This is a genomic window from Metabacillus sp. RB-C-LZQ-3-1 (assembly GCF_058315175.1).
Genome location: NZ_JBZFLI010000014.1, coordinates 55,758 through 113,428, shown reverse-complemented (window position 1 = coordinate 113,428; position 57,671 = coordinate 55,758). Strand labels below are relative to the sequence as shown.

62 protein-coding genes and 1 riboswitch (2 of these 63 cut by a window edge) are annotated in these 57,671 nt (G+C 34.3%); of the genes, 17 read left to right on the top strand and 45 right to left on the bottom strand.

Annotated features, from left to right (window positions below; translation table 11 throughout):
• From AC4GZ8_RS19610 to AC4GZ8_RS19435, 36 genes are all read right to left on the bottom strand, one after another.
• Positions 1 to 155 carry the start of a hypothetical protein gene (locus AC4GZ8_RS19610; protein WP_491083592.1) on the bottom strand. It extends 166 nt beyond the left edge of the window, so only the first 155 of its 321 coding nucleotides appear in the window; it begins with the start codon at positions 153 to 155; its stop codon lies beyond the left edge, outside the window.
• Positions 156 to 168: 13 nt separating this feature from the next.
• A complete protein-coding gene (locus AC4GZ8_RS19605) occupies positions 169 to 447 on the bottom strand; it encodes a hypothetical protein (RefSeq protein WP_491083591.1) in 279 nt (92 codons plus the stop codon).
• 105 nt (positions 448 to 552) lie between these two features.
• Positions 553 to 1,062 carry a single-stranded DNA-binding protein gene (ssb, locus tag AC4GZ8_RS19600; RefSeq protein ID WP_491083590.1) on the bottom strand — a complete coding sequence of 170 codons (510 nt, stop codon included), beginning with the start codon at positions 1,060 to 1,062 and terminating at the stop codon, positions 553 to 555.
• 76 nt (positions 1,063 to 1,138) lie between these two features.
• Positions 1,139 to 1,483 (bottom strand): DUF6018 family natural product bioysynthesis protein, encoded by a 345-nt coding sequence (locus AC4GZ8_RS19595; RefSeq protein WP_491083589.1) that lies wholly within the window; start codon positions 1,481 to 1,483, stop codon positions 1,139 to 1,141.
• A 256-nt stretch (positions 1,484 to 1,739) separates the two neighbouring features.
• Positions 1,740 to 2,069 carry a hypothetical protein gene (locus AC4GZ8_RS19590; RefSeq protein WP_491083588.1) on the bottom strand — a complete coding sequence of 110 codons (330 nt, stop codon included), beginning with the start codon at positions 2,067 to 2,069 and terminating at the stop codon, positions 1,740 to 1,742.
• Between the two features lie 57 nt (positions 2,070 to 2,126).
• Positions 2,127 to 3,296 carry a PDDEXK family nuclease gene (locus AC4GZ8_RS19585; protein WP_491083587.1) on the bottom strand — a complete coding sequence of 390 codons (1,170 nt, stop codon included), beginning with the start codon at positions 3,294 to 3,296 and terminating at the stop codon, positions 2,127 to 2,129.
• Between the two features lie 194 nt (positions 3,297 to 3,490).
• Positions 3,491 to 3,664 (bottom strand): hypothetical protein, encoded by a 174-nt coding sequence (locus AC4GZ8_RS19580; RefSeq protein ID WP_491083586.1) that lies wholly within the window; start codon positions 3,662 to 3,664, stop codon positions 3,491 to 3,493.
• Between the two features lie 79 nt (positions 3,665 to 3,743).
• Entirely contained in the window at positions 3,744 to 5,462 is a 1,719-nt protein-coding gene (locus AC4GZ8_RS19575; RefSeq protein WP_491083585.1) for a phosphoadenosine phosphosulfate reductase domain-containing protein, read from the bottom strand.
• Between the two features lie 126 nt (positions 5,463 to 5,588).
• Positions 5,589 to 5,744, bottom strand: a complete 156-nt coding sequence (locus AC4GZ8_RS19570; protein ID WP_491083584.1) for a hypothetical protein — start codon at positions 5,742 to 5,744, stop codon at positions 5,589 to 5,591.
• Between the two features lie 169 nt (positions 5,745 to 5,913).
• Complete coding sequence (locus AC4GZ8_RS19565; protein ID WP_491083583.1) at positions 5,914 to 6,756, bottom strand: hypothetical protein; 843 nt, start codon at positions 6,754 to 6,756, stop codon at positions 5,914 to 5,916.
• Between the two features lie 92 nt (positions 6,757 to 6,848).
• Entirely contained in the window at positions 6,849 to 6,995 is a 147-nt protein-coding gene (locus AC4GZ8_RS19560; RefSeq protein ID WP_491083582.1) for a hypothetical protein, read from the bottom strand.
• Complete coding sequence (locus tag AC4GZ8_RS19555; protein ID WP_491083581.1) at positions 6,988 to 7,275, bottom strand: hypothetical protein; 288 nt, start codon at positions 7,273 to 7,275, stop codon at positions 6,988 to 6,990. Before AC4GZ8_RS19555 ends, AC4GZ8_RS19560 begins: the two co-directional genes overlap by 8 nt.
• Before the next feature lie 19 nt (positions 7,276 to 7,294).
• Entirely contained in the window at positions 7,295 to 7,531 is a 237-nt protein-coding gene (locus AC4GZ8_RS19550) for a hypothetical protein (protein WP_491083580.1), read from the bottom strand.
• The gene (locus tag AC4GZ8_RS19545) at positions 7,525 to 7,929 is read right to left on the bottom strand and encodes a hypothetical protein (RefSeq protein ID WP_491083579.1); all 405 of its coding nucleotides are present in this window, start codon (positions 7,927 to 7,929) and stop codon (positions 7,525 to 7,527) included. Before AC4GZ8_RS19545 ends, AC4GZ8_RS19550 begins: the two co-directional genes overlap by 7 nt.
• The gene (locus AC4GZ8_RS19540) at positions 7,926 to 8,459 is read right to left on the bottom strand and encodes a hypothetical protein (protein WP_491083578.1); all 534 of its coding nucleotides are present in this window, start codon (positions 8,457 to 8,459) and stop codon (positions 7,926 to 7,928) included. Before AC4GZ8_RS19540 ends, AC4GZ8_RS19545 begins: the two co-directional genes overlap by 4 nt.
• Positions 8,460 to 8,879: 420 nt before the next feature.
• Entirely contained in the window at positions 8,880 to 9,191 is a 312-nt protein-coding gene (locus tag AC4GZ8_RS19535) for a hypothetical protein (RefSeq protein WP_491083577.1), read from the bottom strand.
• Positions 9,192 to 9,433: 242 nt separating this feature from the next.
• Positions 9,434 to 9,517, bottom strand: a riboswitch (cyclic di-GMP riboswitch).
• Between the two features lie 23 nt (positions 9,518 to 9,540).
• Entirely contained in the window at positions 9,541 to 9,756 is a 216-nt protein-coding gene (locus AC4GZ8_RS19530) for a helix-turn-helix domain-containing protein (protein ID WP_491083576.1), read from the bottom strand.
• Between the two features lie 332 nt (positions 9,757 to 10,088).
• Positions 10,089 to 13,103, bottom strand: coding sequence for a PKD domain-containing protein (locus tag AC4GZ8_RS19525; RefSeq protein ID WP_491083575.1), 3,015 nt, complete (start codon positions 13,101 to 13,103; stop codon positions 10,089 to 10,091).
• A gap of 137 nt (positions 13,104 to 13,240) precedes the next feature.
• Positions 13,241 to 14,269 carry a hypothetical protein gene (locus tag AC4GZ8_RS19520; protein WP_491083574.1) on the bottom strand — a complete coding sequence of 343 codons (1,029 nt, stop codon included), beginning with the start codon at positions 14,267 to 14,269 and terminating at the stop codon, positions 13,241 to 13,243.
• Positions 14,270 to 14,553: 284 nt separating this feature from the next.
• The gene (locus AC4GZ8_RS19515) at positions 14,554 to 15,048 is read right to left on the bottom strand and encodes a peptidase M23 (protein ID WP_491083573.1); all 495 of its coding nucleotides are present in this window, start codon (positions 15,046 to 15,048) and stop codon (positions 14,554 to 14,556) included.
• A gap of 15 nt (positions 15,049 to 15,063) precedes the next feature.
• On the bottom strand, positions 15,064 to 15,441 hold the full coding sequence (locus AC4GZ8_RS19510; RefSeq protein WP_491083572.1) for a hypothetical protein: 378 nt from the start codon (positions 15,439 to 15,441) through the stop codon (positions 15,064 to 15,066).
• A 75-nt stretch (positions 15,442 to 15,516) separates the two neighbouring features.
• On the bottom strand, positions 15,517 to 15,669 hold the full coding sequence (locus tag AC4GZ8_RS19505) for a hypothetical protein (protein ID WP_491083571.1): 153 nt from the start codon (positions 15,667 to 15,669) through the stop codon (positions 15,517 to 15,519).
• A 17-nt stretch (positions 15,670 to 15,686) separates the two neighbouring features.
• Positions 15,687 to 15,836 carry a hypothetical protein gene (locus AC4GZ8_RS19500; RefSeq protein ID WP_491083570.1) on the bottom strand — a complete coding sequence of 50 codons (150 nt, stop codon included), beginning with the start codon at positions 15,834 to 15,836 and terminating at the stop codon, positions 15,687 to 15,689.
• A gap of 181 nt (positions 15,837 to 16,017) precedes the next feature.
• Entirely contained in the window at positions 16,018 to 16,920 is a 903-nt protein-coding gene (locus AC4GZ8_RS19495) for a hypothetical protein (RefSeq protein WP_491083569.1), read from the bottom strand.
• Positions 16,921 to 16,931: 11 nt separating this feature from the next.
• On the bottom strand, positions 16,932 to 17,915 hold the full coding sequence (locus tag AC4GZ8_RS19490; protein WP_491083568.1) for a hypothetical protein: 984 nt from the start codon (positions 17,913 to 17,915) through the stop codon (positions 16,932 to 16,934).
• The gene (locus AC4GZ8_RS19485) at positions 17,908 to 19,458 is read right to left on the bottom strand and encodes an ATPase, T2SS/T4P/T4SS family (RefSeq protein WP_491083567.1); all 1,551 of its coding nucleotides are present in this window, start codon (positions 19,456 to 19,458) and stop codon (positions 17,908 to 17,910) included. Before AC4GZ8_RS19485 ends, AC4GZ8_RS19490 begins: the two co-directional genes overlap by 8 nt.
• Entirely contained in the window at positions 19,452 to 20,663 is a 1,212-nt protein-coding gene (locus AC4GZ8_RS19480; RefSeq protein ID WP_491083566.1) for a P-loop NTPase family protein, read from the bottom strand. The genes AC4GZ8_RS19485 and AC4GZ8_RS19480 overlap by 7 nt, the downstream gene beginning before the upstream one ends.
• Before the next feature lie 22 nt (positions 20,664 to 20,685).
• Positions 20,686 to 21,435, bottom strand: a complete 750-nt coding sequence (locus AC4GZ8_RS19475; RefSeq protein ID WP_491083565.1) for a hypothetical protein — start codon at positions 21,433 to 21,435, stop codon at positions 20,686 to 20,688.
• A gap of 12 nt (positions 21,436 to 21,447) precedes the next feature.
• Positions 21,448 to 22,959, bottom strand: a complete 1,512-nt coding sequence (locus AC4GZ8_RS19470; RefSeq protein ID WP_491083564.1) for a hypothetical protein — start codon at positions 22,957 to 22,959, stop codon at positions 21,448 to 21,450.
• Positions 22,960 to 23,393: 434 nt separating this feature from the next.
• Positions 23,394 to 24,140 (bottom strand): hypothetical protein, encoded by a 747-nt coding sequence (locus tag AC4GZ8_RS19465; protein ID WP_491083563.1) that lies wholly within the window; start codon positions 24,138 to 24,140, stop codon positions 23,394 to 23,396.
• Positions 24,141 to 24,251: 111 nt separating this feature from the next.
• Entirely contained in the window at positions 24,252 to 24,491 is a 240-nt protein-coding gene (locus AC4GZ8_RS19460) for a hypothetical protein (RefSeq protein WP_491083562.1), read from the bottom strand.
• A gap of 26 nt (positions 24,492 to 24,517) precedes the next feature.
• Positions 24,518 to 25,414, bottom strand: coding sequence for a hypothetical protein (locus AC4GZ8_RS19455; protein ID WP_491083561.1), 897 nt, complete (start codon positions 25,412 to 25,414; stop codon positions 24,518 to 24,520).
• 133 nt (positions 25,415 to 25,547) lie between these two features.
• Positions 25,548 to 26,495, bottom strand: a complete 948-nt coding sequence (locus AC4GZ8_RS19450) for a hypothetical protein (protein WP_491083560.1) — start codon at positions 26,493 to 26,495, stop codon at positions 25,548 to 25,550.
• Positions 26,495 to 27,394 carry a S1 RNA-binding domain-containing protein gene (locus AC4GZ8_RS19445; protein WP_491083559.1) on the bottom strand — a complete coding sequence of 300 codons (900 nt, stop codon included), beginning with the start codon at positions 27,392 to 27,394 and terminating at the stop codon, positions 26,495 to 26,497. The genes AC4GZ8_RS19450 and AC4GZ8_RS19445 overlap by 1 nt, the downstream gene beginning before the upstream one ends.
• Before the next feature lie 276 nt (positions 27,395 to 27,670).
• Positions 27,671 to 30,472: a type IV secretory system conjugative DNA transfer family protein gene (locus AC4GZ8_RS19440; protein WP_491083558.1), complete on the bottom strand. Its 2,802-nt coding sequence runs from the start codon at positions 30,470 to 30,472 to the stop codon at positions 27,671 to 27,673.
• Positions 30,456 to 31,754 carry a replication-relaxation family protein gene (locus tag AC4GZ8_RS19435; RefSeq protein WP_491083557.1) on the bottom strand — a complete coding sequence of 433 codons (1,299 nt, stop codon included), beginning with the start codon at positions 31,752 to 31,754 and terminating at the stop codon, positions 30,456 to 30,458. Before AC4GZ8_RS19435 ends, AC4GZ8_RS19440 begins: the two co-directional genes overlap by 17 nt.
• A gap of 1,021 nt (positions 31,755 to 32,775) precedes the next feature.
• Between AC4GZ8_RS19435 and AC4GZ8_RS19430 the strand changes: the two genes are divergently transcribed.
• Together AC4GZ8_RS19430 and AC4GZ8_RS19425 are read left to right on the top strand one after the other, a co-directional pair.
• Entirely contained in the window at positions 32,776 to 33,114 is a 339-nt protein-coding gene (locus AC4GZ8_RS19430; RefSeq protein ID WP_491083556.1) for a hypothetical protein, read from the top strand.
• Between the two features lies 1 nt (position 33,115).
• Positions 33,116 to 34,474, top strand: a complete 1,359-nt coding sequence (locus tag AC4GZ8_RS19425; RefSeq protein ID WP_491083555.1) for an FtsZ/tubulin family protein — start codon at positions 33,116 to 33,118, stop codon at positions 34,472 to 34,474.
• A gap of 75 nt (positions 34,475 to 34,549) precedes the next feature.
• Here AC4GZ8_RS19425 and AC4GZ8_RS19420 read toward each other — a convergent pair whose 3' ends face one another.
• Positions 34,550 to 35,314 carry an HNH endonuclease gene (locus AC4GZ8_RS19420; protein ID WP_491083554.1) on the bottom strand — a complete coding sequence of 255 codons (765 nt, stop codon included), beginning with the start codon at positions 35,312 to 35,314 and terminating at the stop codon, positions 34,550 to 34,552.
• 536 nt (positions 35,315 to 35,850) lie between these two features.
• On the opposite strand from AC4GZ8_RS19420, the gene AC4GZ8_RS19415 reads away from it, so the two are divergent.
• From AC4GZ8_RS19415 to AC4GZ8_RS19390, 6 genes are all read left to right on the top strand, one after another.
• On the top strand, positions 35,851 to 37,047 hold the full coding sequence (locus tag AC4GZ8_RS19415) for a hypothetical protein (RefSeq protein WP_491083553.1): 1,197 nt from the start codon (positions 35,851 to 35,853) through the stop codon (positions 37,045 to 37,047).
• A 1,231-nt stretch (positions 37,048 to 38,278) separates the two neighbouring features.
• A complete protein-coding gene (locus tag AC4GZ8_RS19410; RefSeq protein WP_491083552.1) occupies positions 38,279 to 39,931 on the top strand; it encodes a hypothetical protein in 1,653 nt (550 codons plus the stop codon).
• Between the two features lie 603 nt (positions 39,932 to 40,534).
• On the top strand, positions 40,535 to 41,395 hold the full coding sequence (locus tag AC4GZ8_RS19405) for a site-specific integrase (protein ID WP_491083551.1): 861 nt from the start codon (positions 40,535 to 40,537) through the stop codon (positions 41,393 to 41,395).
• Between the two features lie 134 nt (positions 41,396 to 41,529).
• Entirely contained in the window at positions 41,530 to 42,144 is a 615-nt protein-coding gene (locus AC4GZ8_RS19400) for a hypothetical protein (RefSeq protein WP_491083550.1), read from the top strand.
• On the top strand, positions 42,128 to 42,826 hold the full coding sequence (locus AC4GZ8_RS19395) for a hypothetical protein (RefSeq protein WP_491083549.1): 699 nt from the start codon (positions 42,128 to 42,130) through the stop codon (positions 42,824 to 42,826). The genes AC4GZ8_RS19400 and AC4GZ8_RS19395 overlap by 17 nt, the downstream gene beginning before the upstream one ends.
• The gene (locus AC4GZ8_RS19390) at positions 42,801 to 43,664 is read left to right on the top strand and encodes a hypothetical protein (RefSeq protein WP_491083548.1); all 864 of its coding nucleotides are present in this window, start codon (positions 42,801 to 42,803) and stop codon (positions 43,662 to 43,664) included. Before AC4GZ8_RS19395 ends, AC4GZ8_RS19390 begins: the two co-directional genes overlap by 26 nt.
• Positions 43,665 to 43,712: 48 nt before the next feature.
• Here AC4GZ8_RS19390 and AC4GZ8_RS19385 read toward each other — a convergent pair whose 3' ends face one another.
• The 8 genes from AC4GZ8_RS19385 to AC4GZ8_RS19350 form a co-directional block, all read right to left on the bottom strand.
• Complete coding sequence (locus tag AC4GZ8_RS19385; RefSeq protein ID WP_491083547.1) at positions 43,713 to 43,913, bottom strand: hypothetical protein; 201 nt, start codon at positions 43,911 to 43,913, stop codon at positions 43,713 to 43,715.
• A gap of 478 nt (positions 43,914 to 44,391) precedes the next feature.
• Positions 44,392 to 45,240 (bottom strand): ThiF family adenylyltransferase, encoded by an 849-nt coding sequence (locus AC4GZ8_RS19380; RefSeq protein ID WP_491083546.1) that lies wholly within the window; start codon positions 45,238 to 45,240, stop codon positions 44,392 to 44,394.
• 2 nt (positions 45,241 to 45,242) lie between these two features.
• Positions 45,243 to 46,220 carry a hypothetical protein gene (locus tag AC4GZ8_RS19375; RefSeq protein ID WP_491083545.1) on the bottom strand — a complete coding sequence of 326 codons (978 nt, stop codon included), beginning with the start codon at positions 46,218 to 46,220 and terminating at the stop codon, positions 45,243 to 45,245.
• 48 nt (positions 46,221 to 46,268) lie between these two features.
• Entirely contained in the window at positions 46,269 to 46,946 is a 678-nt protein-coding gene (locus AC4GZ8_RS19370) for a hypothetical protein (protein ID WP_491083544.1), read from the bottom strand.
• The gene (locus tag AC4GZ8_RS19365; RefSeq protein WP_491083543.1) at positions 46,897 to 47,466 is read right to left on the bottom strand and encodes a hypothetical protein; all 570 of its coding nucleotides are present in this window, start codon (positions 47,464 to 47,466) and stop codon (positions 46,897 to 46,899) included. Before AC4GZ8_RS19365 ends, AC4GZ8_RS19370 begins: the two co-directional genes overlap by 50 nt.
• A gap of 17 nt (positions 47,467 to 47,483) precedes the next feature.
• Complete coding sequence (locus AC4GZ8_RS19360) at positions 47,484 to 47,828, bottom strand: hypothetical protein (RefSeq protein WP_491083542.1); 345 nt, start codon at positions 47,826 to 47,828, stop codon at positions 47,484 to 47,486.
• A gap of 65 nt (positions 47,829 to 47,893) precedes the next feature.
• Positions 47,894 to 49,021 carry a DNA polymerase III subunit beta gene (gene dnaN / locus AC4GZ8_RS19355; RefSeq protein ID WP_491083541.1) on the bottom strand — a complete coding sequence of 376 codons (1,128 nt, stop codon included), beginning with the start codon at positions 49,019 to 49,021 and terminating at the stop codon, positions 47,894 to 47,896.
• Between the two features lie 89 nt (positions 49,022 to 49,110).
• A complete protein-coding gene (locus AC4GZ8_RS19350) occupies positions 49,111 to 50,127 on the bottom strand; it encodes a Rad52/Rad22 family DNA repair protein (RefSeq protein WP_491083540.1) in 1,017 nt (338 codons plus the stop codon).
• Positions 50,128 to 50,605: 478 nt separating this feature from the next.
• Between AC4GZ8_RS19350 and AC4GZ8_RS19345 the strand changes: the two genes are divergently transcribed.
• The 9 genes from AC4GZ8_RS19345 to AC4GZ8_RS19305 all read left to right on the top strand — a co-directional run.
• Entirely contained in the window at positions 50,606 to 50,866 is a 261-nt protein-coding gene (locus tag AC4GZ8_RS19345; RefSeq protein ID WP_491083539.1) for a helix-turn-helix domain-containing protein, read from the top strand.
• On the top strand, positions 50,832 to 52,505 hold the full coding sequence (locus tag AC4GZ8_RS19340; protein ID WP_491083538.1) for a hypothetical protein: 1,674 nt from the start codon (positions 50,832 to 50,834) through the stop codon (positions 52,503 to 52,505). The genes AC4GZ8_RS19345 and AC4GZ8_RS19340 overlap by 35 nt, the downstream gene beginning before the upstream one ends.
• Before the next feature lie 175 nt (positions 52,506 to 52,680).
• Positions 52,681 to 53,019, top strand: coding sequence for a DUF4258 domain-containing protein (locus AC4GZ8_RS19335; RefSeq protein WP_491083537.1), 339 nt, complete (start codon positions 52,681 to 52,683; stop codon positions 53,017 to 53,019).
• Between the two features lie 40 nt (positions 53,020 to 53,059).
• Entirely contained in the window at positions 53,060 to 54,352 is a 1,293-nt protein-coding gene (locus AC4GZ8_RS19330; protein ID WP_491083536.1) for a DUF3854 domain-containing protein, read from the top strand.
• A gap of 232 nt (positions 54,353 to 54,584) precedes the next feature.
• Positions 54,585 to 54,776 carry a hypothetical protein gene (locus AC4GZ8_RS19325; RefSeq protein ID WP_491083535.1) on the top strand — a complete coding sequence of 64 codons (192 nt, stop codon included), beginning with the start codon at positions 54,585 to 54,587 and terminating at the stop codon, positions 54,774 to 54,776.
• A gap of 296 nt (positions 54,777 to 55,072) precedes the next feature.
• On the top strand, positions 55,073 to 55,453 hold the full coding sequence (locus tag AC4GZ8_RS19320; RefSeq protein ID WP_491083534.1) for a pilin: 381 nt from the start codon (positions 55,073 to 55,075) through the stop codon (positions 55,451 to 55,453).
• A 155-nt stretch (positions 55,454 to 55,608) separates the two neighbouring features.
• On the top strand, positions 55,609 to 55,917 hold the full coding sequence (locus AC4GZ8_RS19315) for a PrgI family protein (protein ID WP_491083533.1): 309 nt from the start codon (positions 55,609 to 55,611) through the stop codon (positions 55,915 to 55,917).
• 19 nt (positions 55,918 to 55,936) lie between these two features.
• Entirely contained in the window at positions 55,937 to 56,836 is a 900-nt protein-coding gene (locus AC4GZ8_RS19310; RefSeq protein WP_491083532.1) for a hypothetical protein, read from the top strand.
• Positions 56,787 to 57,671, top strand: partial view of a VirB4 family type IV secretion system protein gene (locus AC4GZ8_RS19305; RefSeq protein ID WP_491083531.1) — the 5' portion only. 1,209 nt of this gene lie beyond the right edge of the window; only the first 885 of its 2,094 coding nucleotides appear in the window; the start codon lies at positions 56,787 to 56,789; its stop codon lies off the right edge, out of view. Before AC4GZ8_RS19310 ends, AC4GZ8_RS19305 begins: the two co-directional genes overlap by 50 nt.

Genomic DNA, 57,671 nt, shown 5'->3' with positions numbered 1-57,671 from the left:
ACATTTTCTTTTAAATCAGAAAAAGAGGTAGATTGTTCAACGATCTTTTCTTCAAAATCATCAAAGATATGAAGGCCGAAGTAACGGTCTGCTTTCTCTCCATTATTGTTTAATTTCTGAACCTCCATATATGCAATATGCACATAATTAGCCATGTTAATATCCTCCTTATTGAATAACAGTAATGTCTAATACCTTGCAGATTGCTTCTAAAGAGTTATCTTCGGAAAATCCTAACTCTTCTAGCATTGAAAGTTCTTCATCAGCAAGGTCTTCATAATTATCTGTATGGAGATAGATTTCTAGTTCTTCCTCATCATCATTTTCTTGCAGCATGACAATAAAATTGAACCGACTCTCTAATTCTTCTTCCATCCAAATACGGATACCTTCTGCTGAATCAGACAATAGACAATCACCATTAACATTCATAATTTGATAGTTCATATGAATCCTCCCTATGTTTGTTTAAAAAAACAAAAAAGAGTGCTCCACTCCTATAGGAATGAAACACTCTCTCTTTTTGTTTGAGTTTAATTAACAACTAACTGGTCAGAACGGTAAATCATCATCGCTATAGTCATATGGCATACCACTATTTGCAAATGGATCTTCATAATCATTAAATCCATTCTGATTACCATTATTACGGTTGTTGTTTTGACTCTGATTTCCTCTGTTGTTACCTTGATTTTGATTACCACGATTATTATTACCCTGGCTCTCATTACCTGAACTTTTAGGTTCTAAAAACTGAACCGATTCTGCAACAACTTCAGTAACAAATACTCGTTTCCCGTCCTGCCCATCATAAAACCTTGTTTGAATACGACCATCCACACCTGCCAAACTACCTTTTTTCAAATAGTTAGCCGTGTTCTCAGCTGGCTTTCTCCAAACAACACAATTGATAAAATCAGCGGGTACTTGACCATTTTCATCTGGTTTAACCCATGTACGATTTACAGCCAATGTAAATGTAGCAACAGGTACTCCATTTGGTGTATATCGTAATTCCGGGTCCTTTGTTAATCTTCCAACGATATTTACTCGATTCATCATCCGAACCACTCTCCTAAATGTTTATTAGTTTTTTACATTACTCTCACTTTTTCTTTACAAAGCAACCTATTAGATATTAATCTCCCAAATCGAAGAAGTATTCTAAAAGTACCTTTTTAACTTTAGCAGCTAAAGATGGTCTGTCTGGCATTTTACTCCCGAGATAAAATTGCTTCTCATCCGTAAAGCGCCATACAATACTTTCGCCCATTTCCTTCTGTAAACAATCTACAAAGAGTAACACTTCAAGAAGTGCTTCATCTTTCTTAATTGATTTACATCGGAAATATCGACGAGTTCCATCTCGTAAAACAATTTCTGCCTTTAAACGTTTCTGCAAGAAATTTGTTCGTTTAGAAGTAGCAACTTGAAGTTCTGTTACTACATCTTTTTTTCCTCCTAAAAGCTCTGCTAATTGCATAAAATCACTCTCTTTCCAAAAGTTTTTTTGTTTGAAAACACAAAAAAGCACTCCTGGAATGTCTGCTAAACACAAATAGATAAACTACTTGCGTACAGATCACTCCAAAGAGTGCTATAGTTTGATAAGTAACAGCTAACCTTAAAAATAGGTTGCATAAAAAAGAAAAAAGAAAAAGTAATATACTCATATTTTACTATGGTTCCACTCATATAACAAGATACTTTTTCATAATCCCAATTAGGTTACACCTATCTTAAAATGGAGTAGTATCTTTACTGTCTTCTATTAACTCCATTAAAGCTTCTTTACCTGTAATACTTGGTGCTTTAGTTCCGATCAATTTCTCCATGCGATAAGTATAGAAGCGGTACCCTTGTTTCATAGTACGTCCATCCACTGCAAATTGAAATACACCGGTTATTTTGGTGTACTTGCCAAAATCGTTTTGAACCATATATTTCTCGTGATGGGGAAAAATTAATCGAATGCTAACGTGAATAACATTATTTGTTTCCTCAATAACCTCCCCTTTTTCTATCAAACCGATTCGTTTTAAAGTACGTAAAAGCTCTTGTCCATTCATCTGAAAACCCCTTAAACTTTTTCCTTATAAACAATAACTATGTGAATTTATTGAGATTTACAACCTAGTCTTTAGATTTTTTCGATTATCTATATAACAATCCATACACCACTGACCATTTTTTAAATCATTGGGCCTTTTGGAGAAGGTGTGTCCATTGGAACATTCAAATTCGATTTTCCCTTTACTACCTTTGTATTCAGTAGCACTACATCTTCCTCCCCTTTGTTGGGCAAGTTCATTTAACTCTTTAAGAGCTGACATATAATTTTTATAAAGGTCTGGAGAAGATATCGTAGAGAGGTCTTGAATTATTTTAATCCCTTGTTGTTCTAAAACATTTTTAAGAAACGTAATAATATCATCATCTGTTTTTATGGTATAAGGGATCTTAATTAAATAAATACCATTTTCAAGACATAATCGTTCCTTCTGTTCATCATCTTTTATCCTTTGATTCAACTCTTTTTCTGTTTTAATAAAAAATCCATTTGTTTCATAATGCTGTATCCCATTGTATTCAAAAGCTAATTTTAATTCCTGGTTATATCCATCTAATTCAAATCCATCAATAACTTTCTTAGAGCTTTTAAACGGTTTTCCAGTTAAATATTCAAGGACATAGCGACACTTTTCTTCCCCTAAATTGAAGGTTTTACTGCATTTCATACACCAATGGCCATTTTTTACTTTATTTGCATTCATCTCAAATATATGACCGTCTACACATTTCCAAGTTAAATCCGTATGGGCATCTATATAAGAATCCGATAGCAATTTCCCCGCTTTTAATCTAGCTAGTTCTTGTAATTCCTCAATTGTTAGCTTCCGTCCCTCTGTTCTTCGAATAATATTACATTTCGAGCAAAAGCTACCTCCTCTCTCAATAGAGTTTTTCACCATTATATAGGAGCCCTTAAAAAAATGACCTTTGCTGCATTTCCATTTAAGATGTGTTTTGTTATCAATGTATTCTTCAGATAAGCATTTCCCACCATGTTCTTTCGCTAAAATGTGCATATCTTGAATGGATTTCTTTTTATTGCCACTGCAATCTGGACACCATTGCCCAAAATTGAGTTTAGCAGGAGTTTTATTAAAAGTATGCCCTTCAACACATTTAAACAAAAGCTTTGTTTTACTATCTATGTAAACGGAGGAAAGGCATTCGCCACCTCTAGACTTTGCTACTCGCTGAATGTCTTGAATCGTTAATTTCCTCGTCATATAATCACCTTTAAATAACTTTCTATAATTAAAATACCATAAAATTAGATATATTTTTTTAAAAAGAGATGCTTTGCTTTTATATAAGATTTGAAGAAGTTGCATTAGCACAAGAGCAAATTAAAATAAGTAATAGAGGTTCATAGACATAAAAAAAGAATAGTTCACCTTTTTTAGATGAACTATTCTAGTTTTTATAAATTGATATATATTCCTTCCATTACGGAATCGCCTAGTACTTCACTATTAAAGACAATTTGATACGCATATTCGATTTCATGTGACCTCTTGACTAGATCGTTTACCATGAACTTAATTAAGGCATCTTGTTCCGCAAATTTTTTCATCTTCTCTAAATTGAATTCCATAGCTATCATTCCCTTTCACCCATAATTCTAGGGGGTTTGTTTTTTAGTTATTGAGCTACCACGACATACCTCGTAACCATTAAATCGCTAAACTGAATTGCCCATTATCCTGTTCTACAAGCGGAATTTCCACTTTAGGAATCATAGACAATGCTTTCTTTTTATCCTCTTTTAATTTATTTAATACTCCTTCACCAATCGCACTAAGCATTAAATGATTAATAGCTGCCTTATGCGTTTTCTCGGTAAAAGAGCCATATACCCAACCTAACCATTCAAAAACGTCTTCATGAGCCTGTAATGAGGTTGTAATACCCTCAGAACATACAACAAAAGAGACTTGGTTCCACACCAACGTTTTCTCTTTAATATCAAACGTGTTAGGGAAAAAGAAATAACTTTTACCTGTAACTTGTTGACGTTCTTTAAGAAACTCATAAAGCTCCCCTTCCTCCATTTTTAAATCTATGTTTACATAGAATACTGGATTAGGGTTTTGTGTTAGTTTTTTATTAACCTTCTTATCTGGAAGGAATATTAACTCACCATCATAGGAAAACTCAGTAGGTACTAACTCGTTACGAGCCACTACGATCCCATCTGTCTCTTTCCAACAATTTAAAATTGCTTCAATTTCGTACTCATGAATTAGTTGATAACCCGTTTGCTCTTGAATGAATAAAAGGTATTCTAATAGAATCCTTCTGCCCTGTACGGTCATTCCCCCAGGAGCGTATTCATCATAGGTTGCTCTTTTAAACGTGTTGTAGTAATCCAAATAAGGATTTTCATCTAATTCAAACAATCCAATTTGATTCATACCTTCTCGGTTTTGTGAGAGTTCTTTTAGCTTTTTAGTAAATTGTTGGCGAGGTAGGACTTCACGATAACGAATGTCATTTCTCATCCGTAACATGAGAGTTTTCCAATCCAATAGATACTGGTATTTTGTTTTTCCTTCTTGAATATGGCGAACAAGCATTGGATCTTTTCCACTGACAAGACCACAACTCCAGCACCCGGCACGATTACCCGCAGCACTACAAGCTTTGCCTTGTTCATTACTTGTTTTAATTCCACATTCCATAATGGATTCACCATACTGAACGGTTAAATCACTAATTTTCACCCCAAAAGGTAAGGTTTCATACTCCATGAGCTTAAACCAGAGTTCATCAGCTGTAACAAATTTTAGAGGCCCGTAACAAAGAATTTCATCAAAGTCAGAATGACGACTAAAATAAGATTCTTCACTCAATTCCCACTTAGAAATCGATGCTTTTCTTCGGGCGCTTTCCTCATTTCTTATACCCAAAGCTAGAATAAGTTGATGTTTCTGATTTTCACCAAATTGAATCGGAGATTGTGCTAGTAGTTCTTTTAATTTCGATTGTGTAGGGGCTATTTTTAGAGTGTGAGTACACCATCTGTGTTTCGTATTTGGAGTTGAAATTAACGTTCCTCTCGCTAACACTTTCCACCAAAAAGATTGTTTCAGACTAGGCTTTACAAGATTCGTTTCAATAGGTATTTGCTGTTCTTCAGCACTCCTTTGAATACTCTTGATAGCCTTATGAACATAATCTGTCATATCTGGTGTTTCGACCCCGGTATCTGACGAAATTAAATGTACGGTTTTTCTCCTTTGGTCTACTGGTAAAGACGATAGCATTTCCCATAACAAAAGCAATAAAAGAGTTGAATCTTTACCTCCTGAATAAGCTATTGCTAATGGAACATCATCTCTTAAATAAACCTCTTTCATATGTTCTTTTATCTCTTGAAAAATATCGTTCATGTTTGTTGGTCCACTACTAAACAGAGCAAGGGTGGTATATCCCCTCGCTAAAACCTGTTTAGCAAGAGGACTACCCTCCTTTAACTATTTATTTGGTGAACTACATACTTGGATGTGCAATAAAATTTACGATTTAAAATAAATATCATCAGTATTAATTTCTACACCATAAGCAGTATTACATTTTTCGCAAATAGTATATTTCCCTGTTATATCTTGATAAATATTATTATCACTTACCTCTTGCACATGACCACAATTAGAACATTTTTTATTTTCCATTATTTTCTCCTCCTAAATAGTTTCCTAATAATAGGTATCCTTAGTAGTTTTAATTCTTGGGTAAACTCTTTGAAATGGTAAAAATTAAACCCCCATTAGTTTGATTACATGTAATAAAACAAAAAAGAAGGACACACAAATAAAAATTAGTGTAATCCTCTCTTTTTTATTAACCGAAAATGCGTAAAGATAGTTCCATTCGTCTTTGACTCTGCATTGACATAACTTCACGTTCAACATCAAGAGGCATTACGATAAAGTCTAAACGAATATCTTTAATGGTTTTAAATGCGTCGATATCAGCCTTTGCTAATAACCGATTATCCATATACCATTGGACTTTACTGCTATCCGGCAAGCAATGTTCGATTAAGAAATCCTCACCAAAATCCTCTAGCAACTTGAAAATTCTATATTCAGCTTGGTTAGCCACTAGGGATACAGAACCGAAAGAATGATTTAACTTCTTTCTTTCCTGTAATTCTGAACACTGTAGCATTTCCATTTTCGCTTTTTCATATAAATCTTCATATTGTTTAAAGGTTGGATTCAGATTATTAAACTCTTTAGCCAAGTGATTCAGTTTTAGTCCTTCATAATCAGGATCTGGAGCATTGGTCTGCTCTTTTCCTGCTTTATTAAGAGAAGGTTTCACATAAAAAGTCGGCTTTCTTTTATAACCCTCTAATTCCTCTAAAATCTCAGGATTTTCTTTCAGAGATTTCACATCTATTTTCACTGCACGACACGCAAGTTCCGGCTGCAGATAATTAAATAAATGCTCGACAATACCTTTATAATCTACATCGTAGATTTTTTTCGGTACATACTTTGCCACCACGTTAAACTTTTCAAATTCATGACGTTTTACTTCACTGTCATGTAATTGTTGGTGCATAGCAGACTTAACAGCCTTTAATTTCTTTTCAGTCTGTTTCATATTGCCGTAAATCCCTTCCACAAATAGAGATTCCATGATATTAGCAGCATTTGGTGTATGAATTTCAGTCATTTTAATTTTCCTCCCAATAACGCTCCCCACCTAGAATAAGGGGAGCAAAAGTTAGTTTTTTACTCCCCTTCTAGGAAGAGGTTGTTATGGAGTTATCGACTCAGTAAAGATGATTGCTTTAAAAGCTTTAGATATTCATCTTTAATTTTTGTTCGTTCTTCATGCGTTAATTTGTGAGAATTACAAAGTTGCTCCCAAAGTTGACGCCTTTTGGCTTGAAGAAGTTCATACTCACTCATGGCAACTTCCCTCCAATGTATTAGATTGGTAAATGGAACGAAACCGAATTTGGTTGAAAGGAAGGCAAGTTTGTCTAGCAAGCTCACCAACTTTTCGAAACGCTTCATCAATGTTCTGAATATCACAATAACGAGATTTTCCTAATAGAGAACCTTCATCTTTTTTTAGAAACTGAACATGGTATGAATCACCATAATCTACGACCTCTAAGAGTACATTCTCTATATTGGTACAATCCCCATCAACGGATACCTGTTTAGGTAATAATTTGATTTTCATTATTTTACACTCTCCTAAATTAAGCTGAAACTGAAAGTTCGTTAACAAACGCATTAAGAATAGTTAGTTCTCTTCCTGATCGTAAAGCTACTTCTACTCTAATTTCTTTTCCCTCAGATTCACCGATTGGTAGAGAATATAAATAGCCTAAATTCGTATCAAGCTTAATGAACTCACCGTTTTTCTTAAGCATATAGAACAACTTTTCTTTCATATATTGTGGTTTGAATAAATCCTCAATTTTATTTTTTAACATGATACTCTCTCCTTTGTTTGGTTAATTCGTATGTTTGTCGACTCTTGATAATAAGTTTTGACAAACTCCATTACATGAGCTTCATCTACAGCGTTAACAGTGATTCTTTTTGCTTTTTTATCTAAGACAAAATCTACCTGGTATAGAAACTTTGGAGGGCATTGAATCCCATCGAAATGTTCATGTTCAGGCAAAACAGAAATCACTCTTTCGGTTCTAATAATTTGTGGAGGAATAAATTCATTTTCCGCGTTCACGATAATCCAAGCTGGATATCCTAAAAGCAGTTGAAAAATAAATATCGTTCCTTCCGCAACCACTTCTCCACCATTCTTGACCACGTAATTCGGGCCAATCGTAAATTGACTTTGTTTAGTATAGAAATTGAATACATTCATATTGCAACCCCTTGAACTGAAAAAAGATCGTAGTCCACAGGCATAATGTCATGCTTTAGACAATCGATCTCTTTTAATAACTCTATCAATTTGAATGGTTTAGTCCCTTTTTTGCGAATCTGTAAGTTTACAGTAGAATCAGGGAGACATACAACTCCTACATCACCTTTACGAAACACTCCCCGAACATCTGAAGTACGGAAAGAAGGGCGTTTTAGGAAGTCCTTAATCCACGATTCTTGAGTTTTAGATTGATGATATATTGTGTATTCAACCCCATTAATCTGAGGTGAAAAACAACCCATTGACATTTCAAATAAATACATTGCACCATCAATGGAACCATCAAAATAAACTCTGTAACCGTATGACGCTTGATGATCACCGTAATTCTTAAATGGCTCGATTACAAATTGAGCGCCATCCATTTGCCATACAAACTTACCTTTCACATTTTTGAAATGTACTGCTGCTAAAGCGGGTCCAAGTTTAGAAGGATGAGCTGGAGCAAAGCATGTTAGCTTAAACATTCCCTTCATCTCCTTCCTCTTTCAAAAGACAATCATCTGAACAGAAAGACTTTCCTTTTATTCGGATAAATGTCTTTTCACAAGTACCACTGCATACATTACAAATCAGTAAACTCTCACCTTTCATAAAATACTTCCTCTCTCTAAAAGTTTTTTTATTTCAAACACTCTCTTTTTCCAAGACAAAACAAAAAAGCCCCTGGACATTAGGTTTAATAAAGACACAATGAAGTGTCGAACCTAAGCCCAGAGGCTTCTAAATGTTTGGTAGTAAACAGCTGACCTTAACGGAAATATGGTCGCATAAAAAAGAAAAAAGAAAAAGTTTGAATATCCTTATTATATCGTATCTTCCTAGTTCATTCAATAAGAGAAGAAAACAAAAAGGGTAAGTAAGATATAAAAATCTTACTTACCCCCTTAATGAGTTAAAAGATATTCTTTTACTTCGTCACGAGTTAATATGAAACTGTTTTCAATATATTTTACTTTTAAAAGACTATCTCTCTGAGTTTTAGGTACTTTAGATAAAGGATATTCTTTAGAAGTTGCGTATAGTACATCTACTGTTTCACTAAAAGCGTCTTCCCATACCGTTTTAAGCTCTTTAGTTAAAGAAATATGTTCTGCAACAGTATCTTCATTAATTAAAATCAAACTTTCTCTAACAACAAATTCTCTTGCACTTAATAATAAATTATCTATACCTTCCCTGTTTCGGATTAATGGCATGTTGAAAACCTTCCTTCACTTCTCTTGAATTTATTATATGTGAAATTTAAGAGAAAACTTTTAGATTCACTACTTTTAAACAAAATAAGAATTTTTTATATAAGAATCTATAAGCTCATATAAATATAATTCGATAGTCCTCTTATAAAATTGGGGGTTGATTTATGATAAATAACAAACAGGTTTATAAAATTGATGTAATGTTCTGATATTTTGTAGAAACAAAATAAAAAGCCATAACTTACATAATGGCCGGTTGCGCTACTTGTTCATGAATGTTCAAAGCGCCCAAATAAGAACATTCTTTCAATACTTCCAATTATTTTTATTATTAAGATGATGATGGAAATTAGTCAAAATCCAAGAGGTCAGACATTTTAACTTCTAAAGCAATCGCAATTTCATAGATATTTTCAAGCGAAATGTTTCGTAATCCTCTCTCTACATCACTCACGTATGTTTGATGAAGATTAGTTAAGTGCCCAAGTTCTTCCTGCGAGATACCTTTTTTTCTCCTATAATGTCTAACTTTTTGACCAAATTTCTTCTTCACATCAATTCGCATTAATTTCAGCCCTTCTAATTATACAGTTTAAAAGGTTTTCGCTAAAAACTCTATAGATTATAAGTCATAATACTGTGTATTATTATTCCATATGAACTTTTCCGAAATGGTAATAAGTCTCTGGTTTTATTGTTAGTGATTTGTAATAATTATGTATTATATAAAAAGTATAATACATAATTACCCAAGATAGAAACAAAAAAATTCCATATTATTCCGACTTTATTCGAGGTAATGGAACAATTATTTTTTGTAGAATCTATATTTTTATACTGGAAAAAATAAAAAAAGACCACTCTATCATAGTAAGAGTGATCAAATAATTCTAAAGTCTAAAATTTCTTATGAACCCTAAATACATCAAATACACTTCCAATAATCTCTACTTGTACGGTATCCCTTTTCACAATTCCATTACTATATTTGACTTCAAATGAGAATATTGCTGTTCCATTAGCTAATTGCGTTCCACCCTCAACCCATGTTGAATCAAATAATTCTCCATTTCTAAATGTAGGTGTATTGTAAGGTAAACTAACGGTAGAAGTATAAAGATTTCCGTTTACTTGATAACCATCAAATTTAACATTTAGGTAAGTGATAGGGTATGCTGTTACATCAGCTTCTAAAATAAATTTCTCACCCGAATAGAATTGATTAGGTGTATTCCCTTTTATAGTGTGCTTTTGTACCCACTCAGGTGTGTGCTTAACATATCCTTTTAGAGTTAAATCATTTACATAAATCGTAGATGTTGCGGTATCGCTTGCTCCGAATGTATCAGTTACTGTCTGCTTAAAGGTGTAATACCCTGGTATATCCGGGATATAAGAAAAATTAGGAGTATTAAACGTAACTTTAACATTGTTCGGTTTCGTAATTTCATAATAATGAGTAATAGCATCTCCATCTGGATCATAAGCAAGAGTGGTTATCTGCATAGTGTCACCAATATAGTAAGTTGACTTATCAAATTTAAATTGCGCGACAGGTGGTAAATTAACCACTACAACATCGCGAATTAATGAATCACTAGCACCATTTGAATCAGTTGCGATCAGTCTTACTTCATAAGTGGTAACTTCACTAAATTTAAAACAAGGATTTGTAGTTGTACTCATGTTAATCCACGTCGTAGTACCCTTTTTACGGTAATCCCAATCATAAGTTAACGCATTTCCATTAGGATCAGTTGACTTATTTGTAAAGCATACATTTTTAGTACGGTCAGTTGGATTAGGACTTTCTGTAAAATCAGCATTCGGTGGATTATTAAAATTATACGTACCTTTATAAGTTGTCACAATATTACCAACATTATCTTCTGCTTGAACATGTAGATACCATTGCCCGTAACTACTATTCGAAACAACGTAATTTGAACTGGTACTCCAAGCAGACCATGTTGTCGGTGTAACTGTTGATGTTGACCAAGCATAACGTGAACGCTTATATCCTGAATGTGGATCACTATACTTTAATCGAACATCAATGGCTGCTGTAGACCAACCTCTACTAAAAAAATCACTAGTATCACTATAATTTCTAAATTGAATAGCAGGAGCAGCTCCATCAGTCCATAAATCCATTCCAGTATCAATATAACCCCTTGTATTATCTACATTATCTGTGTAGTAATATTGAACGTTATATCCATCTCCATGCGTTTTTGGAACGATACCCCATTTTACTCGTCCATATGTTGTATCTTCTTCTCGTAAGGCTGAGTTTATTTGAACATTTGGACTTTTTGCGAATTGATTATTGTCGTTACTAGCAAACGAATATACATGTTGCGACCTTACATCTACTCCTGAGCCATATAAGGATAGATATTGAAACTTATTCCCCGAATGTGGGTCATATTGTCTAAAAGTAACATATACCTGGTCATTAGGTCTTACCCAATAATCATCCCCATTTTGATAGCGATAGCCACTAATGATATGAGAAACGTGTGTTGGTGCTACTCCATCGACTCGTAATCTCATTCCTGTATTGTTGTAGCCAATGGTATTATTTTGAGTGTCTCGATAATAATACTGAACATTATATGTGTGTCCGTGAGTATACGGGATTACTTGCCAAGCTACCCTACCATAGTTCGTATTTTCTTCTCTTGATGCTGCATTAATCAATACATTAGGGTCTTTATCCCAATGATTAATTTGGTTCCACGCTTGAGTAAAATCATGCAGGGCCCTTGAATCTACCGAAGTTCCATAAGGTGTTCCATCTAATCTTAGATATTGGTATAAGTTAGCGGTAGCGTCATGTTGTCTTAAACGAACCCATACATCATCGTTCGGTTGAACCCAATAATCATTACCATTCTGATAACGAGCACCGGATAAGGAATGTGAAATATGAGATGGTGGATCGGTATCGGGTGGTGGAGTATAGTTAATTTGAGCTTGAGAGCCACCAAAATCCCAATATGCCGTACTTGCCCAGCGGGTTGCATAACCATCTTCTGGACTCTTCACAGAATACCAAACAGAAGTTCCCGACTCATCATGACCATTTCTCGTATAGACTTTGTAAGTTGTAAAATATCCTAAATCCCATCCTGAAACTCCCGATTGTCTAGACTGAGTTCGACGAATAACATTAGTACCAACCATTTCTAAATTACTAGCATTGATACCACTAGTAAGGTCAATGTCTCCACCGTTGTAAGAACGATTACTAAAAGTAAAAGGTAACTTTAGTTCAGTATAAACAATTTGTGAATCTACACGCTTTACAATATACAATTTCCATTGAGCTTGTTCGTATTGATTAGGAAACAATTCTTGTAGAGGTAAGTAAGCGTTAAACCCTACGTTGTCATAACGCATGTTACAGTCCTCGTTGTTTCTATTGGTAGCTGTAGAAGAACACTCGTTATAAAAACTACCTGGACCTGAGTTATTGTACTCCAATTCTTCTGATGCTGATAGATTGATAGGTGTAGTCCCATAAACATAGGTTGTTCCTACCCCACTATCACCTCCAACCTTTCTAGCAACAATATACGTTTCATGATTGGTGGAAGTATGCCTCTTGTGACCGAAGAGTATCGCCCAACCTTGAAAGTTTATATAAGGCTGGTTCCCCTTTCCAAAGTCTCTCCAAGTAATACTGTATCCACCACTGGTATACTTATTTGCGTACACATCATAAACGAGTTTCCTTCCAGATTCCATAGCATATCGTTTACCACCGTATAGATTAGCCCAACCTGATTTTACGCTAGACTCCACATCATATGGAGAGCTTGCTCCTAGAGAAGTTGAGGCCTTAAATATAAAAACTCCTACAATAAGTAACGATAGTATTAAAAGCATCTTACGATTAAACTTCACAATTAAATCACCCCATTTTTTAACCTTATAAATCATATAAAGACCTTTATGGTTTTTATATACAAATTTAATATTGATAGAATTCTATTAATATTAAATTTCTAAATAAAAACAAGGAAGGGAAAACCCCTTCCCTATTAAAACAAGTTTGTAAAGAATGAACCAATAGATTTAAAAAAGCTTGAAATTGATTCAGACATTTTTGTAAAAACGCCTTTATCCTCTTGCTTTTCTTCTATTTCTTGTTTTTCTTGTTGTTCTTTTTGTTTCTTTTCCTCTGCCAATCTCTCTTTTACTAACTTAGCTTGTTCGAGTTCTTGGATCTTTGTTGTTACACTACCTTTTAACAACTCTAACTCTTTTAAATTAGCAAACGATTCATGAGAAGCCAGTTTTTCAAATTCTCTAAGCTTTTCAATATCCTCTGGCAATTCAATTTTTTGTTGTTCAAATTGAGCTTTTACTAAACCTGTGAATTCCTCAACCTTTACTAATTTCAATTCTTTTTTCTTTGTTAGTTCTTCAAATGCCTTGTTAACATTCTCCAATGCTTTTTCAAGTGGAGCCTTTTCTTTGACTACCTCTTCCTCCTTAACAGGTGTCGGTTGACTAGCTGTTGCTTCCTGATTTGGTGGGGTAGTAGTTGGCTTTGATTTTGGTTTTTGTGTTTCAACTTTTGGCTCAACCTTTTGCTCGACTTTTGGCTCAACTTTTGGAGTTGGCTTTGGCGTTGGTGTTGGAGTTGGAGTTGGCTTTGGTGCCGGAGTCGGAGTCGGTGTAGGTTTCGGCTCTGGCTTCGGCTCTGGCTTCGGTGCTGGAGCTGGAGCTGGCTTCGGCGCTTCTTTTTTAACTGTATAAACAGTTAGAATAGCTGAAGTATATTGACCTGTTGGAATTCCAATTTCAAACTGTTGCCCACTATACGTAACGGTATAAGTAGCAGCTCCTGCAATCCCAAAACGGTCAATATTTGCTACATAGTACCCTTCTACTAGATTAGTACACTCTCCACTAGGACGAGCAGGATTTTGTGGTGTGTTCACATTAGATACGATCGTCATTTCACAAGTTGTTTGATATTGATTAGCCAATGCAGGGCTCACCGTACCAAAACCAATCAATAAAGCTAAAGATGTAACTAACAATCCTTTTAATAATTTTTTCATAATATTTTCCCCTCTCTGATATACAGTTTTTTACAAACAAAAAAGCGATCTTTGGTATAGGAAATAAAGGTAAAAAATACCTCGTTCAATTCCCTACAGTCCAAAGACCGCTTTAAGTTTGTTAGTTTGACAGCTAACCCATAAGGGTTGCATAAAAAAGATAGAATAAGTATATGTATCTATTATAAAAGGAATAGACATAAATTTCTAGTCTTTTTAACTCACAAATAGAGAATTGTTCCTATAACAATTATACAATGGATATTACACTTTTTGCAATTAGTTTATTCAAAGTATTCATAGACAACCGCTTTCCGTATAACGATTCCCTCCCCTGCGAAATAACGAGGACTTTTCGTTGATATAACTGCAACGATACTCGGTCCATTTAGCATATCAACAATATCGTAATTAGGATTGTTATATACTTTAGGGAATGTACTATTACTATCGTCAATATATTCAATATGTTCAAGTATGATATCCTCCTGGTAAAAGGAACCCGTAATAGGGGAATATAGATACCCCACACTCGATTGTAAATACAAGTTCGTTTCTAAACTTGCCTTGAAATTTTGGAATGCTTGCACTTGATCAAACACAATTCTCCCTTGAGATAATTGTGACTCATCAAGGGCAAGCGCAGCATCATGTACCGCTAATTCAAGTGCATTTTTTATTTGTCTGGATGATGTTCTATCCGCATCAAGGTTAAATTGCATAGCCATAATGCCAGCAAATATTAAAATGAGAAACATTGTTTTTAAAGTTTGTGCCATAATAAACGCCCCTGTTTAATTTAAATATTCGCTTAAGACTTTTGTTTCTTTCTTAAATGTAGTTGGCCCTTGATTAAATATACTAAGAATAAAAATTGGGGCTCTTGGTACTTCAATACTCGCTTCGATGTAATTGTTCCGAGTCGTTAAAGTTTGTGTAGCGGTAATTTGAATCTTTGTTTCATCGAAATTATAGTTATCTACTAATTCTTGTTTCATTTCACTTATAATTGCTGCGGTAAATCTACCTTCAATAGATGCCTTTTTTGCACCTTCTTGTAAGACCGTTTCTACTGCTTCACGGTGAAGAGAATCAATATAGGCTAAGATTGGGGCAAACATGACATTTGCTGCAATAATTAAAGTCATCCATTTTGCTAAAGCTGTTGCCATCTTATGTACCTCCTTTAAGATGATGTATAGGGGATTTCTCCCCTATACTTTAAACTAAACTAGTGAACTAAAAGTTTATTGTGGTAAATCCGCTCTTTCTGCTTCAACTTCACTTTCATAGTGAGTACCTTCATCTGTTATCATTTTGAAAGCTACTCCAAAGACTAATGCTCCAATAATTACTGCTGTCACCGCTAGAGATAAAAATTTTGCTAAAGTTGTATTCATGATTAAATTCCTCCTAATTAGTTCCTATCTAATTGATAGATTGATTGATTGTTTTGATGTTCATTGTTTTTATTAGATAAAGATTGATATACAATCCCAATCATCAAACTTCCTAAAATAATAGCTGTTATGGCGATTGCCATAAAGGTTGCTAAAGTTTTACTCATAAATGTAAACACCCCATTAGTTATTTTGTATGTAGGTACTCACATCATCAGCAAGGTTTCCCATTAAAGCATAGAGTGAACCAAATACTACTACCCCTATTACCACTGCGGTAATAGCGATCTTCATAAAAGTACTTAAAGTTGTGTTTATAAAAATCACCCCCTTTAAGGAAAATTTTGATTATCTATTGTGCTCCATGATATAACTAACCATTGTGACAATCACAAGCAGGAAGTTTAAAATAATGATGAAGTGTGTTGTCTTAATTGGTATGGACAATAAATCAGTTGTAATTTTCCTTCTTCTTCGATAGTTTTCTATGTTGGAACGAACAAACATATTATTCATTCCTCTTAATGATTCAAGAGCGGTTTTTCGATCAACCTCATCTAGTGTTTTAATAACACTCACTAAGGTCTTCGCCTCTTTTGTACCAATATCAGACGCAAATTTGTCTAATGCGATATTTGGCCCCTCATCATTACTCCAACTAGTGAGTAACTTTGTAAGAGAACCTGAAATTACATCAAAATAAGGTTTGATATTTCTTATTAGGTTATAGGTATTGATTCGATTTACACTCATCATATCAATTTCATTAATCAGCAGATCATATAACATAAATACTTCAGCGTTCTTTTGTGCTTGTTGATAGTCAATTACCCGTTTCATAATATAGATGAATAAGGAGTAAGGAAAACTAGGTAAAAACAAGACAAACCCAACGATAATCCCAATTAAAGGCCATAGTTCCAAAGTTCCAGTTAAAAATGGAAAGACCACATAATAGAAAACTAAGAATAAAAATAATGAAAAATAAATCAAATGGTACCGAAACGCATTTAATCCTAATGGGTAGTCAGCTTTTTGTAACCAATCTTCTGCATTAGAACGACTAGCTGATTCGACTAATTTTTGTCGGTTCTTTTGAATAGAGTGCTTAATCCGCAATCTCGTTTGAACTCGCTCTGTTTGAGAAGTAAGTCCTGCATAAACAAAAAGCCCGGAGGAAATGGCTAATATAAAACTGAACGTATACACTATATGAGGCATAACCTTATATAAAAACACTGTTTCCTGCACTTATATCCCTCCTAAATATCATTTTTAGGTCGTTTTAACATCATAGCGATGATGATGGAAAAAACTACCCCAACCGTAGATAACGTGAATGTTGTTAAAGTCCATTGATTCCCAAATTGAAGGTTAAACCAGTCTTGCGCCCCCGAAACAAAATAACCTAAGAACAATGACATAATATAAATGGGAATTGTCAGGTAGCCATTTAATACGTTATCCATTGTGTGTGATTTTTCTTGTTCGAGCATTTCAGCAGTTTCTTCAATTTGTCGTGTTAAGACTAACAAGGTCTTTAATACATTCTCATTATTTAAATAAGATTTAATAATGATATTCCCTAAACGTTTTGACCAGGAAGTTCCTGCTGTAAAGACAAACACATTTACGGATAAACGTAATTCATCTTCATTTCTTGATACTTGTAAATCTGAAACCAATCGAACGAAGATCTTACGCAAGGTTCGATTTTCGATAGATTTCTGCGTTTCAACTAACGCATGGTACATATCATAGCTGGCAGCATTATAATTCTGTGTTAAGGCTTGAAGGATTGATATAAATTCCTCCCCCATCAAAAAACGCAATTTCCTTAACTTAATTTGAAGAAGGAGATATGGAATCGAACCAACAAGCAGTCCGATTACAAGACCGAAAAGTACATCATGAAATTTGAAAACGGTAATAAATCCTGAGAATAAAAACAACAGAACGGTTATAGCCACAAACCAAGCTACGTTATTATCTGATTTCTCACTACTAGTTGTTTTGATTAATAAATACAAATGACGTAAAGCGGGATTACGATATTGTATTTTCTTGGCTACCGTACCTTCGGAACGAATTTTTCGTAACCGATAACGATATTGCCATTGATTTAATTTTTCACTTAGCGGAGTTTGAACAATAACTTTAGAAGTAATTAACCCCACGATAATGAGCAATAGATACAAGAGATAATAAACACCATTTCCCCAAAACCAATGTAGTAGACTAGACATACAATTCTTCTCCTAAGAGTTGCTCTAGCAAGCTATCTGCAATTTTTTCATAATCAGACATTGGAGATTGTTGCTCTCTAAGTTTCAATAAACGAATTAATCTTTTGGTTTCTTCTAAGTTTTCCTCAGCCATTAAAAGCAATAGTTTTTTGGAGATTGTAGAAGAATAGTAATATTGATTAGTTAAACTGCTATAACGAATAATGTCATGCGTATAATGGATACGTTTTTCATCATCCCAAATAATCTCAGTAACACCAACCACTCGTTTCTTTCTTCTATCTCTGTCTGTACTCATTGTTACAATGAAATCAATATTTCTTGCAACACGTTCTAACTCATTATCAAACTGGCGATTAGGAAACTCATCTAGAATATGTCTTGTTATCTGTGGAACGACACTTCTTACATCTGTAAGGTGATACGTCGAGTAAGCTCCACGCTCCCCTCTCTCGGTTGACATAAGGTAGGCTTCCGTTTCAAGTGAACGCATTTCACCGACTGTTATCGTGTCATGTTCCATCCTTAATAATCTTGGTATTGCTTTATGCAAATCTCCTTCTTTCGCTTGAACCTCAAATACTAATCGGTCAGGCATTTGTTCAGAAAGAGCTAACTCAAAGTGTTTTTCCAAAACTGCCATAACATAGCTTGGATCTCTTTCTCTTAACATAGATTTCATAAAAGTGGACTTTGCTGAACGGACACGCCCTGCAAAGACAATATTTGCCATTGTTCGTGATAAAGCTTTAAAAATATCTATATCTTCTTCTCGAATCGTACCTAAGCGGGCTTGTTCATATAAGCTAATGTCTTTAACGATAAAGCGACGAAACATAATGTAGTTATCTCGCCCACGAGGTTTTTGAATCATGGTAATACGTGAACCATCTTCTTTCTCGATCTCAAGCTCTGGATTTTGTTCATTAATTACCGCGTCTTTAGTTCTCATGGTAAAGGCACGTTTTAAGCGTTCTACCTCATCAATGCTTTCAAACTGTTCTGGCTGCCTTACAAACTTACCGTTTATATCAATCCACAATTCTGTCCCCCTAACAACTGCGGCCTCAGAATTCGGATAGTTCTCCCATTTATAAAGGATGCTGACACCCCATACCTGGTGAAATATCGCTTCTGCAAGAGATTCATAGAAAGAAGGAAAATCGGTTGATGTGATATTTTGCTTTCTTAATATCTCAGTAATTTTGGAGATGAAATAGCTCATTGCTTTTTCATCCCCAATAACCGCAGCGTGTTGCAATTCTAAGAATTCATTCTCACGATCATTTTTTTCAGATTGGTCATTCTGCCCTTTTTTCGCAACTTCAGATAAATCAATCATTCGGTTAAATTCCTCACGAATGAGTTTACATATATCCTTAAATGACTTTTTGCGTGCATAGGTTGTAACATCTACTTGCTCTAAGCCTTTTTCCTCTATAGTCCTGCTTAACCACCTGGAAGGATCATAAGGCTCATTTAATCCTAAATCATTTGCTATATTTTCAATTTCTTCTATCGCAGTATCGAGAGTTTTTACCACACCTTCTCACCCTCTTTTTGCTTTTTCTTCCCAAAGAATCCACCAAACAATCCTTTATTTGTATCATGTAAGTCATCAACCAGTGGTTTCTCGTGCAAATGAGCTTCCGAAATAATTAAATTTGATATAGTATCTATGGATTTTCGGAAATGGTCATCAGCTACATCATATAGAAGTTTTTTCTGACGAATCGCTACGGAACCTAACACATCTTGGTGAGGAATTGTAGCGATTTTTTGCATTTCTAACTCTTCTTCAAGGTCTTTTTCCGAAATCAAAGACATATTCGGTTGAAACTTGTTAATGATTAGCATGAAATCATCTTTACTACCACCACTAGGTTCAATCAATTGCTGAAACACATGAGGGAAATATCCTCGATACCCTTTATCATCTTGATTGGTAACAATGAACCGAAGGTTACTAGACACATAGGCTTGGGAAGCACACGCTGTATCAAAATGAACCCCACCATCTATTAAAATAATGTCGAACATTTCTTTTGCTACTTGAATGAGATGTTCAATTTCTGTGTTTTTATAAAATCGTTGTAGTTTAATGTCTCGGTTTCCTGCTAAATGATAAAAGTTTTTAAATTGATAAACAGATTCAGCTAATTTAGCAGTTGTTAAACTCTTTGTTTTTAAATCAACTTTTAAATCATTTAGATACTGTCCTTCATATGGTAAGAAATAATCGGAAGGGTCCCAGGCATTTAAACTTACTACAAGGACTTTCTCTTCAACACGTTCTGACAATGACCTACCCACATTTAAAGCCATAGTAGAAACACCTGTCGATGAATGAGTACCAAAAAAGCTTACGATACGTTTACTAGCAATTTCATCTTTATTTAAAATCACTTTTAAAACCGTATTTACTACTTGATCTACGGTGAAATACTCATTAATTGGAGTAACTCTATAAGCTGCACAAACTCTTTCAATGTTTTTGGTAACAATATTACTTTTTACATCATCAAACTTATAAAATACTGGAATATTGGGATATTTATCTCGTACACTAGGTAATTCCGTATGAGAAAACACTTTTCCATCTAGTAAAAGAGCATGTAAGGGCACATTGGCATCTTTCTCTTCTTTATCTTTTTTAATACTATCGAATATGAGGGCTAGTTTAATTTCTTCATCTTGTTGGAATAATTCTTTATACCGGCTATCACGACTTATAACAGCTATATTCATGCGTCTTTAAGACCTCCTTTGACTAATTGTATGTAATATACAATTTGTTTCCATTTTGCATAACTTCTTTCATCAAGTTATGAAACTCTTCTTCGTTTAAAATAACTTCAATATCTGTAATATTTCCAGTAGCATTCAAACGCTCGCTTTCTTTCTTAACCTTCTCTTCTTCTTTTGCATTTGTGACCTCGCGATTACTCGAATCCTTCGCATATACGACTTTCACATTCTTCAGGATAGGTTCCGATAACATTCCTTGAATTTTTTGAGCTTGGTCACTAGAAACCACTGTACTAGGTACGGAAATGTCTTTTTGCGTTCCCATATACTTTTCAATTACATCCTTATTAATTAGATAAATGTCAATGGAGTCTTTTCTTCTGAGAGAACCCGGCTTTGCAAAAATCATGTCTGAAATGATAGGTCGGATTGCTTCTCCTTTCGATTCATCTGGAACGATTTGGTCATAATCGATCATTTTTTTGGATACCATCGAATTACTAATCATATCTTGTGCGGCTTCATATCCTAAAACTTCATCTATATCTTTCGCAAGAACCACATCTCCAATTAAGTCCTGTTTGGATCTTCCCTCGATTAATATGTTTTCTTCTGTAAGAATCTCACTCTTTTTAATATTTGTTCCTGCTTTTACTACAACTACCTCTACACTGTCGATCTTGTCCTTAATAAAAACGTCATAGACCACGATAAAGACCATCACAGAAACAGCGGTTAAGATTCCTAAAGCAATCTTTGTACCTGGTTTCATTTATATAACCTCCTATTTGTTTACACTCTCTACTTGTATCTTCTTGTTGAATAAGCCTTTTAAAAATCCACCTTGCTTGCCTTGCTTTTTAATAAAGTCTTTAGGGAGTAAATCCTCGATAATCGGGGCAAGGGCTTCATTTATCTGTTTTTGATAAATACTCATTTCATTAATAAACGTTCCTTTGTATTGGGACTCAAAAATATCCTTTGAAGGAAAAGCGGGTATTAATGATTTTATATTTTCGGTATAAAGGTCTTGAATCACATCATATTTCATAATGCTAGAATCAAAACGATTCCCGATTAATGAACTTTTTTTATCTTGCAGGACTTTACGGAAGAATGATGTTAATTGATTATCAGGGTCTTCGAGGAACTGAATATTACTTATATCCGGCTCGATAATAAAGTAAGCATTGGTTGCAATATCATAAATATCTTGGTAAATTTCTTGATGCCAATCGGTACCCACATCAAGAATAGTTACGGTAGATGGGGAAGCAAGTAATATCTTCACGTACACATCAAAAGGAATTTCCTTCATTCTGTATATAGGCTCATTCGCTGGATGCTTGACAACAAGATTAATATCATCAAGTGTCCAATCAAACACGCTAGGTTTTTTCGGGTCAATTTCCTTAGTGAATTGATAAAACTTACTACGATAATCAGGATTTAACTCATGGCCAATAAAACGGTCATAGGAATACGCAGGAGAATAGGGACTCTCAATGTAGGTGACTCCAACCCCCATATTCGCTATTTCCTTTGCAAGTAAGTGAGATACAAAGGTACTTCCAGATCGAGCAAATGGGCTACCAATTAAAACCAGCTTCTTTTCAACAGGAACCCCTACAACACGTTCAACTTGATTTAAAATCTGTACGTTGAAATCCCGCTTCACCACTTGCTTATTAACTACCTTTTGAACCACTTGTTTATTGACTACTTTTTGAACAACCACTTTCTCTTTAACTTCTTTTGTGGATTCTTTAGCAACTTCTTCCTCTTCCTCTTGGTTCCCTATTTCAAACAATTCTTCTGCTGATGTAGGTTGAATAGGGCTTGGGGAAGATGGTTGCATAGAAGAACGTTCAGATAAAAATTTAGAAACTCTCGAAAAACGAGGTCTATCTTTCAACTGCTCCACTAACTCTTGTGTGTTAATAGATTTGTTATGAAAAATGTCTAAGACATTTCGACTAACCAATTCAGCAAGAAACGAATCTTCTTTTTCCCTCTCACACAGAAACACGACACGTATTTCATCATCATATTCCATTCTGATTTTTTGGAAGAATGCCAGGAGTTCTTTTTCTTTATCTGACTCACTTTCCTTTGAACTAGCCAAATAATAATCGTGAACGATAAGGATTGCTGGTCGTTCATTTGCTACAATTTCTTCTAAATAATCTCTGTGCAGGACCTCATTGTCTATTACAACAAAATCATGCTCGTTAAGACGATTCCGTAATATTTGACTGAAGCCGCTATCACCTATTGCTAATAAAACTTTGTTCATCATTTTTCACTCCATATAAGTGATAAGGGTTTGGATATAAAATTATTAAAATTTGGGTTTTGATTAATTTATTAAGTTATTGAGTATTAAGGATAAAAAAAATACCCGAAACGCACACGAGTAATCTAGACATACTACGAATAGTAAGCTAGTTTCATGTTCATTTCGGGTATTTCCCGTTTAGAAGTATATTCTCTTTTGAAAGTACCCAGTGTTTCCGTCACTGAGTACCAAAAAACTTTTAGAAAGAGTGTTAACAATCGAGATTGCTAACACTAATAATATAGCATTATACATTTCTTTAGTCAACTATTCTATAGTTCTTATAAAAAGAAAAGAAAATATGATAAAGATTTCTAAACTCAAAAAGAAAGAGTGAAACAACTCTATTTAGCACTTTTCAAAAATCTAGTATTTTTTACTCTATTCCACGTTTATTCTGTCCAAGCTTGAATATCCTCATAATACTTGTCTAAGAAACCTTGAGTGTATGTTTCTTCTGAATACTCAACTACGGAATTATCTGTATATGAAAAAGGTTCCTCATTTATTGAAATTACAGAGACAGCTGGCATAAAGTTAGCATCCCAAGTAGAACCATCACTATAAGTATCCAATCCGTAAACATCCATCGCCCAAGTTCCGTCACTATTTTGTGTCTGAATAAACAACTTGGACTCCTGGGAATCAAATTTTATACCTTTAAAGTATTCTTCTGTTAGAATCCACTCAGATTCTTCATAATCCCGAATAAACTTTATCCGCTTAAACTGTTCGTCATAAGAATGATAAACCTCATAAAAAACTTGGTCATTATCAACTACTTTTCTAACTAATAAATCTTTCACATTACCCTGGTCTGGAGGACCATAAATAACTTGGTCTGTACTTTGATCAACCTTAAATTGTTGGTTCTCTAATACTATAATACCTCTCCCATCATCTTCAGCATCAAAATATTTTCCTACTGTCCCATCTGGATATAGAAATATTTGCCCCACTCTTACAGGTTCTCCTGAATCAAATGTAGCTTGTTGAAATGTTTTGAATCCCTTAGGGACATCAAAATACCTCAAAAGATACTCAGCTAAAAAGAAGGCAGCTAATACCCCTACAATAATTAGCTGTTTTTTAATTTTTTTCTTTGTATACCAGATAATAAACTTTTTTATAGTCTCCAAGATAGAATACTCCCTCTTATTTAACTTTTTCAAAGAAACGTGTAGCTACTTGATTCCAGTCTAGGATTTCCTCTTGATCAACACGATTTTGTAGTTGGTTATGCTTTATACCTAGTTAGAGTTACTTTTATGATTATTTTTGATTATTCGTTCAGTAATATATCCAACGATAAAACCAGTTATAACAGGAATAACCGAACCTCCTGCTTCAAATATTATCCCTTCGGATGGATTTTCTTTATAAAAATTCCAACTCAAAAATGAAATTTCAAATATGTTTCCTATTATGTATAAAATCCCTATTGATAAGAATGCCGCTAACAAAGGAAACCAAAATATTTTCTTTTTCACGGATAATACCTCCTTTTTTTACTCAACTATCTTAAAGCCCACTTGGTAACCATTGATTCATTCGTTTCATCCATAATAAAATCCGGTGCGACCTTCCTTTTTTCAGTAATTTCTAGTATCTCTTTAATGTCATCTCTACCATGATTTAAAACTTGACCTCTAATTGAATCAGAAACCGCACCTTCAAATAACGTAACTATTTCCTCGAGTTTTTCAATTGTTTTAGTGTAGCCAAGCGAGGTTATTGCGCTATCTTTCTTAGCATCCTCTAATATTACCCTTGTAGGAAATAAACACTCCGAAATGGCTAGTAACGCACAGAACCTAGTATCCGAACATCTAACAAAATCTAATAATAAACTTTTGGTTTCAAAAAACATTTCCTCACTAATATCTCCTCTGTTTAATGCAATTTCGAGGGGTTCTATTAACTTCATAGATAAATCCTTATACATTAAAGCAGATTCATCACTTATGTTTAAACACTCAAAAAGCTTATTGAAAGCTTCCATATAAACTTCTTTTTCTATTCTTCTCCCTTCCATAACAGGAGCTAATGTATATATAAAATCACTGGTATCATTTATAAAATCACCCAGGTTTAGGTGAAAGTCAACCAAACCCGATCTAATATGTGTTTCAGCCCTCCAAAGAGTGTACATAGTGTGGTAAATAGTTAGTGCTTTCTTAGACAAATCATAATCTGTTACAATTCTTCCGTTTTCCTCGACAACGATGAAATTCGTAAAATTGGTTGTAAAAAGCAAACCAAAAGGCCCATAATTATATGTTCCTACTAATCTATACCTTTTGTTGTCCAAAAGATAGATTGCACTCATCAATGTGATTTGACTAAGTTTCTTGTATTTTTTTATCGCTTCTAAATAACCTCCAGAAGCTGGCTCCATCACTGGAATTTTCATATATAGTTTCTCCTAACTCTTTATGTTTAGAGGTATTTTGACACATCGTTATTATCAATAATATCTAATACCATATCTTATATAAAAACAATCCCTATCGATTGATTCAATAGGGATTATCATTTAGGCTTAATTAATTCTTTTCCTCCAAGAAGGACACATTCATTCTTCTTATCTTTTCTTTATCTGGAGCAAAAAAGGATTTACCTAAACCTTCTGTATCAAATAATTCATCTACACATAACCACGCCGTAAAAGGAAACGTATCTAGCATTAGCTGCTCATGGACAAATTCAGCCATAGAGATAGTGGAGCAATAGATCACAAAGATGGGCATATTATTTGGAAAAGCGGTAATGGGAAAACTTTGATAGGCTTCATATACAGACTTCCATTGATGTAACTTATCACGTAAAAACCCAATAAAATTCTGTGACATTTGAGCTCTTTCAATAATGAAATTTACTCGGCCTCTTCCAGTTTCCAGTTCTGCTACCCCTAACGGCTTCTTGTATCTACGGTTATGAGCTACAATTCCATTCCAAGTCCAACCTTTAATTGCTTTGCTTTCCACTAAGAGACAGCGTAACTCATTCATCGCCACATAGCGTTGAAGAGTTTTCGCATTCTGATTATCCCATGTATTGGGGTTCATAAAATTTTGGTCATTATAGAAGTGTTTCAGTAGTTTAAATCCTCCGATACCTAGCGTAAAAGGAGCGGGTGGTTTAAATTCCTCAAACTCATCATTGTCCAATCGGCAATACCAACGGTCAACCATTGCATTTCTACGTAACCTATCCAATCGTTCGGATACCTCTGAACGTGACATTTTGGAACTAAGGTATCTTCGTAATTGGTCTTCATTGGCAGCAATCGCATCTCCAATCACTTTCAGAATCGTAATATCTAAATCATCAATTTGCCCTTGCTTATAACTTTTTAACACTTGCTCTACATTAAAATAAGGAAAGTAGGTTTTCGGCAATTTCTTATAGGCATACATGGAAGGGTGATCCCAAAATGGAATGTCCCCTTCCTTTGATAAGTAGTATTGTACTTCGGCTACTTGTGTTTCCATTATTCGAATAAGAAACTTCCAATATCGTTACGTTTTTTCTTTCCTTGCGGATAATCGACGATAACTACTTTCCCTTTGCGATTCTTAGCGTCAATTTCGCGAATACGGCATGAAACAATTTCCCCAGGTAGAGGCTCTTGTAAGTGTCTTGGCTTTAATGCTTTTAACCTTACCCCTTGTTCTAGGTTAACGAAAATACCATGAATCGGATGTACGCTATGAACACGACCTACTACAACTTCCATTTCTTTCATTTGCTCTAAAGTTTTAAACGGATCTTGCATGGTATCCTTACGAGATACTTGAACAATGTTTAGTTTTTCATCAAAGCGTAATACCTTAACCGGAATTTTCATTCCACGTTCAACAACCGTATTTACGTCAATGGAATTGTTCCAATCCCAATCGTACTTCAACATGAAGCAATCAGCACCATTTACACGAATGTGAATGCGTTCGTTTTTTTCATTTACACCCCATACAACACCTTCGAAAACTTCATTCTGCAATTCACCTTTTTTCTCAAGGTATTTGATCGTATTCCAGAAGTTCTCTTTGCTTAATTGGTCTGCCTTTTTAACAGATACAAGTGCTAGTTGGTGTTCTAAGTCTAAACGGATAATCATTAGATTTTGTATTGTACCTACGAAACCGTTAAGTGTTTTAAAGCTATGCTCACTAAATTCTGTAGCTGGGCAGTATGCTTTTACTCCACCTTCTAAACGGAAGATGGCTACCTCTGTTTCCTTTGATACCATACGTCCATTTTCTTGGGGAACTGGCATTGTTATAAATCCTACTGATTGCACCATTCCTTGTACTACTTCTTGATTACGATGAATTCTTGCTAATGTCTCTAATTCTTCTTGAGACCATGATTGTTTTGTTAATGTCTCCACAAAAAAATCCTCCTATTAATTATTTTTTGTTAATTACACTCTCTTTGTTTGTTTGTATATTTACCTAATAATCAGCTCGTGTACTGTCCATTCAACACAAAAAACCCCACAACAGCCTAGAGATTTATTCAAAAATAAATCTCTAAAACTAGTTGTGGGGTTCTCCCATTTATATATATTCTCTTGTAAGTTGAATAGATAACTAGATAAATATATACAAATTGTATCGTATTCCTCATATTCAGGCAAGTTTATTTTTTCTATAAACCTAAACCCTTATAAATCCTCGTCATTTACATAGGTGACAATTTCATTTAAAAAATCTTGTCCCTTTTTGTCCATCTTGCTTACTTTAGGTTGGTTAGGTGGTTGGTCTTGTTTCTTTTCATCATCTTCTTCAACCTGCTTTTCCTCTTTTTGAGGTAGCGGGGATTTTAGTTGCGATTGCCAATCCTCTAATGAAGATTGTTCCTCTTGCTGAACCCCCTTATCTTGTGGCTCATTTAGCTGTTTTTCCTCCACTGGAGGTGCAACTTTTTTCAATTCGATCGGTTTCGGTTCTTCTAGTAGAGCTGGTTCACCAACTAATCGAGGACCTTCTTCTTTAAGAGAAACCTTTACAGGTACTTCCTCTACCGTTACAGCCACTTCCTCATTTACGGTTGCTCTAGCAGTCCGTAACCTAGATGGTTTTGGTGGGGAAAAGACAATATCATCTTTCGGTAAATCTACGTGTCTTTGGGCTACCGTTTCCTCCACTTGCTTTTCATCTAATACATCATGCTTAGGTGCAGATGGCTTACTTTCCTCTTTCTTAGGAGAAACAACTTCATCTTCTTCTACGACAATTCCCTCTACGACAATTTCAACTTTCGACTTACCTTCTAAGAATAATTGACGATCTTCTAACCAAATGTCTGCTGCATCTTCATCAACTAAAATAGTCGCAGATTTAAATTCATCTTCCGGAACAAAGTTCGCCTGAATCTGCTGAACAGGCATCGGCTTATTATTCACTACGATCTTAACACTACATTGGAATGCTTCTTGGAAAATAACATCCCCCGCTGTCATCATTACATCTTTCTTTCGACTGAATGACGAACCGCTACGTGTCATAGGATTATCTTGTAAAGCTGATACCGATTGTTCCGTTGTGCTTTCCTCATATACATACTTCTCACCAAATATTTTACTGAAATATTCACTATCAAAGGACGGTAAATCTCCGTAAACCATACGATTTCTTAAAGTCCCAATTAAAGTATCCATATAGTATTCTCCGTATCTATCTGCTAATTGCGTAATGGTTTGGAGAATAATCGTTACGATAACTTTATATTTACGCGATTGGGCAGGGAACTCCCTGAATGGCTGATACAAGTAATCTGGCGCCTCATCCACCAAAATATGATGGAATGTTGATATGTTAGGAGGACGTCTGAATACGGCATTTTGTAAACTTAATAACACTATCTTCCCTAAAACGTTAGCAAGACCCGACAATTCCCCCTTACTAGAGTTGACCAACAATACCCCACCCGCTTCAAGGTGCTGATCAAAGTCGAAGTCACTCTTTCCGAATAGTACTCTACGAATCAATTTATTTGCTCCAATGTCATTTAGTACGTTACGGAGACCTTGAACAAACTCAGCTTTCGCATCATAATATTCTATTTCTCCACGATAAGGACCTGTTTGAACCTTAACAGGTATTTCCCCCTGTGGAGTACGCATTGTCTTGGGAACCAAGTTTACATCAAACCATTCGTCTATTTGTTTAACAATCTGCCAATGGTTACGTTCATCTCGTTCTTCTATATTTTCGTAATCTGCAGGAAAGGTTTTTTTCAACTTCTCGTGCATTTTACGAACTAATTGAGAGTTATTATACATATCTAAGAGCATATCGAATGTTACTTCTTTATCCGGCTCATGTAATTTTAAAAGATAAATATAATGCTTTAAATGTGTTCTTTGAGATTGCTGGAAGAACTCATTTGTTTCCCCACTTTCATTTAGTCCCTCAATTACAAGGGTAAACGTTTCTGCTACTTTATCAACTGGTCCCTTCATTGGATTAATGGAAGGAGTATTTGGATCAAGCGGATTGATATACGTAATACTCTTCTCTGGGATTCCATGTGCTTTGACTAACTTCAATGCCTTCTGACATAAATCATTGGAAGGCTCGATGATACTGATACCGTTTAGGTACATTCCTTTTACTTCTTCGGAATTATAATTTGGCTGTTTGGATATGGTTGGGTAATCGTTTATGAATCGAGTCATCCAATGTAAATCTTGATTGATCATTGGTAAACCAAGAGCAGCTGTTTTCCCCGAACCTATCGAACCTATAATTATAGAGTTTAAGGTTCTATCTCGCCCAGGTATTGTTACCATTTCTCCCGTTTCGGAACTTGCTCCCAATTCTATGTCTGGCCATATATCTGTTTTCTCAAATTTCGAGAATACTTGAATCCACTTCCCTTTGATTTCAAAGGTTGAAAAAGCTTCAATTAGTTCTTCTTGGTCTTTAGTGAACAAACCACCTAAAAATAAGAACAGCATTAATAAAGCTATAAGTGGTAACGACATAAGCAATAAGAAAAACTGGTCGGTGTTATGAATCAAAATTGCTTGCAAGGTCTTATTTTCGATATTGATTAAGTCTGCCCTCATAGAAAAGTAAGGGACTAGTTTGGTATAGGTTGCTGATGTGATTAACCATATATAGTTAAAAACAATCCCTAAAAACATGACGAAAAATTGAAACACTCTCCATTTCAGAGGCTTATAAAAAGCTACCCTTGTCGACAATAACCATGCTCCAATAAAGAATAGTACGACAAAGGCAAAGCCTAGAAACGTCGGATGAAGCGGGTCACCGAAAATAGTGAAGCTAAGTATCTCCCCTGTTGCCTGAGCCCTAAAAAGTAAAATCTCATTTACTAAGGATCTGCTCATCTGATAGAACGAATGGACGAAGAGAATCGTTGATACTAATAAAGGGAGTTTGGCTTTCCAATTAACGTCCTTTATCCAATGCCCTAACCGATTAACGAGATTTGTCATAGGTTGTAACCTCCATTCGATAAGGTGATGTTTGCTTGTAAAAAATAGGCTCTTTACCTACTGAAGAACCAACTGTCGGACCATCAATAAATAACACATTAGGGAATTCTGCCCCTAGTATGTCTGACTGGAGGGCTGTCTGACTGTCATACAGAACAATCATACGGTCAATCTTCTTTTGAAACGAGTTAAACTGAAAGGCAGACTTATAAAGAAAGTCTAGTTTATCCAGTGCTTGGACATATCCTTCTTCTAATACAAGGAACATCACCATTTCAGAAAACGAACCAGCTTGATTGGATAACTTATAAATACCATCTGCATGGTAGTAAAACGGAATAGAAGGAGGATAGAAGCTTTCTAGTTCTAATTCCGTAAACTGATACTCAAATGCAGGATTGTATTTTCCTAGTAGAGTTACAGCTGCTTCCACCTCTAAAAATTTCCTCCCCGCATCATAAGGACTTTGATTGATAAGGAGACGATAAGCAAAATCTGATGCTCTCGATAAGGACACGACATACACATCAAGGTTTGGAGTTTGAATATCCCTTGAATTGACTAAGGATTGTTTCATATTTCCAATGCGTCTATAACGGTCTGAATATGAATGACGAGATGGAAACGAATCATCCAATACTACAAATAACACGATATGGTTTTCTGTCTGACGCGAGTTGGCTAGCCTAATATATCCTTGCACTTTCTCTTGGATCATCTCCAATTTTTCCGTTCCTGTATCCAATTCAATGTTAAGGAAAGTATCACCCTTTTTCATAATCCAATCAGGAACGACATACTTCTTATCTGGAGAGTCAGCAGTCCCATCCAAATATGGGTAGTCATATGGTGAATAATCCTCTACCCCCTCTACCCCCTCACTTTTTAAACGAAGTAACGTCGAAATGACTACTTCTTGTGTAGCAAGATAGTGATCTAATTGGTTTGAACCAATTACTCTGTATTGGTCATAAAGTTTTGTGTCAGGCGTTATGTAACCACTCGATAAAAGAACTTCTTTTCCCTTAGTGCCTATACCGTAATAGTTATAACGAAATCCTTTTTGTCCAAGAGGATACACACGACGTTCCAATATGGAGTTCTCGGTAAGTTTAGAAAGCCTGTAGCAAAAGCTCTCATAATACAATCGGTCTTCTGCCCCTATCCAACGATACATTTGACTAGTAGTAAGCAATCTGCTTTTAAAAACCCTATATAGGAGGTCCAATTCGTACTCTTGAAAGGAAATACGTCTTCTGTTCGCTCCAATATAAAAATCCATCTATTCTCCCCCTCTATTTAGACAATAAAAAAACCACACCTAAAGAAAAGGATAGAGTTATCCCTTTAATCAGATGTGGGTATTTCCCATTTGGAATATAAGATTTTCTCACTCATTATAGCATGTATTACCCTTAAACTAAATAGTGAAAAACCGAATAATTATTCAACAATATACAGAAAAACGAGGATTAGTTAGGGTGCAAATAAGTAGGTGAAAATGGGGAAAACTGTGGGTAAAAGAGAATTGCTTTTTAGGGGGAATATTTGGGTTGGATTTAAGGCTAAAAAGGACATAGAAATTCTATAATACTTACGGTTCTTTTCGAGCTTTGATCCTTTGATACATCTAGGTTTTAGTATGACAGTCCAGTAAGATACCCAAAGTAAGATACCTAGATATCTTACTTTGGGTATCTTACTTTGGGTATCTTAGTTTGGGATTTTTGGGTTAAAAGTTTCAAACCATCATCAACGGAAAAAACGAATAAAAAATGGTCAGTTTTGCACATTCACCTCCCCCCTCCCCTTCTAAAAATCTGGAATTATGGAACTCTGTCATTCTGTCATTGGGTTATTCAGTAATTTTAGTTTTTGAAAAAGAAGAGAGAGAGTTATAGACAAAAAGAAATCACTCCCTTTCCGTTCACTTCCCTTTTAATAGCCACAAAAATAAATTCATGAAATGTTAAAAGATGTTCCAGGAGCAAAAAAGGAATTTAATACCATATTGTTTTGATTGATCCCCCGATATTTTATATAAATCAAATGTACCATATAGATGGTACATAACTTTCGTTTTAAAACATAAATTTATAATAAACCTTGTTATATCAAGACTTTACTTTATGGTCCATATAGACGTACCACTATATTGGATAATTACAGCATTATGATAAAATTTTAGAAAAAATGAATTAAAATAATTGCTATAAATCTAGTATTTATCTATAATTAACTCATGGTACATATAAAGTTCCGTTTAAATGTTTCATAATGTATTAAGGTGGTGGACATATGTAATGCAAAATACTATAAAAAATGATTTTAGTGATTTTGAGTATAGTGCAGGAACATTAAAGTTTTTAAGGTCTAAACTTGATGAATTTACCATTAATGTATTTCGAATGATTGTTAAAGAGAACCAAATTAACAACGGACTTAAAGGACTTGTTAAAGGAAGAATAGAAAACTATCTTAGTTTAAGAAAAAGATATGACTCTGCCTTTCTCACTCTTGAATCACAAGGTTTTATTGAAAAACAAGAAGATGGCAATATGACACCCTATTTTGTAACTATTAGAGGCAGACAGTTAGCAACGTTATTAAGTGAAGAAAAAAAGAATAGAGAGGAGCAATAACATGAAATCATTTAATTCAAATGAAAATTTAGGAGTATTAAAGGCTTTATTATCAAAACATCTATCTTCTGACGAGGTAAGCAATGAGATAAGTCGTTTTCCTTCCCAAGCTATCATAGGTCTTGGACAAGGTGGGGGTCGAATTGCAGCTGAACTATCTCGATTCGGGTTTCCTACATTCTTACTTAATTCTTCTAAGTCTGACATGGAAGAACATAAGAATCTGATCCCTGAATCAAGAAGGATTGTAACAGCAAGTGCTGAGTTTCCAGAATTGGAAGGTACTGATAAAAACGCACAATTAGGATTTGAAATCGCAAAAGAAAATAAAGATAAATATCGTGATGTTGCAATAAGTGATGAAATTCAAAACTCTGAATTCATTTGGGTTTCAGTAAGTTTAGGTGGTGGAACAGGTAATGGAGCACTCAAAGTCGCTTTAACTTACCTTTCAAAAGTAAGAGAAAACAGAGCATTACCGAGTGGAAAAATACCTTTAGGTGTTATCTGTAGCTTACCTTCTTCTGACGAACGTGGTTCTTCATTTAGAAAAAACGCTTTAGCAGGAATTTCAGTACTTCAACAACTAATTAACGAAGGTAAAATCGGTACAGTATTAGTAATTGATAACGAAAAAATGAAAGATTATTATGCTAATAAGCCTTTGACTACTTATGGTGGCACACAAGTGGATGCTAAATCATATAGCAATATGGTTGTAGCAAGTACGTTAGCAGAAGTATCAAGTCTACCTCTTTTAGATGGCCGTTCCGTTTATGACAAAACAGAATTCTTAAATACACTATCAACACCAGGATGGTTATCTATCTCGAAAAATAATGCCGTTAAAGATGATGAAAATTTAGAAGTCGTAATAAATAATCTTTTTACAAACAATGAAGTGCTTGCAAATTATAAAATAGAAAATACTCTTGCAGGTGCGATAGCAGTTATGTACCCAGCTACGAAAAATATCTCACCTAAAATTGCAGATGATGTATTTAAGTATACTTCTGATTTATTAAACACAAAGGTCAACCTTTCAATTTCAAAGAATAGCAAAATTGATAACCTAACATTGTACGGATTGGCTGTATTACCTACGCCATCAGTTAGAATCCAACAGTTAAAAGAAGAGTTAGACCACTGGATTCAAATAGAAAAAGAACAAGAAGAAGCAAAAAAACAAGCAGCATCTGGTTTAGGATTAGATGAATTTAATGATTTCTTCTCTGGAAGTAACAAGAAGCCTTCGGCTAGAAGAAAAGTAACACTAGACGATTTCGATGATGAATTTGGTGATAACGATAAACCGGAAAATAAAGTGAAAGCTTCGGATCTTGATGATATTGATTTCTAAAATGTTAAAGAGGGCTTAGCTTAAAGACATACAAATATCAGGAGTAAAGATAGTAGGGATATCCCTACTATCTTTTTATCTATTATCATTTCCTCCACCCCAAATAGCTCTACCACCTGTATGAGATGTGTTATTATGAACTTCCTCATTTACTAATTGAAGCAATCCTGCTTTTTCGTGGTGATGCCATACATATCCTTCTGGGGTTTTTCCCATAAATAAATCCCCTAATTGCGAGTTGGTTAGACCTAATGCCTGGACTAATTCGGGATTATCTGTTGTCGCTTTATCTAAGGCTTCGTTTGCTAAACGAAAATGCACATCATCACTAGCTGAATAATACTCCTTTGGAATTACCACATTACATACTTCATCAAATACTGGGAATACACCTGTTTTTACACCATTCACTGTTTCAATCTCTTGCCAATTAAAAAGCACTCCAGTTTCAGGATGAACTGTATTAGCTAAATCCATGTTAATCGTTTCTATAAACTCTAGGTGTCCTATACCGCTAAAAATTTGATTAGCTTTAGCAAAAAAGTAGTTTTCTTCCTCTTCTGAAAAACCAAATAACTCCTTGAAAATATTTGAGCTTATTTCACTCTCTGCGCCTTCTTCTACTTCAACAAAAGGACTGTCTGACAATGGATCAACTAAAATATTAACTTCATTTTCATTTGTTGTATCCATTAAACCCTCGGACCCAACCTCGTCATTTATAGAATCCACCAACTCCATACCTACTCCCATTGGTGTAATACTAATAATAAATCTCGCTGCATTCCCCGGTGTAGGATTTGTTAGTAATTTGTAACCATGTTTAATTGAACCAAACACTAAACTTGTACCAATATTATTGCTACATTCCCCGCCTTACTCATAAATCCCCTCCGAACTGATAATCTATGATAATTCAATTATAAACATAGTACTATTGTTTAATCAGTTTCATTCAATTTCAATAAAATTTTTGAATCAGATAGTATTATCACTTCCAATCATTCAGTTGATTAGAAATTCACAATCAAAAACACTAAATATAAATATTTATTAAGATTATGAATCACTATAAATGGATATAATATAAAAACAAATAACTAGCAATCAATAGCACTTTCTATAAATCACAATCATTATCAATATTACATTGATTTATCAATACCAATAAAATTTAATATCTATAAATTAATAGTAATCATAATCATTATAAATAATTTGTTTACATATCAAGATTAATAAATTCCAATCATTATCAATATATAGATTTTTTGGTTTGTAGAGTGATTATTAAGAGAAAACTCTTGAATTCGCAAGTTTTGTGACCAATAATAGAAATAATAAATGAAATTGTTTAAAAGGTAGGTGAGAATTTAATGAATACTAATAATAAACCGATCATAGATGCTGAAGAATTTACAGTAAATGATATTAATAAAAAAATTGAAGATATGACCATAGCAGAGGAAATAAGTTATATTTTTCAAGAAGACCCTTTGTATCAGGTGATAGAAGAAGAAGGGTTAACGAAAGAACTAATTCCAGAAGCCTTATTATCAGAGCTTAATCGTAAAAATCAATATACCATTGCTGAAGCTGCTGAACGATTAGGAAGAAAGGATTACCAAATTCGGAATATCATTCAGCGTAATGGTTTAGAGGAATATGTTCAAATTACTCAGGCAGGGAAATTATATCGACTAGATTATAAAGGGATTTACCGTTTATACATGATATTCTTGCTACAAGACCAACTTGGAAAAAGACCAGTTGATATTGCTAGCTTAGTCGGAGTAATGCCCGAAACAGTAAAAGAGGCAGATTCTAAACCACCTGTACGAAAAGGGATTACTTCACTTGCTCCTGCTGTTGTTTCAGAGCAACTTGAAAGTATGGAAAAGCAGTTAGATGGAATGGAAAATCAAATGATGAATATGTTCCTATATATGCAATTAGTCCGGGAGCAAGATTACAGAAGGCAATCATATGAGAAGGCAATTAGTGATGTGTCCAGTTGGGAAAAAGAAATGGAAAACGTAAATCACTTAATTGAATTGCATGAATCGATCGTGCATATGGCAAAAGAAGAACTGTATGTTTTAAAGAGGAATGTTACCGACGTAGTAAAAGGAGTTAATCAAAGTTTTAAAGAGGTAGCTGAATCGCAGTCAAAAATGTATAGTCAAGTTAAACAGGATACGGAAACTAGTGGATTCTTTGCAAAGATATTTAGTAAAAGAAAAGCACAATCGGATGAATATAAAGTCGTATTTAAAGAAGTAGATGTGTCTATCGAAGAACCGAAAAACAGTCTTGCCATAAAACAAAGTGAGCTGGAAAAATTAAAAGCAAGTAGATCAACGTTAGAGAAACAAAAAACACTCATACATGAACGTAAAGAGAAGGCCAAGAGAGATTATGTAGAATTGGAAAATAAAATCAAGCAAGAGAAACAAAAGATGCTTCAAGGTACAAACAATCCTTCTATCAAGCTCTTTCTGGAACAAACTTCATTATCAAATGAATCAACCATATTAGGCGCAGGAATGAATGTCGAAAATAATAATGATTAAATCACTTGCAAAAAGTGTAAAGTTTATTATATAATGTTTATAAATAAATCAAGGGGTGATTGCAATGTTAAGTCTTTTTAAAAAGGAAACGGTTAAGAAAATTGATAAAGCAGCTGTCGTATTAGCTTTTATCGGTTTGATTAATGCCTTTGTGATCACTGTAATCTCTAATATCTAAGTATCAATCAATCATCATCATTTATCATAACCGTTGGGGGCTCCCAGCGGTTTTTTTCTTTTTGATTAATAATGATTGATAGTAGTAATAAAAGAGATACCGTTTTACAGCTTTTATTGGACGATCAGAAGTAATAAAAACAAGAAACCCCTCTGCCTGGGGCAAAGGGGGATGCTTGTGGATTTGGATTATTTTTAGGAATAGCTAAAAATAATATTATTTAATTTGTAATAATAATATACCATATAAAACTATTGGATTCAACAATTATTAATCATTATTTATAAAACTAATTTTCATATGTTTATTCTCAAATTCACTTCGGAAATTAATAGCAGTTTTAATGCTACCCCCATAAATGACGAATTTTATCAAAATTTAGTATTGCTATCTTTAAAATTCATGTGATAACATAAAAGTGGGTTTTGGATTATCTAAAGATGACATATTGCTATATTTATAGCTATCAGTCTATCTTTATGGGTATTGTATTTGTCGTACCCTAAAAGAGATGATAAGCGTAATTGATGTAGTTATATGTGATATTTAGAGGGAATAGTATTTTTGTACCCTTTTTTAGAATCCAAAATTAACCAATAAGAGAAAGGTAAAAATTATTCATTATTACAACGATAAAAATTAAAAAATTACATAAAAAAAAGTTCCTCTGAACACTACACACACTCAGAAGGAACACCCCAAAACAAAACGTATTATATTCAATACCTATTTTAGCATAAGTATAAATAAAAAGACAATATGCAAAGTGGGTAACCTAAGAGAAATATAGATAAAAATTAGAGATAAACGGTAAGTAAGTGTTTAGGTTTCACTGGGGTGTACTTCTAGTGCAGTGTTAGGAAGGATACTTTTGTGGATCTTGCTGCTAAACTTAACCGTTTTTTGTTTGCTCATTTTTTGCAAAAGTATTGATATGTATGTTGGTATTTTTTAAAATCCCGCCTACAGACCTTCTTTAAAAACAGAGGAAAAACTATGGGTTGTTATGTACCCAAAAAAATTCATCTGAAAGAGAAGGGGTTAGCAAGGCGCATGATACAAAATCAAAGCATTCAAAGTCAAGAAAATAGCCAATTTGATGTAACAAAAATATCCGGAATTGTTGTATCTACTGATTTTCTAGATGCACTTTTTAATATTGAAAAGAAATACCACTTAGATATGAGATATTCATTACATAAAAACGAAACTCATCCTCGGAAACTTCACCATGTCTTGAAAAGCGATTTAATAACGGCTCTTGCTTTGCATTTATCCTGTAACACTGCAGGAGTTATTCGTGAAGTAACGTTATATCGTTTGTATCGAGAAAGAGTATCAAAAATTTTCCCAATATCCTTTCAGGAATTTCTTTACTCCATCGAAAAATTTGAATTAAACGAACTTATAGGGAAAACGAAAAATCCGTATACCAATCGTATTTCCATTAATATTAATTACTTCGTTAATGCAGAAAAATCAACGGAAAAGCCGATTCCCCTCCGCTATATTACAGTGAATCCTTCTGTCATTTTATCGAAGGAATTTCTTAAACTTTCTGTCTCTCATTGGAAGGTTTATTTCGGACTGATCTGGAGAGCTGGTAGCAACAAAAATTACAACCATAGAGTACTGTTCGATAAAGTTGTGGAAGAAGGTAAATCATTGCATCAAGGTGGATTAAAGCAATTTCTACTGAAACAACAAAACTCTGATGTACGGAAAGTAATTTACGACTTAGTGACTATATCAATTGGAGAGCATGGTCCACTAATACTTCACACTGAAAAAGATAATTTGATGGATAAAAAGTTTAACCGTTGGCATGAAGCGAACTATAGGTTAAATCCTAACTATCATACTTATAAAAAAGAGGGCGAAAAGGTTCGTTTTCCTTTAGAACCAATAGAAACATATACGCGCCAAGCAAATTATATACAAAATGCAATGGAAAAAGAGGGAATAGGGGAGCTTGCTACTACGGAATTAAAAGGCCAATACAATGGCAGCTTATACCGTAACATTGTTTATATCCTAAAAGACCAATCACGTAAAATGATTAACCATGCTATTTTTAAATTGAAAGAATATTGGAAAGAAACAGGTGTGTTACCGTATGACTTAGAAAACTTCGTGAAAAGGTCAATACGTTATATAAGAGAAGCAGAATACACCAAGATTATACGTGAAGAAGGTTTATACGATTATCTAGTGTACGGTTATAAAAATGGTGCTCAACGTGATCAGCGTGTTTTTGACTTTATTAATTATATGAGTCGATATAGCATTCGTGAATTTAGATTTATGTGTAAAGAAGGTTCTGAAGTACTTGATAGATGGTTTACTGAGAAAGGCTTAGGAGAAGGGTACCGTTATTATAAAGAATTAGATTTTGTCCCAGGAATAAGAGCATTTAGAAAATTAGCGTCCGAGTTAAAAGTAGATGTAGAAGCTTATGAAAATCTCGAAGAACGTATTCTTGAAACAATAAACAAAGTGAATCCTTCTGAATATGCAGGTATCCTTAACATGTTTAGAGGAAGATTAGAAAACCTCCCTAAAGTAAAGGAAATCAAGCCAGCAACATACTATGGCTTTAAATTAGAGGCTTTCTTAACTACTCAATATAACAACTTTAAAGAACGCACAAGAAACGCTTGGAAGTATGCACAGGTCAAATATACCGAAAATGAAGTAGAAGCCTAATAATCGAAAAAAATACCAATCCAAGAGGTTTATTTGTTATGCCCTTTAAATCTACACATTTTTAAGGAAAACGAATTTTTTAAAAATGAGCAGATGTGGGGTAGCTTTTCTTTGGTCTAACTCATAAAAATATAGAAAGATATTTGTGGATATAGTTAGTAATCTTAGTAGTGTTAATAAACCGGGCAATTTTATAGAAAAGTAGAATTTTTGTAAAAATCACCATTTCATAAAAATATAGAATTTTAAATGTTGAAAATGTTTATATAGTGAGTAGTGTGTATGAAAAGTGGACAAAAAAAGGCATTTTGTGAATAAAGTGTGCATAAAAAGAGGGAATTATTAACCTTTTGGAGAACTTAAAAATTGGGAAAATATGTGTAAAAAAACTTAAATATCTTAACAGGTTCTTTAAGTTACGTTCCATATTTATAAGAGAAACCACAACTTTATGCTATAATTTTATGAGTAAGGCACTTTAAACCGTTGATATGACTGAACGATTTGAAACCTATAAGACGTTCCCTTCTTTAAAAGGTTTTGTTTTTAAAAGTTTTATTTTCTTAAATATATATAAATACAATTAAACATTAGGTGATAATTATGCCGATTCATTTTGGTGAATATCTAAAAAGTAATAAATTTACCGAAGAAACAATCGACTCATACTTAAAAACATTAAATATGTTTAACTCCTACTTAAAAGATAAATACAAAAGAACCGTTGAAGCATTTGAAATACTTCCAAGCGACATTAAAGGGTTCCTTAATATGAAACTTGAAAATGGGAATAGCATTCATACCATTAATAAGCATTTAGGGATATTAAAAAAATACTTCGACTATCTTTGGCAGAAAGACATAGTAAAAGTAGATCCAGCTGTAAAAATTAAACGGATTAAAACAGAAAAAAATAGTCCTAAACAAATGAGTTATGAAAAACTGTTAGAGATTAAACCGAAGGTACTAGCCAATCCATCTTATAAATTACAAACTAAAGTAATATATATATTAGCGATGAGAGGATTAAAGGTATCAGAGTTTCACTTTAAAAAATCAGATGTTATGGACTTAGGAAATAAGGTCATAATCGAAACCAAAAGAAAATCCACTAATTTAAAGCGAACTATTGAATTAGAAGGGATTGAAGCAGAATTATTTGTTGCACACTATATAGATTCTCAGTTCACTACTTCCGATTATGTTTTTACAACCAAAAAGCATGATACAGGGCTATTGGAGCCTATTTCATCCGAAATACTTTCACTTAATATATGTATGATTAGAGATGATTATGATTTACCTAACCCTTTTCCATTAAGTGAATTCCGAATGCTCTACACCAACTATTTACGCACGAATAAAAACTATTCGATTGAACAACTTGCAGAGGAATTAGGAATTGAAAAATCTTGGGCCAGTATTCTAGTGAAAGATTTAATTGAAAGATACGAAGGTCAATAGTATAATAAAAAGTATCAATTAAATATCGTATATAAATGGGAAATACCCAAAAATAGTGATTGATAGAACGGGATAAGTCTATCTATCTAGCTATTTTTGGGTATTTTTTGTATGTAAAGGGGGTAAAAATCAAAGTGAATTCTTCAACTATATTTAGAAATCAAACTACCAATAAAGCATTAAAGACATTAGTAACTGCAACCTTATTAGGTTCTGGAGACTTATATCCAAAAGATAAGGAAAGGCTGTTATTTTTTCAGTTTGAAAGGAGTAAATATTCTTTTTTAAACAATTATATCCTTTCATATGGTCTACAAGAGGTTGTCAAAATGGATTTTTTAAAACAACAAGCATTTATCATTTTGAAGGATCACGAACTCTATCAAGACGTATTAGATTGGTATGATGGTCAAACGAAACGCTTTGTCCCTTCGAATCATTCCATTTCTTATGAAGAAATTATGCTGTTTGTCATTGTTTTTGGGAAAAGACGATTAGAATCTATAACAGTAGAAACGACACTCGATAAAGATTCATTGGGTTCGTTTGCTTATGTCATTGAGAAAAAACTAAAAATCTCGGTTATACCTGATAAACTGAAATTGAAAATCCATGACGTTATTTCATTGTTTATGAATGGATTGAAAACATTAGGTATGTTGGAGTGTACTGAATTAGCAAATTTCTTAAATGAACAAGATAAACGAACAATATCGAATGGAGTGAAAGAATATGCACAAATATGTTAAAGGAATTTTGGGGTTATCTCTTAGTACCTCACTTTTCTTAACAGGATGCAACAATGATAAATTTGCAAAACAGGCTCAAGAACAAATTGCTGAAAATGAACAACTAAAAGAGGAACAGAAAGCTTCTGAGGAAGAGCAAAGAGATAAGGCTAGTGATATTTACAAAGAGATGGAAAAGCCATTAGATGAAGTTGTAAAGGACAATGAGCTAGACCAACGGGGAGGACAAGTAATGGATGCTATACCTATGAAGGATAGCTATACAGACCCGAATGAGTTAGCTCTACGAATTGGGAAGGAATTATTCGAGTTTAATACTGGAATAAGCGATGCCGATCAGTATTATGAGTTTTTATCAAAACATGCTTCTACTACATTTAAACAAGAATGGATACCAAATGAAAAAGAGGGCAAAGTGTTCTTACACAACATACAAGAAGTGTTAAAAGAGCAAAAGACACATGCTGTAAAGTTTATTGTAACACAAGTGGAATTAAACCCTGCTGGCGATGAAGGTAACTTTTATCGAAAAGAAACACTTAATACTGAGGAAGAAACCTATTATATTACTACAATCGTAAAAGAAAACGGAAGTTGGAAATTACAAGATGATAGTCCATCTCCACCTTTCGAAGAAGAAATAGGGGGAATAGAAAATGAGTCAACAAGCACAGAAAACTGATAACCAAGCTCAGCTTACGGAAAAACGCTTAAAGGATTTATTCGAACATAACCATGATTTTAAAGCTGATTTTTTAGGAGTATTTAATTTTTACAGCCAGAAATTTTATCGTGTTATTAAAAATGAGGAAGATAAAAGAAAATTTGATGAAGCGTTCTTTGAAGCGACTAAAAGTCAATTTTATAATGGGTATTACCTTACTAGAGAAATTATGTTAGATGAGAATTCAAACTTTCCGGATGAATTTTTCACCCAGCCAATAGGCTATCTAACCGAGGAAATACCGCATATTCTCCGACAAGCTTTGCAAGATAGTGTAAATGAAGTAATTAGAACAGAATTAACCCAAAAATTTATAATGTGGCTATTGCAAAACTTTGAAGATGTATATGATCTAATCAAACAAACCATATTTGATATTGCGTGTTTAGGGGCTCGTCAGGCATTTTTAGATACGAAAGAGGATAAGGGACTACAATCCACTTCTGAACCAGTAGAAGGGTGGTTATCGAACTTAAACGATATAGAGTTTTTAACACCTCAAGTGTTTTTAACTCCTATCGTTAAAAATGAGTTAGCTGAGTCCTGGGAGCTACATTATTGGTCCTCATTGAACAATAGTAGCAAAGCAGGAGATGTAACGATTTTAAAAATAAAGAATGAAGAGAAGGAAACCTATCTAATAAATATCGGTCTACATCAATCCCTTTATGAAACGGAAAGACAACGGATATCTGAATATATTTTAAGCTCGATTGCTAATCGAAATAACATTGGATTTGAATTTATAGCACCAAATATAGCAGTAATTGAAGATTATTATTTCTTTACGGAATAAACAAAAAAACCCTATCTTAAGAAAATACACTAAGATAGGGTTTAATTTTTAATTTTGTAATTCTCCAGTTTCAAGAATATTTATTAGTCTAGCTAATGACTTACTAGTTAATTGGGAACGCTTATAAACCCCCTTTTCATCAAAATGCTCGATATAGCCTTCAATTTTTCCTTTGCCTACATCAATTCTTCTGATTCTCATACCAGTGTTATCATCATCAAGTAACTCCATTGTCACGTTTAGTCGCATTTTTTTCACCCTATAATTTATTATTAGTACGTAATGCGTATTAAATAAATTCAGTTTGTCTATAATGGCTAAAGCAAAAGTAGGTTAAAAGGTGGCCACCTTCTACATAGCAAAACGACAAACTCACGCGTGAGAATCCTTTATCTGTTGACGAACAGTTCTATTGACGAATAGACAAAGGGGGGTTAGCTGAAAAGTTTAATACTTTTCGGCTTTTTGTCGTGTCTTAATACGCAATAGATGTCATCCTTGTTCATCGTTTCGAATTGTACATTAAGCACACTCTGAACATGGTCTTGGTTCTTCAATATCTCCATATCCTTCTTTATCGTAAACCCATTCAATTCCTGTTCCATCACATACATGACACATAGTAAAACCTCCTAATATTCGTATTTGACACCAAGTTATCAGCTGTAAATATTCTTTAATGTTCGGTATTGTTAATCCACTATTGGGTCTACTATGTCATATTGGTTTATTCTAAATCCCCTACTGGATTACTTCGCATATATCCTTTTTTGGCATGGAAAAGCGTCATCTGATTGCTGATGGTATTACTCTCGAATAATTCATTAATGTAAGTTGTAACCGCTAATGATGCCATTTTATTGACAATTAGCCTTTGGGGTTCACTTGCGACAATATTGCTGCAAGCTACTTGAGAAGGTGCAATTTCATCTTTGTCCTCTAATATATCCGGAAACACTTCAGAGACTGGCTTTAATATGGTTTTACCATCCATCTTCAAACCACAAACAACCTGCCCGCTCCAACCCGAACTATTAAAGGTTTCTAATTCTTCCTCTGTCCAATCTTGCTTAGGACGAGAAGGATAGTCTTTTGGAACATTGACACTTTCATTCCCAACATCAATATAAAGACAACGGCCAGCTTTTTCAAAGAATTGGTGCATAATCTGCCTTGTGTAATTGTTATCCACCGCGCCTATAATAACGGGTAAATACAACGTATCATAAGAGTATCCGATTCTTTGATAATCTGTGTTAAACAAACTCATTAGGGATTCAACATCTTCAATGTAATCCTTCGAATAAGAAGCAATATCGACCTGATAAGCAGCACGATATCGTCTTGCCAGTACATCAGCTTTCTTTTTACCGACTTCACTTTCTAAAAATAATTGATTTTTTAGGTTATGAGGTTCAATTATGTCGGGATCTGCTATCAAATACTGCCCTTTAATTTGAAAAATCGAAAATAATTGGGCGATTTGAGAAACAAGGTTCGAGCCCGTCGCACCCGTACCAACCTGAACAACAAAAGGATAAAGTTTTTGATTATATCTCGTTAGTTTTATACTCATTTTTATACTACCTCCACGACACTTAAATCATATTTTTCAGATGGTACATGAACAAAAGGATTTTCGAATATAAGCCAGGGATCGATTGGAATATATTTTTGATTTTCCTTATTAAATGTTCTACAAGTAATTCTAGGAAAGAAGTGGTCAATATTCCCAACAATAGCAAATAAAATAGGAGACTGCTCATTTTCATCATCTAGTGAGCTAGGGAAAGGGTCCATAGTATGGTGGGAATGGATTTCCATTACCTTTCCACATCTTTTATCTAAAATCTTATTGCTAGTTGTAAAACCATCCTCAATTCTTTCTGCCCAATATTTATGAACAATTTGCTCTGGAATCAACATAAAGAAGTCCTTTGAATCAAAATCGAAATAAATATCGGCGTGTACCTCTGTACCATGTTCATCTGAAAAGTGTTTTGATATTGAAATAAACTCTGTTAGTAATGAGAAGGGGATTTTACGATTAATAACAAAAGAAGAGTCCTCAGACTCTTCTCCGTTACCATTTTCAAGGTTTGCACCTTTTTTCTTCGCTTGTAAGATAGGCAATACAATGTTTTTCTTTTTGATGTAAACCATTGTAGTCATACCGCTAACAAGCTCCGCAAAATCATTCTCCATACGCTTTCTTAAAGCTTCCTCGTCAACTTTCTTCATTTCGGTTTCGCCATCTTTTTTCTGAGTAGGAATACCTTCTGTTAATTCCTCAACAGTAAAGTAATCTGTAATGGCGATTTCTTGACCGAAATACTTAATAGTAGTCTGATCGTTGACTTCAAACTTATCTCCACCACCTGAAGAAGTATTATTACTTGAAGTAGTAGATGAAGATTTTTTTGATTCAGCTGCTCTTTTTTGAGCTTCAGCAATTTTCTTCTTCATTTCCTCTTCTTCACGCTTCTTCTTTTCTGCATACTCGTCCTCGATTCCAAAAAGTGAAAAGATATCTGTTTGTTCGATTGATTTAGTCATGTTCATTTCCTCCCAATATATCAATAATAGTTTAGTAGTTAGATTCTCTTATTTTTTTAAAGCAAAAAACTCATTGAAAGTGGAGCCAATAGGGACTAGCCACTCATCGTTGAAATCTTTTTCCTTTAATAAATCAAAAATTTTGCTTACGCTTTGACCTTCCGTTGTGATACAACCGTAATCCTCCCCAAATGGAGCAGAAAAGAAAAGGTTGTGCATGGTATCAAGTTGACTTAGGCATTTGATAGTAGGCAATTCATTACTGCCCATACAAACCTTTGAATTCTCTTTATCGACATTAGAGAAGGGGAAGAAAAATAATGGTGTTTCTCCATTAATACGACCCTTATCATCTTTAATGGCAACTAATTGCATAAAGCGAATCTGATTTGAGTAAATATCATACTTGAAAACCATTCTTGGAAATCCAATGTGCATTTGTTTATCCTGGTATGTGACAAGCCATTGTCTTTTCGGAATTTCGATATAAACCTCAAAACCATTTAGCTTTGTCACCAACTTAATACAATTCTTAGGCAAAAAAGGAGTTTCAGTACGTTGTCCTTCAATACCCGAATCGGTTAAGCACTTGATCACATCAGATAAAGTCATTCGATACTCGCCAAGAACAACACCTTGTTCTGTTTGTTTAGTAACGGATACATAATCAGTAAAACTACGCAATCTGTCCGTCAACTTGATTAGAAATTCCATTTCTGTTTTCACTCTCCCCAATAAGTTTAGTAGCATATTCCGTAGCTAGTCTCCGTACCTTCAATACATTCTCCGCTATTTCATGAAGCATTCCGGGCCACTGAATGAGAATTGCAAACCCGCTTTTATCAGGAAGAATAACTAAGTCCGCTTCAACATGAAAGTAACTTTCTACATTAGTAGAAGATGATATGGCATGTTCAAGTTCTTTGGAATAGGAGCTTTGCAGAACGGTTGCTAACACTGTATCTTTGATAATTAACTTATACTCTGACTCGTCAAGAATATTTTCATATTCCTCTGGTATCTCATCACCATAATCATAAGGTTCTGCTATTTCAAACAATTCCTTGAATCCTGCACTGATAATTTCAAATGAAGTATCATCTTGTTGTTGGGTATTAACTATAAAAGTTTTGATAGGAATCTTCTCTTTTACGTTAACACCTGCATCATGGAATAGTTTAAGCATGGCCATATTAGAAATAGAAGTCATATAAGACTGTTGTTCATAAATGTCCATTTGAGACATAAGAATATCCCCCTACATCAGATGAAAAGGATCTCATCATTTGAATGAAATTGTTTGTTTTTATGATGAAATAAACGGGCAATCGTATTCTCTATCCTTGCGTACTCCATAAACGGATTGTGAGGGTCTACATAAAAGACCTCTTCGCTGTCATCTACGTTTGTAAGGGGTAGCTCTTCCATCGCTTCAAGCGTACTAACTACGTCTTTATACGAAAAAGAGTTGAAATCTATATCCTCAATAGGATAATGATTCCATACAATTCGGATAGCATTAATAAAACCGCTTAAATCCTTTATCTCTTTTGAAGCCTGGTTTCTTTCTTCAAGATTGGCTTCAAATTTACTCATATCGAATTCCATAGTATTCACTCCTATAAATAAAGAGTAGGAAAGCCTAAAAAGACTTTCCTTACTCCTATCATTTATTAATACGTGCGTACTGGAAGAATTAACTGTAATTCATCTAGCTGCACATCTCCATGTGGTTTAATAACAAATGGTCGCAACGAGCCAGTAAAATTCATATCCACTGTTTCACAATCCATTGATTTCAGCGCATCTAAGGCAAACTTACAATCAAATGAAATGGTCAATTCGTGGCTTTCACTCTCAAAAGAATCATAGGAAATATCAATTTTCCCCTTTCCTTTTTGAGATTGTTGGCTGGATAAAGAAGCAACTCCGTTCACATGAAGTTTAACAACACCGCTACTTTTGTCAGCAGAAGAAGCGATTTCTTTTATTAGTTCAAGTCCATCAACCAATTCTTTTCGATTGATCGTGACCATTTCCTTTGCATCAGTTGGGATTAATCGACTTGTATCAGGGTAATTTCCACTTAGTAGTCTAGAAATATAATAAGTCTGACCGTTTCTAAGGAGAATATTTTGTTCGTTTTGAACAAAAACCTCTACCTGTTTATCAAGGTCAAAAACTTTGCACATATTATCAAAGCTTTTCGCTGGAACAACGATTTTAATCGCTTGTTCAGACTGAGCTTTATGTGATACTCTAGCTAGTCGGTGAGAATCCGTACATACAAGATTAACATTGCCTTTTTCTACTTCTACACATACCCCTTGTAAAATAGGTCGTGTTTCAGAAGTGCTTGCAGCAAAGGCTGTCTTTTTAATCAGATCCCTAAACTGTTCACCCGCTAACAATAGCGAAGGACTTGAATAATCATAATCTGGAAACTTAGGGTATTCATCAGCATCAAGACAATTAATCTCGAATTCACTTTTTCCACTTTTAATTGTTGTTTTAAAACCATCAAGGGAAAACTCGATAAGATTATTTGATTTCTTGACAATGGCTTCAATTTGTTTAGGTAAAACCACTTTTCCCGGCTCTGTAACAGTAATATCTTCACCATCAACTTTAATCGCATGTTTAATGGTTTCTGAAGTGTCCGAACCAGTAATAATGATTTCATCTTGCGTTACTTCAAGTAAAAAGCCTTGTAAGATAGGAATTGAAGCTTTAGCTGATACAACCTTTCCCACTTTAGTAAATCCTTCAACTAATAAATCTCTCTTCATTTCAAATTTCATGTTTATTTCCTCCCAATGTTTGTTAGTTTTTTAAAATAAAAAAAGCACAAAAGAGGGGAGTACCCCATCTTTTATGCCTTCTCACTGCATTAAGCAGTTTGTTCGTTCAGATCACCACGGATTAAATTAAGGATTTCTTGAACATCTTCTCTTGTTATTTTAAAGAAAAGGTTAAATAGTTCATTGATTTCCTCTTGCGGTTTCACAATTTGGCAGTAATCAAGCAGTTCATCCATTGATAAACCGTAGTTCTTACCAAATGTAACAACAATACTAACAGGTTGAAGAGCCCAGAAGTAATTTTGTAATTCTTCTTCTGTTGCTTTTGAAATATCAGATGTCCCCGTACCTTGATTTGCTTTTATAAATAAAGGCAAACGCAGTTTATTAGGTAAACCAATATTCGCTTCATGCTCTTTAATCGTTTTTAGTATTTCTTGTCTAGTGAGTTTTTTAGGATCACGTTGACCAGACTGAGAACGATTAGTACCACGTTGTTGTTGTTGCTGTTTCTGTTGCTTAGTCTCTCTATTTGGTTCATTACCTTTTTGATTACCTTTTGAGTATCCTTTTGGTAAAGCCCATTCAGGTAAAGTTGGAGGTGTCCAATAGCCCTTAACCCAAGTATCTTGATTACCGTTTTTGATTTTAGCATTGATATATTGGTCGTTTGAGGTTTTCTTAGAGTCGTTAATATCAACCCAAGCTTCCTCTAACTTATATAAGTAACGTCCAATACCAAAACCGGCTGCAGCTGTTCGTTTAAAAGAGGCTGAAAACCCTCCCTTAGTCGCTTCTACATTTGTTTCGTCGGCTCCGTCGAATTTCTCAATCCACTCGCCTTGATACTTAATCGCAATGCCACATAATACACCATTTTCTCTCCAAGTATTGTAACTATTCTTCCAGTTTAGAGGACCACAAACCTCATCTAAACGTTGTTGAATAGCTCTAGCAGTTACATAAGCTAGTACAATAGCTTTCGCTTTACCTTGTATCATCATAGAACGTTGAACTCTCCATTCAATGTCCTCTGGTGCAAAAGGCTCCTGTAATCTCTCCATCATTTCTTGTTGAGTTAATTCTACTCCCGTACAATTTGTCATGTTTAACACTCTCCTAAAAAGTTTAATAGAAATAAAAAATGAGTAGACAAGCCTACTCGATCAATCACTCAACCCTTATTTTTCTTTGCTGAAACGCAAAAAAGCCTTTGGGAGTTTGTTAAACAAGACATACGAATAGTACATCTTATCACAAACAGCCCAAAGGCTACTAAGTTTGATAGTTAACAGCTGACCTTAACGGAAATATGGTCGCAAAAGAAAAATAAAAGAAAAAGTAATTATGCCCTAATTATACAGAATAACTAGGGAAGATGACAATAACAATTTTTTAGAAGGAGATATGAGAATATATTATTCACGAATATGTGAGTTTATGTTATAATTTGATTCAGTTATCAATCGAATATTTAAAAAAGCAAGCACTGCTCATACTAACACCCCCCTGGGTGAAGTATGGGCATTTTTTGTTTTTATCAGAAAAAACAGTAACTATCTAACCGAAGGGGGAGACAGGAGCTTGGAATTAGATATATTAAATCACATACAAGTTATTGATGATGTGGAAAGAATTATCATCTTACGAAAGCGATTAGGAAACATGAAACAATATGAGTTTGCAAAGGAATTGCAAATTAGCACGAATTATTTAGTGGCCATTGAAAATTATCGTTTGCCTGTCACAGATAAACTACGAAAAAAAATTAATAACTTTTTAAAACGGTTAGAAATGGAGAATCGCCAACATGGTAGTCAAGATTTTATTATTCCTACTAAATAATTCGGATTCCAGCCAAATCAACGCCTTAACTAACGTTTTTTCAGAAGAAATGGAGAAGGATAATCGAAACATAGAGCTTATGAATGCTACTTCTCTACAAGAATTTGAAGAAAAGACAAAGGATTCATCATTATCATTTATTATTACAGATCAAACTCAAGCATTAGAAAAGATTGAACATATTCAACCTAACATTCTATACATTGGAAAAAACGATAATGTTTCGCCATATAAAGATAAATTGAAATTTCTCCATTCCTTTCGGGATTTAGGTGAAGCAAGTTCATGGGTAATGATTCACCGTTATTCTGTTAAATTAAATGAGCTAGAAATTGAAAATGAAACGGTAGCAGAAAAAAAGGTAGTTGAGCCACCGCAAGAACCCATTCAAGAAACATCAAAGGAAGAACGTAAAACAAAAGAGGGTTCTACTACACTTACACCAACCGAAACGCAGCAACCTATCACCATTGAAGATAAAGGGATTGGAAAGAAAGAAGAAAGTAATCAAAATCAGACAGATGATGCAACCCTTTCTAACCCAACTCCTTATCATACTGAAACTAATTCATCAAATGATGATGGAGAAAGTAAAGGTACGGAAAAAGAAGAAACAACAGAGGAAAATAAGTTTGAAAATAAGGAAGTATCAAAAGATACTGAAACTCTTACTAAAAAGGAGGAACTCTCTCCAAACAATAAAAAGGAAAAAGGCGATAAAAATACAATTGAGGTCAATCCCAATACTCAGCCTTTGCAATATGATGATGAAAGAACTATAACGGAAAGAGCACTCGAAATACGTAAAAACTCCTTTTTTAAAGCCAAATGGGACCGAAATAAGACGATAGGGGTATGGGCTCCTTTAAATCGTACTGGTGTCACCACCTTTATCATGAACTACTCTATCTTTCTAGGGAAAGAGAGAGTACCGATAGCTGTATTAGAGTCCTTAAATTCCAATCATATTATTAAAACGACACTAAAGAGATATAGTGAAATTCCGAATGGGTGGAATTCCTATGCGACTGCTCTACATAAGAGTGAAATATCTTCTGATAGTGTTGTATGGAGTTATAATGGGGTACATTGGTTGCCTCTTGACGATAACGATACTTCTCATAAATGGAACTACGATACGCTTTATCATTATATCAACAATGTGAAATATTTTGATGTGGTACTGGTTGACCTTCCGACTGGAAAAATGGAGAGCTATACAGAGCATACATTAGAACAATTAGATGAACTTTGGATTATTGTAGATGATGCCTTCCAACAAACAAGTGCTTGGAAAAATTACATTCATACCTTAATCGAAAAATATAATCTAAAATGCTATCTTGTATTCAACAAGAAACTTTCGTTTAGCCAGGATCAACGTTTGGCAAGTGCGTTAGATATTCCGCTGCTTTCCTCTTTGCCTTGTATGCACTATGAGGTACAAAAAAACTATTACGAAAAAACACCTATCATTGAGCAAACTACGGTTTATCAGCAACTAAAGGAACCTTTTGTCACCATTAGCAAACATGTATTAGGAGAATCCTTTGACATTCAAGAAAAAGGATTCATTCATAAGATACGTTCCATCCTTCCAAGACCGTTGCGAGCTAAGAAAAAGCATGGTATGATTTAACTATTAATCTTTTGTTTTTTTCTTTTTTGTGCAACTCGTATGAGTTAGCTGTTAAACTAACAAACTTAAGGCGGTCTTTGGACTGATAGATTACTAGGTGATTTATGCCTATTAACCAAATCTATCTTTCCATTGGTCGCTTTTTTATTTTTTAATGAAAAAGGTGGTGGAAAAGATGAATGCAGCACAAGTAAAAAAGTTGAGAGATATTAAAAAAATCCTAATGAGTAGAGAAGGTCACATTCGCATAGGCAACCATACGTATGAAAGATTGAAGAAACGTGGCTATAGTAGAGGGGATTTAGTTTCCTGCATTATGAATGGCTCTATTGTAGAAGTTCAAACTGGATTTAATCACGATCTTGATAAGTATACCTTCAATTATGTCATTGCTGGACGAGATAAGGATGAAAATCCTGTTGTCGTTGTTCTTTCAGAGGAAGGAAAAAAACTGTTTAAAGTGATTACGGTTATGCCTCCGATTGACAATAATCGTTTTAAGGATTGCATTTAAAAAAACTTTTAGAAAGAGACTTTTGGAAAGGGTGTTAAGAATGAGTAATCAAACAGAAAAAGTGCAAATGAGGTCTACATTAAGAAGAACGAGAGTGCCTGGGTGGTACGAGTTTTATCGTGAAACTTGCGATATTTGTGGTCACCGAGGGGCTTGTATGGTTCATGAAGATGGAGAAGTAATTGCGTGTATTCGAGTAGAATCAAAACATCCTTTCAGCAAAAATTCAGCTGTACCATCATGGCTGCATTGGTTGAAAGGAGAGAAAAAACGAAAAATTGATAAGTCTAATGTGGCTCATGAAGTTGGAGAAAAGAAAAAATCCACAAATATATTAAATGAAGTGTTCCGCGCACTTTTAGATTGTACCATCTTGGAGGATAGTCATTATGAACATTTGACTTCATCCTCCAGACAATTAACGGACAATCAGATATTTGCTCGGCAGTATCGTTCTTTTCCTGAAAAACCGTGGGAAACAGTAAAAGATATGGAGTACATGCTTGGCCTTTCTGATTTCAGAGGTATCCCAGGGTTTTATGAAGCAAAGGGGCAATTTGGTTCATATTGGTCGATTGCAGGTACAAAGGGTATTCTTTTACCATTTCGAAACTATAAGAATGAGATAGAAGGATTTCAGTTCAGAATTGACAACCCTCCTAATGACGTTGAGATTAAAAAGAATCGAGATGGACTTCAAGCAAGAGTGATCAAACAACCTAATTTTGTTCAAATTGCTTTCAATGGCGAAGTGATTATGGAAACTGAATTAGATTTTGGGAAATACGAAACCATTTCTTATGAAAAAGAATTGGTAGGTTGGGTGAAACTAATCAAAGGACAACGCTATTATTGGTTAAGTTCAGCAAATAAACCAAAAGGAACGGGTTCGGGGAATCCTGCACCTGTGCATATATCTGTTCCTTCTCAAGAGCTTTTAAATTGGGAAGTAGGGCAAAAAAGAAAAGCAAAAACGATTTGGCTAAGTGAAGGACCGCTTAAATGTGATATTGCCGTTGATAAAATTGTCCAGTTATATGATCCAATGGAATTAAGTGATATTGGTACGACTATGTTAGCATTACCGGGTGTTGGAGCATGGAGACTTGCTCTTCCGATTTTAAAAGATATGGGAGTGGAACAAGTTAATATCTGCTTTGACGCTGATGCAGTCAACAATATTCACGTTAAGAAACATTTATTTGAGTGTGCAAAAGAACTAAAAAGTCTAGGGTATACTGGAAATCTCGCAATTTGGAATGAAGAAGATGGGAAAGGAATTGACGATCTTCTTATGAATAACAAAATCCCAAATATGAAGAGATTATTCTAGCGTAATTTTTCATAATTACTCGGAATTTCGTCAAAATTATATGGAATAGATTTTCATAATTCTCCGGAATTATAGGTATTACGCTGAAAATAAGAGAAATTAAGTTATGATTTTTTCCGCTTAATTATGAAAATTAATATCTAAGGTTAGAATTGAGGAAAAGGTCTTTACTATTAAATAGTAAAGGCTTTTTTATCCTATAGACTTTCAAAAAACAATGGAGAGTGTAGCAATGAGAAAATTTACTGTTCAATATACTGCCCTTAAACATGACGCAAAAACTCGTGAAGAGGGAATCTTTCAAGATATTATAGAAATTGAAAGAGAGTGGGTTTTTCAAGTAAAAGGAGATGTCAAAAGAGCTATTCAACGAGTATTAGGATATGACTGTATGATTTACGTTAATATTCTAGGAGTTAAATAATATGATAGCGAAATTAGTAAAAGCCCGTTCCTTTTAGGAGCGTGGCTTTTTATTTTTATTAACCTATAAGGTTCTTTTTCTCTGTTTTTATTAATATATATATTGATTTTTCTCCTATTTTTTTATAAGATAAATACAGTAATAGGAAAAATAACTAAATACATACGCAATGGGAGAACCCCACTATGAGTATGAAGGAGATACCTTTAAAGGTGTCTTGTTTCATCGTACTTATAGTGGGGTTTTTTATTTGCCCTTTGTTATTTTTCACAACATTTCATGGAGGTGCACTTTACGTGACAAAGGTAAACAAAATAATGACTGCTATGCTTGTGGTGGCTTTGGTCGTCACAACACTTTCTGCCCTATTTCCAGATGCAGCATTAGCAGCAGATGCTTCGAAAGCTTGGAAAAAAGCAGGGATTACTCCAGATGGTAATTTTGAAAAATCGGGAGTTTACGGTGATCTAAGTAATCTAGTGTATTTTGTAATGGCGATTGGAGGCTTCTGGATCATTGCTTGTCTAGTATGGGGCGGAATGACATTAGCAGGGTCAGGTGGAAATCCACAAAAACGTACTGAAGGATTCATTAAATTAGCCTTAGTATTCGTTGGTGGATGGATAATTATGAAGGCCTACGATATTGCAGGCTGGATTGCCGGATTTGGGGCCTAGTATATATCATATCCAAACATTTTATACCTTATACCTACTTTTTCCCCTCTCAAAAAAAGAGGGGAAAATTTTTATCCAGGCACACCATGAAAATGAAACTGGTCGGTTTTAACCAATAAAAATAAAAGATTACAAATTGAAGGGAAGGGTGTTTCATGAGGAAAGTGACAGTCCCCATTGATATGGCTTCGGAGCAAAAAGTTATTCTCGGAATCATATCAAAACGTCAATTAATTTATCTAGTCGCAGGTGGGGGGATTATTTACTGGTATGTACCGTTTATTTACAACCTTTTTCCAAGTCCTTTAATTGGAATTCTCGCTTGTATGATTAGCGCCTTACCTGTGGCAACTGCGGTATTTATGTTAGGTTTTTTCAGAAAAGAAAAGTATCACATGGACTTTGATAAATATTTATACACCAAATTACAGTACCGAACGCAATTAGGAAATTGGCGTAAGTAATATAAGGAGGACAAAACAAATGGAAATATTAATTATGGCTATTTTGGCTATTGGTCTTTATGTTTTTGCAAAAGTAATGATGAAAGAACCAATTCTGCCCTGGAAAGAAAATAATGCACAAACTCCAATCATTCCCGCCAAAAAGAAAAAGGGAAAAAAACAAGAGGGTGCTGCTGGAGAAGAGGAACCAGATCCGTTTAGAGAGTTATTTAAAGATATAAAAGAAATTAACTCACATATGATTCGTTATAACAATAATAAATTTGTCATGTTAGCTGAGGTTGAGCCAGTCAACTACTTCTTGCTATCTCAAGACGAGCAAGAGGGCATAGATATGACGTTTGAAACATGGTTAGCACAAATTAATTATCCTGTTCAATTTTACTTGCAGAACCGTTACATCGATCTATCAGAACCGATTGAGTCCATGAGAGAAACCATGCAGACACAAGAAGATATGAATCAAAACGCTTTAGAATATGGAAGAACACTGATTGAGGATTTATCCAAATGGCAAGCAATCTCACCAAGATATGAAACGAAAAGATATTTAGTCTTTCATATGACCATCAATCCTTCTGAAATCAAAGCAGATGATCAAGAAGAGATGGAAGAAAAAATCTTAGAAAAAGCATTCCAAGAATTATATCGTCGCTTAAATACTGCTAAGAACTCATTACGTAAAGCAGGGATAGAAGTACAAATGCTAACCAATGAAGGTATTGGAGAAGTATTGTACTACGCATTTAACAGAAGAAAAGCAGTTAAAAACAAATTTAGAGATACAAACTTACAAGAACAATTAGCATTGTACATTACAGCTGACCAAGACTTAGCTCGAATTGAAACAGTTAAGGAGATGATAGAGAATGAATCAGTTAAAGAAATCGAAAAACCAACCCAAGAACAAGCAAGCTAAAAAAGAAAAAAATGCTCACTCAAAAAAGGGAATAGAAAATACAGAACAAGAATTGGCAACACAATTTGATCTGCGCCCAACCTTTTGGGACGTTATCGCACCTGAAGGTATGTCCATAAAAAATGAAGATTATGGAGTCATTAAACAATCACTAGGAACACGTACTTATTTTAGACCATTTTATATTACGAAGGATGGATACCCTCGTAAAATGCAAACCAATTGGTTGTATAGTCTTACTTCAAGTGGAGAATGTGATGTATTAGTAGATGTTCATAAAATCCCTAAAAATGATGCCGTCAAAATGCTTCAACGACAAATTACCATGCTTAAATCAAACCTCGGTTTCCAAAGAAAAAGAGGAAACATTGACCAAATTCAAGATTTAGAAACAAAGATTATTGATACTGAACAATTAATGGCCGAATCTCAATTTAATGAAAATGATAGTTATCATGTTGGAGTATTAGGTGTTTTATACGGTAACAGCAAGAAAGAACTAGATAAGTATAGTGAGTATGTAGAAGATGAATTATCAGGAATGTTCTTTAAGGTGGCTTCAACATGGAGTCGTGTAAAGAAAGGTTTTCGTTCTGTTCTTCCAATAGGAACAAATGAAATTAGTGAATCTTTGCGAAATATTGACCGTAGAGCACTAAGCACATTTTCACCATTTATTTCGGGGAGTGGTCGTTTTAACGGTGGTATCCCTTTAGGAATTAATAAAATTACAGGTCAAAAGGAATTTTATAATGCTTTTGGAACAGATGAAATAAAGCCAGATAACTTTAACATGGCGATATTTGGTACCAGTGGTTCGGGAAAATCATTAGGA

Bases quoted from the DNA above. Each gene is read 5' to 3' on its own strand.
- AC4GZ8_RS19605 (WP_491083591.1), bottom strand. From the start codon at position 447: ATGAACTATCAAATTATGAATGTTAATGGTGATTGTCTATTGTCTGAT.
- ssb (WP_491083590.1), bottom strand. From the start codon at position 1,062: ATGATGAATCGAGTAAATATCGTTGGAAGATTAACAAAGGACCCGGAA.
- AC4GZ8_RS19595 (WP_491083589.1), bottom strand. From the start codon at position 1,483: ATGCAATTAGCAGAGCTTTTAGGAGGAAAAAAAGATGTAGTAACAGAA.
- AC4GZ8_RS19590 (WP_491083588.1), bottom strand. From the start codon at position 2,069: ATGAATGGACAAGAGCTTTTACGTACTTTAAAACGAATCGGTTTGATA.
- AC4GZ8_RS19585 (WP_491083587.1), bottom strand. From the start codon at position 3,296: ATGACGAGGAAATTAACGATTCAAGACATTCAGCGAGTAGCAAAGTCT.
- AC4GZ8_RS19580 (WP_491083586.1), bottom strand. From the start codon at position 3,664: ATGGAATTCAATTTAGAGAAGATGAAAAAATTTGCGGAACAAGATGCC.
- AC4GZ8_RS19575 (WP_491083585.1), bottom strand. From the start codon at position 5,462: ATGAACGATATTTTTCAAGAGATAAAAGAACATATGAAAGAGGTTTAT.
- AC4GZ8_RS19570 (WP_491083584.1), bottom strand. From the start codon at position 5,744: ATGGAAAATAAAAAATGTTCTAATTGTGGTCATGTGCAAGAGGTAAGT.
- AC4GZ8_RS19565 (WP_491083583.1), bottom strand. From the start codon at position 6,756: ATGACTGAAATTCATACACCAAATGCTGCTAATATCATGGAATCTCTA.
- AC4GZ8_RS19560 (WP_491083582.1), bottom strand. From the start codon at position 6,995: ATGAGTGAGTATGAACTTCTTCAAGCCAAAAGGCGTCAACTTTGGGAG.
- AC4GZ8_RS19555 (WP_491083581.1), bottom strand. From the start codon at position 7,275: ATGAAAATCAAATTATTACCTAAACAGGTATCCGTTGATGGGGATTGT.
- AC4GZ8_RS19550 (WP_491083580.1), bottom strand. From the start codon at position 7,531: ATGTTAAAAAATAAAATTGAGGATTTATTCAAACCACAATATATGAAA.
- AC4GZ8_RS19545 (WP_491083579.1), bottom strand. From the start codon at position 7,929: ATGAATGTATTCAATTTCTATACTAAACAAAGTCAATTTACGATTGGC.
- AC4GZ8_RS19540 (WP_491083578.1), bottom strand. From the start codon at position 8,459: ATGTTTAAGCTAACATGCTTTGCTCCAGCTCATCCTTCTAAACTTGGA.
- AC4GZ8_RS19535 (WP_491083577.1), bottom strand. From the start codon at position 9,191: ATGCCATTAATCCGAAACAGGGAAGGTATAGATAATTTATTATTAAGT.
- AC4GZ8_RS19530 (WP_491083576.1), bottom strand. From the start codon at position 9,756: ATGCGAATTGATGTGAAGAAGAAATTTGGTCAAAAAGTTAGACATTAT.
- AC4GZ8_RS19520 (WP_491083574.1), bottom strand. From the start codon at position 14,269: ATGAAAAAATTATTAAAAGGATTGTTAGTTACATCTTTAGCTTTATTG.
- AC4GZ8_RS19515 (WP_491083573.1), bottom strand. From the start codon at position 15,048: ATGGCACAAACTTTAAAAACAATGTTTCTCATTTTAATATTTGCTGGC.
- AC4GZ8_RS19510 (WP_491083572.1), bottom strand. From the start codon at position 15,441: ATGGCAACAGCTTTAGCAAAATGGATGACTTTAATTATTGCAGCAAAT.
- AC4GZ8_RS19505 (WP_491083571.1), bottom strand. From the start codon at position 15,669: ATGAATACAACTTTAGCAAAATTTTTATCTCTAGCGGTGACAGCAGTA.
- AC4GZ8_RS19500 (WP_491083570.1), bottom strand. From the start codon at position 15,836: ATGAGTAAAACTTTAGCAACCTTTATGGCAATCGCCATAACAGCTATT.
- AC4GZ8_RS19490 (WP_491083568.1), bottom strand. From the start codon at position 17,915: ATGTCTAGTCTACTACATTGGTTTTGGGGAAATGGTGTTTATTATCTC.
- AC4GZ8_RS19480 (WP_491083566.1), bottom strand. From the start codon at position 20,663: ATGAATATAGCTGTTATAAGTCGTGATAGCCGGTATAAAGAATTATTC.
- AC4GZ8_RS19475 (WP_491083565.1), bottom strand. From the start codon at position 21,435: ATGAAACCAGGTACAAAGATTGCTTTAGGAATCTTAACCGCTGTTTCT.
- AC4GZ8_RS19470 (WP_491083564.1), bottom strand. From the start codon at position 22,959: ATGAACAAAGTTTTATTAGCAATAGGTGATAGCGGCTTCAGTCAAATA.
- AC4GZ8_RS19455 (WP_491083561.1), bottom strand. From the start codon at position 25,414: ATGAAAATTCCAGTGATGGAGCCAGCTTCTGGAGGTTATTTAGAAGCG.
- AC4GZ8_RS19450 (WP_491083560.1), bottom strand. From the start codon at position 26,495: ATGGAAACACAAGTAGCCGAAGTACAATACTACTTATCAAAGGAAGGG.
- AC4GZ8_RS19440 (WP_491083558.1), bottom strand. From the start codon at position 30,472: ATGACAAATCTCGTTAATCGGTTAGGGCATTGGATAAAGGACGTTAAT.
- AC4GZ8_RS19435 (WP_491083557.1), bottom strand. From the start codon at position 31,754: ATGGATTTTTATATTGGAGCGAACAGAAGACGTATTTCCTTTCAAGAG.
- AC4GZ8_RS19430 (WP_491083556.1), top strand. From the start codon at position 32,776: ATGCAAAATACTATAAAAAATGATTTTAGTGATTTTGAGTATAGTGCA.
- AC4GZ8_RS19425 (WP_491083555.1), top strand. From the start codon at position 33,116: ATGAAATCATTTAATTCAAATGAAAATTTAGGAGTATTAAAGGCTTTA.
- AC4GZ8_RS19415 (WP_491083553.1), top strand. From the start codon at position 35,851: ATGAATACTAATAATAAACCGATCATAGATGCTGAAGAATTTACAGTA.
- AC4GZ8_RS19410 (WP_491083552.1), top strand. From the start codon at position 38,279: ATGATACAAAATCAAAGCATTCAAAGTCAAGAAAATAGCCAATTTGAT.
- AC4GZ8_RS19405 (WP_491083551.1), top strand. From the start codon at position 40,535: ATGCCGATTCATTTTGGTGAATATCTAAAAAGTAATAAATTTACCGAA.
- AC4GZ8_RS19395 (WP_491083549.1), top strand. From the start codon at position 42,128: ATGCACAAATATGTTAAAGGAATTTTGGGGTTATCTCTTAGTACCTCA.
- AC4GZ8_RS19390 (WP_491083548.1), top strand. From the start codon at position 42,801: ATGAGTCAACAAGCACAGAAAACTGATAACCAAGCTCAGCTTACGGAA.
- AC4GZ8_RS19385 (WP_491083547.1), bottom strand. From the start codon at position 43,913: ATGCGACTAAACGTGACAATGGAGTTACTTGATGATGATAACACTGGT.
- AC4GZ8_RS19380 (WP_491083546.1), bottom strand. From the start codon at position 45,240: ATGAGTATAAAACTAACGAGATATAATCAAAAACTTTATCCTTTTGTT.
- AC4GZ8_RS19375 (WP_491083545.1), bottom strand. From the start codon at position 46,220: ATGACTAAATCAATCGAACAAACAGATATCTTTTCACTTTTTGGAATC.
- AC4GZ8_RS19365 (WP_491083543.1), bottom strand. From the start codon at position 47,466: ATGTCTCAAATGGACATTTATGAACAACAGTCTTATATGACTTCTATT.
- AC4GZ8_RS19360 (WP_491083542.1), bottom strand. From the start codon at position 47,828: ATGGAATTCGATATGAGTAAATTTGAAGCCAATCTTGAAGAAAGAAAC.
- dnaN (WP_491083541.1), bottom strand. From the start codon at position 49,021: ATGAAATTTGAAATGAAGAGAGATTTATTAGTTGAAGGATTTACTAAA.
- AC4GZ8_RS19350 (WP_491083540.1), bottom strand. From the start codon at position 50,127: ATGACAAATTGTACGGGAGTAGAATTAACTCAACAAGAAATGATGGAG.
- AC4GZ8_RS19340 (WP_491083538.1), top strand. From the start codon at position 50,832: ATGGTAGTCAAGATTTTATTATTCCTACTAAATAATTCGGATTCCAGC.
- AC4GZ8_RS19335 (WP_491083537.1), top strand. From the start codon at position 52,681: ATGAATGCAGCACAAGTAAAAAAGTTGAGAGATATTAAAAAAATCCTA.
- AC4GZ8_RS19330 (WP_491083536.1), top strand. From the start codon at position 53,060: ATGAGTAATCAAACAGAAAAAGTGCAAATGAGGTCTACATTAAGAAGA.
- AC4GZ8_RS19325 (WP_491083535.1), top strand. From the start codon at position 54,585: ATGAGAAAATTTACTGTTCAATATACTGCCCTTAAACATGACGCAAAA.
- AC4GZ8_RS19315 (WP_491083533.1), top strand. From the start codon at position 55,609: ATGAGGAAAGTGACAGTCCCCATTGATATGGCTTCGGAGCAAAAAGTT.
- AC4GZ8_RS19310 (WP_491083532.1), top strand. From the start codon at position 55,937: ATGGAAATATTAATTATGGCTATTTTGGCTATTGGTCTTTATGTTTTT.